Below are 55587 nucleotides of genomic sequence, written 5' to 3' on the forward strand. Positions count from 1 at the left end.
GNCCATGCGAGGAGGTCACTTATCCGGTCTTAGCTACCGTTTCCGGTAGTTATCCCGATCTTACAGGCAGGTTACCTACGTGTTACTCACCCGTCCGCCGCTAAATCTCAGAAGTGCAAGCACTTCATCAATTCCGCTCGACTTGCATGTATTAGGCACGCCGCCAGCGTTCGTCCTGAGCCAGGATCAAACTCTCCGATAAGGGTGTCGGCCGAAGCCGACGTTTATCTCAAGCTGAATAGCTCAAAAATTTCAATGCTGACGAGAATTTCTTCTCTGTTTAGCGTCCTGATTGCTCAAGACGTTTCAATCACTCGTTGTTCAGTTTTCAAAGGACAATTTTGAACTTTGTCAGTTCTTGTCGTTTCCACTAATGTCTCAGCGGCGACTTTTTTAATATAACACAGATCAGTTATTCATTGCAAGCTTTTTTTAAAATTTATTTTTCTTAATCAGCTTGTCCGAATAAGTACTGAATCAGCGAATTAGAATTTACCATGAATCGTTCTCTGGTGTCAAGGATAATTTAATGCTGTACCCGATTACGTGCATATTTGGATATTTCCCTAGGCGAAGCAAGTCTTGCATACATCCGAAAGATAACTTTGTAACGGGATTCAATGGCTTTCTTTATTTCTTGATCCATTCTTTTATCATTGAGATCAAACAACATTTCATCCAATTCTTTGCGGAGGACGTAATCAAGCTCTCTACACTCCCGTTCGTTAAAAAGAAAACCTAGCATCAATGTAATCCGAACCCCTCTCAACATATGCTAACAGAAGAAAATAACCGGAACGCCGCCAGAATTTTAGTTTGTTGATCCGGCATCCGTTCCGCTTTACTGTTATGCTCATGTTTTGAGCATTTTATGACGGGGTCCAAGAAATATTTTACAATTTTTATTTACTTAATAGCCAGAGAGTAACCGTACTTTCAACTAACGCTGCGAACAGAAGCGTCCCTACTACAAGAAGAATAAGCGGTTTGGTAAGTCCCAGGACGCGCTTAAACTCGGCAGCAATCTTCCCGTTTTTGCTTGGTGTGAACATCGTTCCGAGCATTTGGATCACCAGCATCCCTAATCGAATTCCATATGCGCAGGCCACAATAATGGCCGGAATTTCAAAAATTCCGTGGGGAAGCAATCCTTTTAGAATAAATGAAATGCTTTGCTCTTGAAGTTGATAATCGATGACATACCCCAAAATAAGTCCATTCACTAACAGGACCATTAAAGGAATAATACCAAAGAAAAGCCCCAGATATACAAACATCAACGATTTGATGGCGTTATTCAGAAAAATAATGATAAACAGCCAGAGGCTTTGATTGTCCTTCTCTTTAACTAAACCTACAAGCTGTTCCATCCCAGCCAATTGCTGATCAAGAAACACCTGAAACCGGTCTGAATATTGGACGCCAAGCACTAAACCTGCCACAAAAACTAACGTCGAGGCAATTAGATAATGCTTCATCTCCCCCATGTGGCGGAATAACGCCTTCCATTGCAATTTCTTCAAATCCTTAATCCTCCTTTCCATATTCACGCATAAGTTATTGGTACGAGCATACATTTTACTAAGCCGGAATACAAGCCCAGGACGAAGGAGGCTGTTGAAGCGTGAGTCATTTTTATGTGTATAGCGGAAAAAAAATGAAACAAACCGTTTTTATAACGGTGGCCGTTATGTTCGCTGCAGGTATTGTTTATTCGGAACGTGAAAACATGACTGTTTTCTCAAGCGGCGCTCCCGCGGCTATTTACAACGTAAAGACGGAAAAGAAACAGATCGCGCTGACTTTTGACATCTCATGGGGAGAAGTCCGTACGGATCCTATTCTGGACATTCTCGAACAAAAAGGAGTTAAGAACGCCACTTTCTTCTTGTCTTCTCCTTGGAGTAAAAGTCACCCCGACACCGTCAACCGTATCGTTAAAAGCGGGTATGAGATTGGAAGCCACGGTCATAAGCACGTTAACTACAGCAGTCTTGGAGACGAAGAAATCCGGAAGCAAATCCAAACTGCTCACGGAGTCCTTGAAGATATAACCGGAAAAGCGCCCAATTTGATCCGCTTGCCTAATGGTGATTTTGATAAACGCGTTCTTTCTATTGCTGATCAGCTTGGCTACAGGGTCATTCAGTGGGATACCGACTCATTGGACTGGAAGAACCCTGGTGTTGACCAAATTATTAACCGTGTCGTAAACAAAGCACATCCAGGTGATATTGTTCTGCTGCACGCCAGCGATTCCTGCAAGCAGACTCATGAAGCCTTACCCGCTATTATTGAACAACTGCGCAGTAAGGGTTATGAGTTTGTAACCGTAAGCGAGCTGATGAAACAGGCCCAAACGGAAAACAAGCCGGTGGAAGAAAAGTCTTTTAAGCAGGTCTATTGATAAAGGCATCGGAAAGATGTTAATTAACCTCGGATACCGGCCATAATTGACCATCATTCTCAGTAATCAACCATCCCGTTTAATGATGAAAAACCTCCCCCCCACGCATACTAAGTCCATTAACAGAGGGGAAGGGAGTTTGTGTGCGCCATGAACAGAAAACGGATGCGTTTTGTTCCTGTCTTAACCGCCGTCATCCTGCTCTTATCTTCATGCGGATCGGAGACCTCTTCACAGGGGTCTTCATCTTCCCAAAGCAATTATAAAGAAACCAAATCGATGGTACTCGATATTCTGAAATCTGATGAGGGCCGGGCGGCTATAGAAAAAGCCGGTGCCGGTGCCAGTGGCGGATCTTCACTGAAGGCGATGTCAGAAGGAGACAAGCTTCAGATGCAGACAGCCGTTAAAGATGTACTGACAAACACGGAGAGCAGCAAGTTTATCCGGGATATGATGAAGGATCCTAAATTTGCCGGTGATTTCGCAAAAGCGGTCAGCACCCAGGATAAGCAGCTCCATAAGGATTTGATGAAGGATCCTGAATATCAGAAACAACTGCTTCAAGTCATGAAGAATCCGGAGTACGAGCAGCTGATGATGGATATGACCCGCTCGGCCCAATACCGTCAGCAGATGATGAATGTGATCCAGGAATCTTTCCAGAGTCCTATATTCCAAGCTCAGGTGTTCACCATGATGAAGAAAGTCATGGAAGAAGGGATTATACCTAAGAGTTCGGGCGGAGAGAGCGGAAAAGGCGAACAAGGCGGTCAGGGCGGTCAGGGCGGTCAGGGTGGCCAAGGCGGCGGCCAAGGAGGACAAAGCGGCCAGGGGGATCAACAGAACAAGCAGGAACAGAGCCAGGATAGCGGTCAGAGTGATAAAAGCAAAGATGATGAATCCAGCCAGGAAGAAAAGGATAAGAAAAAGGAAGATGATCAGTAACCCCGGATTATACCCGATTAAATGAAATCCGGCAGAGCGGTACAAGCAGAAATAAAAAAGAACTGATGCAGATGCATCAGTTCTTTTGCAATTCTTCAATAACATTAGCTGCCAGTTCCAGATAAATACCGCCTGACTTTGAATCAGCTTTATAAACCGAAGGAGAGAAGTCCGCTTCGGATACGTGATTAACTGGAGCTCCGAGCGGGATTTGAGCGAGCAGTTTAGTATGAAGCTGTTCGGCGAGCATTGCACCGCCGCCCCGGCCGAATACATAATCCTTCTCGCCACATTTCGAACATTCGTAATAGGCCATGTTCTCTACTACGCCAATAATATCATGCTGCGTCTGTACCGCCATTGCGCCAGCCCTTGCAGCCACGAATGCTGCTGTAGCATGCGGGGTCGTAACCAAGATTTCTTTGCTTTGAGGCAGCAACTGATGAAGATCCAGCGCAATATCCCCTGTGCCTGGCGGCAAATCGAGAAGAAGGTAATCCAGTTCTCCCCAATCCACTTCGTGGAAGAAATTATGGAGCATTTTGCCCAGCATAGGGCCGCGCCATATAACCGGTGAATTATCTTCTACAAAGAATCCCATTGAGATTACTTTTACACCGAATTTCACAACGGGATGGATCCTGTTATCGATTAACTGAGGCTGCTCTTCGATCCCCATCATGTCCGGGATGCTAAATCCATATATATCAGCATCCATGATGCCGACTTTCTTACCCAGACGAGCAAGAGCGACAGCTAAATTAGCGGTTACCGTAGATTTGCCGACGCCCCCTTTACCGCTGGCTATCGCGATAAATTGCACAGGAGATTGCGGATCCAGAAGAGGGGCCGCTGCATGTTGACTCTGCGCCGCGTCACTTCCCTCGGATTCCCCATTCCCAGGGGCATTTCCTAGTTCTGCAAGCTGGTTCTTCTCATAATCCGTAATTTCGCGAAACCGGATATGAATCTGATCCGCCCCAACTGAAGCAAGGGCATCCTGGATTTGGCTCTGCAGTGAGGCTTTATAGGCTTCATCTGAAGAGGTCAGGACACAGGTCAGAGAGATTCTGTTTTCCTTAATGACCACGTCTTTGACGAAGTTTAGATCTACGACTGATGCTTTGTACTCAGGGTCTATAATCGGCTGGAGTGCTTGCCGGATAAGCTCTTTGGTCACCATGCATTCCACCTCGGTAGGCTTATTTCTATTCAGATTATTATAGCATACCCATTAGGAGGAACGCACTTTCTCCCCTGAAAAATACCTTAAAACTCCCTGATAAATAGATGCCGCCACTTTCTTCTGATATTTATCATCTGCCAGCATACGTGACTCCTCCGGATTGGATAAAAATCCGACTTCCACAAGTGCACTTGGCATCTTCAGTGTTTTTAGTAAGTAAACTCCTTTGTCCGCCTGCTTTGGCACCCGCTCGGTATTCTCCAGATTTTTTTTTAATTCTTCTTGGATCAGCTTGGATAGAGAAGCGTTATCGGGATGATTGGGATAGTAAAAGGTTTGGGCGCCGCTCCATTTGGGAGAAGGATAGCTGTTTAAATGAATACTTACAAACATATCGGCCTTTTTACTGTTGATATATTCGGCGCGAGTAAGTAAATCTTCGGTCTTGCGACGGCTAAGACCCTTAGTTCCTTCCTGTGCTAGATCCGTGTCTGTTTCTCGGGTTAACACAACCAGCGCCCCCGCCTGCTGCAAATAATCGCGTAAATAGAGCGTAATGGCCAAATTAATATCTTTCTCAATAACACCGGATTGACTGACTGCACCCCCATCAGGCCCGCCGTGGCCAGCATCCAAAGCAATCGTTTTTCCGGAGAGAGGCATGGACCATTCACTCCATGTTCTTGTAGAGGGAAGTTCATAGGTATACATGAAGGTCATAAGGACGACCAGCAGAGCGGCCATCACAATTCTAATACTGCTATCCCAAGTCAACCACACGACTAATCTTTTTCTAGGTCTCCGCATGAAAAATCCACCTCTGTTCCCATAGATTCTTTTCATCTATATGGGACAGGGTGGACAATTATACCTTATGAACTTAAGCCGTATATGAGAGCGCGAATATAGACTGTTTAGAAAACAATTATGTCGTTAAAGCAGTTTGCTCTGACATCCCTTCAATAAGAACACGGGCAACTTCAGGCCGTGTAAATTCCTTAGGAGGGCATTGCCCGTCTCTAAGCAGCGCACGGACTTTGGTACCCGATAAATGCATATGATCCACCTTATCGTGAGGACAAGTCTTACTCGAGGCCATATTACCGCACTTCGTGCAAAAGAAACTGTGTTCAAAGAAAAGAGGGGTTATCCCAATCTCTTCTGCCGTGAAGTTACGGAATATATCTTGGGCTTCGTAGGTTCCATAGTAATCCCCTACACCAGCATGATCTCTACCTACGATAAAGTGGGTACAGCCATAGTTTTTACGGACAAGCGCATGGAAGATGGCTTCTCTAGGACCAGCGTAACGCATAGCGGCAGGAAATACGCCTAAGAACGCGCGATCTTGCGGATAGTAATTTTCTAGAAGAACAAGGTAGCTTTTCATTCTTACATCCGCAGATATATCATCCGACTTCGTTTCCCCCACCAGAGGGTTAAGGAATAAAGCATCCACAATTTCCATTGCGGACTTTTGAATATATTCATGAGCTCTGTGTACAGGATTACGCGTCTGGAAGCCGACGATCGTTCTCCAATTCTTCTCCGCAAAGATACGGCGTGTCTCGGCGGGATCAAAGTAAAATTCGTCAAACTTCTCCGGACGGGGTCTGTTCAGCATACGAATAGGCCCACCGATATAAGTTGCTGGCCTGGATAACAGTTTCTGAACACCCGGATGTTCTTGATCATGGGTTCCAAATACGCGCAACGATTCACGCTCTTGATCGGCTTTATATATGCTGTTCACATCGAGGATGGCATAAGTCGTATTGTCTTCCCCTACAAGGGCCACCTGAGAGCCGATAACTAGGCTCTGAGCTATTGTTTCTTCAACAGCCAAGGTTATAGGTATACTCCATACTGTACCGTCTGCCAGGCGCATATTCTCTACTACCGACAGATAGTCGTTTTCTTCAAGGAATCCGGTTAATGGAGAGAATGCACCAACAGCTATAAGATCCAAATCGGACAGTGTCCAAGCATTTACTTTTAGCTGTGGGAGGTCTAATGCTATTCTCAGCAAATCATCACGATCTGTTCCTACCACAATGCGATTAATTAAAGAGCCTCCGTGTGGAGCAATTGGAGATGTCATCGTATATTCTCCTTTGTCTTGGTTCGATTTGTTTATTTATGAAGTCCGCACTCGGTCTTCTCATTACCAGCCCAGCGTCCTGCCCTTGGGTCCTCACCAGGTGCGACCTCTTTGGTACAATGGCTGCAACCGATACTCGGGTAATTTCGATCATGGAGTGCATTGTAAATAATACCGTTAGCGCGTATATATTCCCAAACATCCTCGGATGTCCAGTTCGCGATAGGATTAAATTTGATTAATCCGAACTTTACATCATATTCCACTTTTTTAGCATTTGCCCTGGTAGGCGCTTGATCCCGGCGAATTCCGGTAATCCAGGCATCGTAATTCTTCAGAATATCCGTCAGAGGATCGACTTTGCGAATCCCGCAGCATTCATTGGGCTTAGAAAGCCACAGATCCGCCCCATATTGAGCAGCTTGCTCTTCAAGAGTAAGTTTAGGAAGAACCTGAATAAAGGACTTCTGATAATGGTTCTGAAGACGATCCCTAGTTTCGTAGGTCTCTTGAAAATGTACGTTTGTATCCAAATAAAAAATATCGGTCTCAGGACTTACTTTCTGAAGCATATCCACTAACACGACATCTTCAGCACCAAAGCTGCAGGCTAATGTGATGTTAGGAAATGTTTGTACAGCCCAGCGGATAAGCTCTTCTGGTGATTGATTTTCAAATTCTATTGCAGCCTTAGCTACCAAAGACTCTTTCTCCAATAAGTTCATATCTAATGTCCTCCCGTTAGTTAAATCCGAGTATACGTATATGTTTTATTATTTACCATTATTATAATTCACTTCCTGATGAAGTCAATAACTATTTTCATGGCTTTATATCATATTGAATAAAAGATCGGATTGTTCCTATAGATAGGGAGGTAAAAAAGAGGATTTGTTGGGTCTGATATGCGCATAAATTATAAATTGAGAAAAAGCGTGGTGTAATCCATGCAAGCTGGGCTGTTCGATATTGTAACGAGTATTGAAACTGTATTTTGGACATACCTATTGATATAAGGACTAATTGATTGGGTGCTATGCGCTTTACTTACAGACACTTATCTTGCAATGAAAAAGTGATCGATAAGCCATCATTACAATTGAGGGCTTAAAAATATAAAAACCCTTCCCTGCACACCATGAAAGTGTACAAAGAAGGGTTGTTTGTATACCGATCTTAACGTTTCGAGAACTGAGGTGCACGACGAGCTGCTTTCAAGCCGTACTTCTTACGTTCCTTCATACGAGGATCACGAGTCAGGAATCCTGCACGCTTCAGAGATCCGCGGAACTCAGGATCTGCTTTAAGCAATGCGCGGGAAATGCCATGGCGGATTGCGCCGGCTTGTCCGCTCATTCCACCGCCGTTAGTCAGTACGAGTACATCGTACTTACCGATTGTTTCAGTCAGCGCCAAAGGTTGTTTCACGATCAGTTTCAGCGTCTCCAGACCGAAGTATTCGTTCAGGTCACGCTTGTTGATGACGATGCGTCCTTCGCCCGGTACGAGACGTACACGTGCTACCGAATGCTTACGACGACCGGTTCCGTAGTATTGAACTTGTGCCACAAGTCAGTCCTCCCTTTCAATTAACCCTGAAGTTCCCAAACTTCTGGTTGTTGTGCTTGGTGTGGATGCTCCGCACCTGCATATACTTTCAACTTCAACTTCATTGCGTTACCCAGACGAGTCTTTGGAAGCATGCCATGAATAGCAAGTTCCAGTACACGTTCAGGCTTTTTATTCAGCATTTCCTGCGCCGTTGTAACTTTCAGACCACCTGGGTGCATGGAGTGACGGTAGTATTTCTTATCCTGAAGTTTGTTACCAGTCAGATGAATCTTCTCTGCATTGATAATAACAACAAAATCACCAGTATCCACGTGCGGTGTGAATTGCGGCTTATGCTTGCCGCGGATAATGCTTGCAGCTTCGCTTGCAAGACGTCCGAGCGTCTTGCCGGTAGCATCAATGATGTACCATTTGCGTTCTACTTCATTGGACTTAGCCATATATGTGGTACGCATGCTTTGATCCTCCTAGAAAATATATCTAAAACCTTATTAACTAACACATTCATAGGTTAAATTACGTCATGTCAATGGCGACTTGAAGACGGGGCCGTGGGGTAGCCCTTCAAGAAACACCATCACATATTTTACAGCATAGTCCAGGGAATAGCAAGAATTAAATTAAACTAATCTGCATATTCTACATTCCACAGCATCAGTCCTTGAGCCACTGCTGTCGGTCCCGCGAGTGCCCGGTTACGTCCCCTCAAAATCGCAGCCATGTCATCAGCTGAGCGTTTGCCTTCTCCGACTTGTATTAATGTTCCCACAAGAATCCTTACCATATTGTACAAGAAGCCGTTTCCACAGAAATAAAACTTAAGCTGCCCTGTTCCCTCGGCTCCTCCAGACATTAGATCGGGCTCTTCATCAATCCAAGCGTCGTATATCGTGCGTATGCGCGATTCGGTTACGGTTCTGATCGAACAGAACGAGGAAAAATCATGCTGGCCTATAATAGCCGCTAGCGCGTCTCTCATGGCCTCCACGTTGAGTGGACTGTGATGATGGTATTGATAGCGGCGGTTAAAAACATCCGGCATCCGTGCAATACGGATGGTATATGTGTATGTTTTTCGTTTAGCAGATCTGCGGGAATGAAAAGACAGGGGCACTTCATCCGCACAAAGTGCCACGATGTCTTTCGGAAGCCTGGAATTAAGAGCAAGGCACCAGCGTTCCGCGGGTATTTGGGAAGCCGTAGTGAAATTGATCACCTGAGCACGAGCGTGAACGCCAGCGTCCGTACGCCCCGAAGAGGTGATCTTCACCGTTTCCCCGGACAACATCCAAATGGCTCGCTCCAGATGATCCTGGACCGTTTTCCCATGCGGCTGTGTCTGAAATCCCGAGTACGAGGTGCCATCATAACTTACCGTTAAGCGTATATTTCTCACGAACAAGACCCTCCGTATGAACAAACGGACAGGTGAGCGGGTAACCCAAGGACTGTAATCGAATCAGATTACAAAAAAAGGGCTTCAGCAGAATCATACGATTCTGTCCACCCTTTCCCATCCTTTGTTACGCCCGGTCTACCAGTTCCAGATATACCATAGGAGCAGCATCGCCGCGACGAGGTCCTAGTTTAAGGATACGAGTGTATCCACCTGGACGCTCAGCATAGCGAGTAGCAAGCTCAGAGAATAATTTCTGGATAGCATCCTGATCCCCTGCAGATTCACGACGAACAAATGCAGCCGCTTGACGACGAGCATGCAGATCTCCGCGTTTAGCTAATGTAATAAGCTTCTCGGCGATAGAACGAACTTCCTTCGCTTTTGCTTCTGTTGTTTGAATGCGTTCGTTTATGAACAGGTCCGTTACCAAGTCACGGAACAATGCTTTCCGTGCGCTAGAATCACGACCCAACTTTTGGTATGCCATGTCTTAACCCTCCTTCTGAGGTGATTATTCTTCAGTACGCAGGCCAAGACCAAGCTCTTCGAGCTTCTCTTGAACTTCTTCAAGAGATTTACGGCCGAGGTTACGCACTTTCATCATATCTTCTTCGGTTTTGGTGATGAGCTCTTGCACGGTATTAATACCGGCACGCTTCAAACAGTTATAAGAACGAACAGAAAGATCGAGTTCTTCAATGGTCATCTCCAGAACTTTTTCTTTCTTATCTTCTTCTTTTTCGACCATAATTTCAGCGTCTTTAGCTTCATCGGTTAATCCAACAAAGAGCATTAGGTGTTCCGTCAGGATCTTCGCTCCTAGACTAACTGCTTCCTCAGGGCGAATACTTCCGTCCGACCACACTTCGAGGGTTAGTTTGTCGTAGTTTGTTACCTGGCCTACACGTGTGTTCTCCACACTGTAGTTTACACGGGTAATCGGAGTGTAGATCGAATCAACCGGAATAAGGCCAATCAGCTGCTCATCCCGTTTGTTCTTATCAGCCGGCACATAACCGCGGCCTCTGTTCGCATGGATTCTCATATGAAGACGAGAATCCGACGAAAGAGTGGCGATATGAAGATCCGGGTTCAAGATCTCCACATCACTATCTGCGCGAATATCAGCGGCTGTGATTCTACCTTCTCCTTCGGCGTCGATCTCCAATACTTTTTCTTCATCTGAATGGATTTTCAAAGAAAGTCCTTTCAGGTTCAGAATAATCTCGGTTACGTCCTCCATAACTCCCGGAATAGTCGAGAATTCATGAAGAACTCCGTCGATTTGTACGGAGCTGACCGCAGCACCCGGCAGCGAGGACAATAAGATACGACGTAGTGAGTTACCTAATGTGGTTCCGTATCCGCGTTCCAGCGGTTCTACGACGAATTTGCCGTAAGCCCCGTCTTCACTTAAAGATACGGTCTCTATTTTTGGTTTTTCGATTTCGATCATGAAATTAACCCTCCTTCAAAACGTCGTTACCCTGGAACAATCCATAAACGATGTAGTATGCCAATCCTTCAACATCATTATTCACATGTTTAGAATATTTATACCACATGCCGACTTCTAAATTATACGCGACGACGTTTTGGAGGACGGCAACCGTTATGAGGAATTGGTGTTACGTCCTTAATCAGGTTGACTTCTAGACCAGCTGCCTGCAAAGAACGGATTGCTGCTTCACGGCCGGCACCAGGACCTTTAACCATGACTTCAACAACTTTCAGACCGTGCTCCATTGCTGCTCTAGCAGCAGATTCAGCTGCCATTTGTGCTGCAAATGGTGTGCTTTTACGGGAACCTTTGAATCCCAGGTTACCTGCGCTTGCCCAAGACAGCGCATTACCATGTGGATCCGTAATGGTTACGATTGTATTGTTGAATGTGGAGCGGATGTGCGCCACACCGGATTCAATATTCTTACGGTCACGACGTTTCGTACGGACGACCTTTTTAGGTTTAGCCATTGTTCACTCTAACCCCCTTTATTATTTCTTCTTGTTAGCTACAGTACGACGAGGACCTTTACGCGTACGTGCGTTTGTTTTCGTACGTTGACCACGAACAGGCAGGCCACGGCGATGACGGATACCACGATAGCAGCCGATTTCTACCAGGCGCTTAATGTTCAGGGCGATTTCACGACGTAGGTCGCCTTCTACTTTAATCGTTTTGTCGATGACTTCACGAATTTTGCTTACTTCTTCTTCAGTGAGGTCGCGAACACGAGTAGATGCGTCAACGCCAGTTTGACTCAGAACTTTCTGAGAAGTGGTTTTACCGATACCGAAAATGTACGTCAATGCGATTTCAACGCGTTTGTCGCGTGGTAAGTCTACACCAGCAATACGTGCCATTGTTGAACGTGCACCTCCTTTTAGCCTTGTTTTTGTTTATGTTTCGGATTTTCGCAAATTACCATAACATTGCCTTTGCGGCGAATGACTTTGCATTTCTCGCAAATTGGCTTGACCGACGGTCTTACCTTCATGTTTATTACCTCCTGAGAGTTTGCCACCGCAAACTTGCTTCGTAAGGGTTGGCCGCGATGTCGGTTAAGACTGCGGCGTCTCTTGCTATTTATTTGAACCGATAGGTTATGCGACCTCTCGTCAAGTCATAAGGGGATAGTTCTACGGTAACCTTATCACCAGGTAGAATACGAATGAAATGCATTCTGATTTTACCTGAAACGTGGGCCAGTATCTTATGTCCGTTCTCAAGTTCTACCTTAAACATTGCATTCGGAAGGGGTTCAATTACTGTACCTTCCACCTCAATAACATCTTCTTTTGCCACGGTCATTCTCCTTTCTCATCTGCATCAGATTGTAGACTGTCGATAAATATATTCACCGCATGTCTTAACTTAGCATTCGTAACACGGCTGCTTTCCGTTAAACTTCTGGATACTTCTCCACTGATCGCAAGCTGAAGTTGAAGATGTTGAACATTCTTCTTCTTCGGCTGGTCGAATCTGCGCTTATCCCCGTCAGCAATCCATACGAATTTACTGTCTTCAACGCGGATAATAACTGCATACTGACCTTGATCTTTGCCTCGAAGTATCTTTACGATTTGACCGGTTTGGGGCAGCGATCCCTGATCCACCGATTTCTCCATTCTAAACCTTCAGTTGGGTTAGTATTTCATAACCGTTTACCGTAATGGCGATAGTATGTTCAAAATGGGCGCATAAAGAGCTGTCCGTGGTAACAACGGTCCAATCATCATCAAGTGTCTTTACGTAACGCTGTCCGACGTTGACCATAGGTTCGATCGCAAGAACCATCCCCGGCTTGAGGCGAGGGCCCTTGTCTCGAATTCCATAGTTCGGAATTTGTGGGGCTTCATGCAGCTCAGTGCCGATACCGTGACCGACATATTCGCGCACCACTGAAAATCCGGCGTCTTCTATGACTTGCTGTATGGCATGTGAGATCGTATACAGCCGAGCATCCGGTCTGGCTTCCGCCAATCCGGCATACAGCGATCGTTCAGTAACTTCCAGAAGCTTCTGTGCGGTTTCAGAAATCTCCCCGACTCCATAGGTCCAGGCGGAATCACCATGATATCCCTTATATTGTGCCCCGATATCAATGCTGATAATGTCACCCTCGACCAGTTTACGGTTACCGGGAATACCGTGCACCAATTCTTCGTTGACTGAAGTGCAGATGCTGCCAGAGAAACCATTGTAGCCTTTGAAAGATGGTACGGCTCCTTGACTGCGGATGTATTCCTCAGCGATTTTATCAAGTTCCTTCGTGGTTATACCGGGACGAATAGCTTGCTTCAACCTAACGTGCGTATCTGCTACAATCCGACCGGCTTCCCGCATAAGGTCCAATTCAACTTCGGACTTACAAATGATCATTAAGAATGACCCCGCAGCAATGAACTGATTTGGGAAGTTACATCATGGATATCCTGTTCCCCATCAACCTCACGCAGTACATTGCGTTTCTGGTAGTACTCAAGAAGCGGTGCTGTCTTCGACGTGTATTCGTCCAAGCGGGTTCCGACTTTTTCTTCCGTATCATCAGATCTTTGATACAATTCACCGGAGCATTTATCGCATACGCCTTCCTGCTTCGGAGGATTGAACAATACGTGATACGTAGCGCCACACGATTTACAGATGCGACGGCCGGTCAGTCTGGCCAGCAAGAAGCTGCGGTCAACCGTCAAATTAATGACATGGTCGATGCGCTTACCGAGCGAATCCAGAATCTCTTCAAGTGCTTCCGCTTGAGCAATTGTTCTAGGGAAGCCATCCAGAAGAAATCCTTTATCGCAATCCGGCTGCTGAAGACGTTCACGAACGATACCATTCGTGATTTCGTCTGGAACAAGTTTGCCTTGATCGACATAGGATTTTGCTTCTAAGCCGAGTGGCGTCCCTTGACTCATTGCCAGCCTAAAGGCATCACCGGTTGAAATGTGAGGAATGTTGAATTCACTAACAATTTTCTCCGCCTGAGTACCTTTACCCGCACCAGGAGGACCCATAAATAAAATGTTCATGTTTACCCCTCCTTCGGCACTTGATAGTACGAACAGCACAATAGGTGCTGATGCCGCAACAAAGTGCCTACATCAGAACCTATTGCTATTTGTTGATAAATCCTTTGTAATGACGTTTGATCAGTTGACTTTCGACAGTTTTCAAAGTCTCCAGTGCAACACCCACAAGAATCAGGAGCGAAGTACCGCCAATTTGAACCGAACTTGGAAGTCCAGCCAGAGATCCGAAGATCATTGGAAGAATGGAGATGAAAGCTAAGAAGAAAGCACCAGACAAGGTTATTCTCGACATAATTCTTGTCAGATAAGAAGAGGTTGGTTTACCAGGACGAACGCCAGGAATGTACCCTCCGTTCTTCTTCATTTGATCGGCCATTTGCACCGGATTAATCTGCACAAACGTGTAGAAATAGGTGAAACCTACAATCAGTAATACGTATAGTACAAGCGCTAGCGGCGCTGATGTGCTGATGTTTAAGTTGGTGCTGATCCAGTCCGCCACGGGATTCCCAAGCCAGAAGCTGGCAAGAATCGTAGGGAACTGAAGAAGCGAAACAGCAAAGATTACTGGGATTACACCTGCAGCATTCACTTTCAAAGGAATGTGCGTACTCTGTCCACCGTACATTTTGCGTCCTACAACACGTTTAGCGTATTGAACAGGAATCTTACGAATCCCCTGCTGGACGTATATGACACCAATAACAATGGCAATCAATACGAGCAGAATAAGAACGACTTTCAAAATGTTAAGGAACAGGGCATCTCCAGCATTCGCAAACTGTGTCTGATAAATCTGACTGATTCCTGTAGGAATCGCAGCCACGATACCAGCGAAGATAATAATCGATATTCCGTTACCGATTCCCTTTTCGGTGATCTGCTCGCCCAACCACATCAGGAACATAGTTCCCGCGGTAAGAACAATAGCGATCATCGCATAGGTTGCGAAGCTTGGATTGATTACTAGTCCAGCATTCATGTTGTTAAACCCGATTGCGAATCCGAATGCTTGAATCAAACCAAGGACAACCGTTAAGTAACGAGTGAACTGTGTGGACTTCTTTCTCCCCACTTCTCCCTCTTTCGCCCACTGTGTGAACTTAGGAACAACATCCATGGACAGTAGTTGTACGATAATCGAAGCCGTAATATACGGGAAAATCGACATCGAGAAGATGGAGAACTGGAACAGCGCTCCGCCGGAGAAAGTGTTCAACAGTCCAAAGATACTATTCTGGCTTGCCTGATCCTGCATCTTCAGGAGCTCCGTATTGATGTTGGGTACCGGAATAAAGGCACCGATCCTGTAGATGATTAACACGAGAAGCGTGAAGATGATTCTCTTTCGCAAATCTTCTACTTTAAAGATGTTGGATAGGGTGCGGAACATTAAATCACCTCGGATTGACCGCCGGCAGCCTGGATTTTATCCACCGCAGATTGAGAGAACTTGTTCGCCTTAACTGTAAGCTTTACAGTGATTTCGCCATTCCCAAGAATCTTGATCCCATCTTTTTGTGCTTTGACAATACCTGTTTCCATAAGAAGCTCAGGAGTTACTTCCGTACCAGCTTCAAATCTGTTCAGGTCCTCAAGGTTTACGATTGCGAATTCCTTACGGGTTGGATTAACAAAACCACGTTTCGGAAGACGACGGTAAAGTGGATTTTGACCACCCTCAAAGCCTGGACGAACACCACCGCCGGAGCGAGCGTTCTGGCCTTTATGACCACGTCCGGATGTTTTTCCAAGTCCGCTACCTACACCGCGACCTATACGCTTACGAGTGTGACGGGAGCCTTCTGCAGAGCTAAGCTCATGTAATTTCATAGTTGCACCTCCTCCAGTTTGAGTATGGTTATTATGCTTGAATTTCTTTAACTTCTACCAGGTGGCTGACTTGATTAATCATGCCGCGAATGGCTTCGTTGTCGTTTTGAACAACAGAGTGGTTCAGCTTTCTAAGACCCAATGCCTGAACCGTCTTCTTTTGTGTTTCTGGACGTCCGATCAGACTACGCTTAAGGGTAATTTGAAGTTTAGACATGTTTATCCTCCTTAACCCATCAACTCTTCAACGGTTTTGCCGCGAAGTTTGGCTACTTCTTCCGCTTTCTTTAGACGGGAAAGACCTTCTAAAGTAGCGTTCACCATGTTCATGGAGTTCGAAGAACCCAGGGATTTTGTTAAAATGTCGCCAACGCCAGCAAGTTCGAGAACTGCACGAACAGGGCCGCCAGCAATAACACCAGTACCTTCAGATGCTGGTTTCAACAGCACACGTCCAGCGCCGAAATGACCAGTTACAAGGTGAGGAATCGTAGTTCCAACGATAGGAACGTGGACGAGGTTCTTCTTAGCATCTTCAATTCCTTTGCGAATCGCATCAGGAACTTCAGAAGCTTTACCGATACCAGCGCCGACATAGCCGTTACCGTCGCCTACTACGACAAGAGCGCTAAAGCTAAAGCGACGTCCGCCCTTTACAACTTTAGCAACGCGATTAATATGAACAACTTTTTCAGTCAGCTCTAAAGTGTTAGGATCTACACGCAAGTCGTTAACCTCCTTATGAGATGGATTTCTTAAAATTTAAGGCCTGCTTCACGAGCTGCATCAGCCAAAGCTTGAACACGCCCATGGTAAAGGTAACCGCTACGGTCGAATACGACGTCACTTACACCTTTTTCTTTTGCACGATTCGCAACCAGTTCGCCGACTTTACGAGCAGCTTCGACGTTACCGCCGTTGCCAACCTCTGTAAGTTCTTTGTCCTGAGTGGAAGCCGATACCAGTGTTACTCCGTTCACATCATCGATCAGTTGTGCATACATATGCTTAGCTGAGCGGAAAATATTCAAGCGAGGACGCGCTGGTGTTCCTTGAATTTTCTTGCGAACACGCAGATGTCTTTTGAGACGCGCTTTATTCTTATCGCTTTTAGTAATCATGGATTGTACTCCTTTCATCTGTATTCGGAAGTTAGGCAGTGTTTAGGCCGCCTTACTTCTTCTTACCGGCTTTACCTTCTTTGCGAATAATGCGTTCGCCTTCGTATTTAATACCTTTACCTTTATACGGTTCAGGTTCACGTACGGCACGAATTTTAGCTGCAGTTGCACCAACAAGTTCTTTGTCGATGCCTTTTACAGTAATCTTAGTGTTGCTTGGTACATCAAATTCAATGCCGGACTCAGGATTGAACTCAACTGGGTGGGAGTAACCTACGTTCAGGACAAGTTTGTCACCTGTTTTGTTAGCACGGTAACCCACGCCAACAAGCTCAAGGTTTTTCGCAAATCCTTCCGTTACTCCTGTTACCATGTTGTTCAATACGCTGCGGGTCGTACCGTGCAGGGAACGATGCAGTTTATGGTCAGAAGGTCTTTCTACCGTAATGACGTTGTCTTGTACGGATACCTTCATTTCTTTATGAAGTTCGCGGGACAGGGTTCCTTTCGGACCTTTTACCGTGATCGTTGTGTTCTCAAGTGTTACATCAACACCACTTGGAACAGTAATTGGCTTGCGACCAATACGAGACATGTTTGCACCTCCATTCAAATGTTTCTATATTACCAAATGTAGCAGAGAACTTCTCCGCCGGATTTCGCTTGACGAGCGTCTTTGTCTGTCATTACTCCACCTGAAGTGGAGATGATAGCAATACCAAGACCGCCAAGTACCCGAGGGATCTCTTGTGATTTTGTGTATACGCGCAGACCAGGCTTGCTGATACGCTTCAAACCGGTGATTACGCGTTCGTTGTTAGGACCATATTTCAGGAACAAGCGAATGATACCTTGCTTGTTGTCTTCAACGAATTCAGCGTCACGAATGAAACCTTCTTTTTTGAGGATTTCAGCAATCTCTTTCTTGATCTTCGATGCCGGGATTTCTACCGTTTCGTGACGAACAATGTTTGCATTACGAATGCGTGTAAGCATATCTGCAATTGGATCAGACATAACCATGGATGTGAACCTCCTTCCCGAAAATAAGTGGATTACCAGCTTGCTTTACGCACACCAGGAATCTGGCCTTTATATGCTAGTTCACGGAAACAAATTCTGCAAATTTTAAATTTGCGGAGAACGGAATGCGGGCGGCCGCAACGTTCGCAGCGTGTGTACGCCTGCACTTTGAACTTAGGGGGACGTTGTTGCTTGATTTTCATCGAAGTTTTTGCCACTTAAATTACACCTCCTACAAGTTTTCGCTTGAAAACTCTCTCCGATCTTTTATCGGCTAAGGGGCTCTCTTCCGAAAGCTCCGTGATGGTTGTTTCTTACTTCACAAACGGCATTCCGAGTTGGGTAAGCAGTTCACGAGCTTCTTCGTCAGACTTAGCAGTAGTTACGATAACGATATCCATACCGCGTACTTTGTCAATTTGATCGTATTCGATTTCCGGGAAAATAAGCTGTTCTTTCAGACCCAGCGTATAGTTACCACGGCCGTCGAATGCTTTCGACGATACGCCACGGAAGTCACGTACACGAGGAAGCGATACATTGAACAATTTATCCAGGAACTGATACATGCGTTGTCCACGCAGCGTTACTTTCACACCGATCGGCATGTTTTCACGCAGTTTGAAACCTGCAATGGATTTTTTAGCACGAGTGATTACTGGTTTTTGACCTGCAATTTTTTGCAGATCCTCTACTGCACTGTCGAGCACCTTGGAGTTCGATACTGCTTCACCAACCCCCATGTTGATGACGACTTTCTCGATCTTTGGTACTTGCATAACAGTCGTATAGTTAAACTTCTGCATCAGAGCAGGAGTAATTTCGTTTAAGAAACGATCCTTCATTCTCGCTGTCATACTGGTGCCTCCTTTCCGCACTTTTCGATTAATCGATAGCTTCGCCGGATTTTTTCGCGATGCGTACTTTCTTGCCGTTTTCCAGGACCTTGTAACCTACACGAGTCGGTTTGCCGCTCTTAGGATCCACTAGCATAACGTTGGATGCGTGGATTGTAGCTTCCTGATTGATGATTCCGCCTTGCGGATTCGCCTGAGAAGGTTTTGCATGCTTCTTGATCATGTTGATTCCTTCAACCAGAACACGATTCTCACGCGGGTAAGCTGCGATAACGCGGCCTTTCTTGCCTTTGTCTTTGCCGGAGATAACAAAAACCGTGTCATCTTTCTTTACATGCAGTTTATTGTTATGAGATTCAAGTCTCTTTTTCGTTCTTGGCATGTTGATTACACCTCCTAAGCTTTCGATGGAAAGCTAACTTCGTAAGAGCTGCCGAACTTTCATAAGAAAGTTGCGCCGCAATTATTACTACGCTGCCTGTGTTAGATAACTTCAGGAGCAAGAGAAACGATCTTCATGAAGTCTTTATCACGAAGTTCACGAGCAACTGGTCCGAAAATACGAGTTCCACGAGGGCTCTTATCATCTTTTACGATAACTGCCGCGTTCTCATCAAATGTGATGTAAGAACCGTCTTTACGACGAGCACCGCTCTTCGTACGTACGATTACCGCCTTAACAACATCACCTTTTTTGACAACGCCCCCTGGTGTTGCTTCTTTCACAGAGCAGATGATCAAATCACCGATACTGCCTACACGACGTCCAGTACCACCAAGTACACGAATGCACATCAGTTGTTTCGCACCGGAATTGTCCGCAACCTTTAAACGAGATAATGGTTGGATCATGTTAGTCCCTCCTTTCGGAATATATCTGTTGTTTAAACAATAACAGCTTTTTCAACGATCTCAACGAGACGGAAACGCTTGTCTTTGGACAATGGGCGAGTTTCCATGATTTTCACGGTGTCGCCGATTTGCGCTTCGTTGTTCTCATCGTGAGCTTTAAACTTCTTCGTATATTTAATCCGCTTGTGGTACAGATCGTGTTTTTTGTATGTTTCCACGGCAACAACAATGGTTTTTTCCATTTTGTCGCTGACCACTTTACCGACCTGGACTTTACGTTCGTTACGCTCTGCCATATACGAGCCCTCCCTTCTGAATTTGCTTAACCAATCCCGAGTTCTCTTTCACGCAAAACAGTTTTCGCACGGGCGATCTCTTTGCGCAGCTTCTGAATTTGAACCGGGTTATCCAGTTGTCCGGTAGCTAGTTGAAAACGGAGGTTAAAGAGTTCTTCCTTAAAGCCGGAAATTCTTTGTTCGATTTCAGCAGTGGTTAAGTTGCGGAATTCACTAGCCTTCATGTGCTTCACCACCCACTTCTTCTTTCTTCACGAACTTACATTTAACCGGGAGCTTGTGCATAGCAAGACGCATAGCTTCGCGAGCAACTTCTTCGCTAACACCAGCCAGTTCGAACATTACCTTGCCGGGCTTTACAACAGCTACCCACTTCTCAACGTTACCTTTACCACTACCCATCCGGACTTCAAGAGGCTTTTGAGTGATTGGTTTCGCAGGGAAGATTTTGATCCATACTTTACCGCCACGTTTGATGTAACGTGTCATAGCAATACGAGCAGCCTCGATTTGACGGTTAGTAATCCATGCAGGCTCAAGAGCTTGCAGACCGAATTCACCGAATGCAACTTCAGTGCCGCCTTTAGCGCGACCTTTCATTTTACCGCGGTGTTCTTTGCGGTGTTTTACACGTTTAGGTACTAACATGATTAGTTGCCTCCTTCCGATTGAGCCTTTTTCTTAGCTGTCGGAAGTACCTCTCCACGATAGATCCATACTTTAACGCCGATCCGTCCGTAGGTCGTATGCGCTTCAGCTGTACCATAATCGATATCCGCACGAAGCGTGTGGAGTGGAACTGTTCCTTCGCTGTATCCTTCCGTACGGGCGATTTCCGCTCCGCCCAAACGTCCGCTGGTCGAAACTTTAATACCTTTAGCTCCCGCTCTTTGCGTTCTTTGCATCGCTTGTTTCATAGCACGACGGAAAGATACGCGACGCTCTAACTGTTGTGCAATGCTTTCTGCAACGAGGACAGCGTCGAGCTCAGGGTTTTTCACTTCAGCGATGTTGATGTGAACTTTTTTCCCTGTCATTGTAGCAATGTAGTTGCGGATAATTTCTACTTCCGCTCCACCTTTACCGATAACCATACCAGGCTTAGCGGTATGAATCGTCACGTTCACGCGATTAGCCGCGCGCTCGATGTCGATATGAGAAAGTGCAGAATCTTTCAGTTTGTTCTTCAGATACTCACGAATTTTAACGTCTTCCATTAGCAGATCGCCGAAATCTTTCTCAGCGTACCATTTGGATTCCCAATCGCGAATAATACCAATTCTCAGACCTACCGGGTTTACTTTTTGACCCACACGTTATCCCTCCTTATTTCTCAGATACCACAACAGTAATGTGGCTGGTACGTTTATTAATGCGGCTCGCGCGACCCATGGCACGAGGGCGGAATCTCTTCATGATCGGACCGTGGTTTACATACACTTCACTGATCACGAGTTTGTTAGGATCCATCGAATAATTGTGCTCTGCGTTGGCAATTGCTGAGTTCAAAACCTTCTCCACGATAGGAGAAGCTGATTTAGGAGTATGGCGTAGGATTGCAACCGCATCGCCTACTTGTTTGCCCCGAATCAAATCAACTACCAGTTGCACTTTGCGAGGAGCGATCCGAACGAATTTAGCAGCAGCTTTAGCTTGCATAGTAGTACCTCCTCTCACTAAAAATAACGATTAGCGTTTTCCGGTTTTCTTATCGTCATCATGACCTTTGTACGTACGAGTTGGTGCAAACTCACCTAGTTTGTGTCCAACCATATCTTCTGTAACGTATACAGGCACATGCTTTCTTCCGTCATAAACCGCGATAGTGTGACCCACGAACTGAGGGAAAATAGTAGAACGGCGAGACCAAGTTTTGATTACGGTCTTTTTGCTGCCTTCGGTTTGCTCCTCAACTTTTTTCATGAGGTGTCCATCGATAAATGGACCTTTTTTCAAACTGCGACCCATAGAAGCGCCTCCCTTCTCTGAACATTGAGATATTCAGATGTGTATAAATTACTTCGTACGACGACGTACAATGTACTTGTCAGAAGCTTTGCCTTTTTTACGAGTTTTATAACCGAGTGTCGGTTTACCCCAAGGGGACAACGGAGACTTACGGCCGATAGGAGCGCGACCTTCACCACCACCGTGTGGGTGATCGTTCGGATTCATTACTACCCCGCGGACTTCTGGTCTCTTGCCAAGCCAACGATTACGTCCGGCTTTACCGATCTTAACGAGTTCGTGATCACCGTTACCAACGGATCCGATAGTCGCACGGCAAGTTTTCAGCACTTTGCGAACTTCTCCGGAGGAAAGACGAATTGTCACGTACACATCTTCTTTACCAAGCAGTTGGGCTTCGGTACCAGCAGCACGTACCATTTGTCCGCCTTTACCAGGCTTCAACTCGATGTTGTGGATAACTGTACCGACCGGAATGTTCTCCAGTGCAAGCGCGTTACCAACTTTGATATCAGAACCAAGTCCGGATTGGATTTGATCATCAACCTTCAAGCCTTTTGGTGCCAGAATGTATCTTTTTTCACCGTCTGCGTAGTGGATCAGAGCGATGTTAGCGGAACGGTTCGGATCATACTCGATTGTAGCAACGCGACCTGGAATGCCGTCTTTGTTGCGCTTAAAGTCGATGATACGATATTTACGCTTATGACCGCCACCATGATGACGAGTCGTGATTTTACCTTGGTTGTTACGACCAGCTTGTTTACTCAGAGGAGCAAGCAAAGATTTCTCCGGTGTGGATGTCGTGATCTCTTCAAAAGTAGATACGGACATTGCACGTCTTGCTGGAGAGGTCGGTTTATACTTTTTAATTGGCATCTGTGTTACCTCCTTACTTTAGAGATTTTATTATACCGTTTCAAAGAACTCCAGTTCCTTGCTGTCTGCACTCAGTGTCACGAAAGCTTTCTTCCAAGCGGAAGTATAACCGGAATGACGACCTTGACGCTTCGGCTTAGCTGGCATTCTCAGCGTGTTTACGCTACTCACTTTAACTTTGAAGATCTCTTCGATCGCTTGTTTGATTTCCGTTTTGTTCGCACGGAGTTCAACTTCGAATACATACTTCTTGTCAGCCATCATTTCAGTAGAACGTTCTGTGATGACTGGGCGCTTGATTATATCGCGTGGGTTTTTCATTGCGCAAGCACCTCCTCTACCTTCTGAACCGCATCCTTCGTAATGATCAATTTGTCATGAACCATTACGTCGAGTACGTTGATTCCATCAGCAACAACGAACTTCACTCCCGGAATGTTACGAGCGGAAAGTGCTACGCTGTCTTCGTAAGATGCAGCAACAACGAGTGCCTTACGGTCTACGTTGAGGTTCTTCAGAATCGCTACGAATTCTTTCGTTTTCGGAGCATTCATTTGAAGCTGATCTAATACGATAATGTCATTCTCAATCACTTTAGATGAAAGAGCCGACTTAATTGCAAGACGACGAACTTTCTTAGGCAATTTGTAACCATAGCTGCGAGGAGTCGGTCCGAATACTACACCGCCACCCTTCCATTGTGGAGCACGGATACTACCTTGACGTGCACGTCCGGTTCCTTTTTGTTTCCAAGGCTTACGTCCGCCGCCGCGTACTTCAGAACGTCCTTTTACCTTGTGGGTACCTTGACGAACAGATGCTTGTTGCAATAGAACCGCTTCATGCAGAGCATGTACGTGAGGTTCGATACCGAACACAGCATCAGACAGTTCAACTTCACCGACCTGAGAGCCGGATACGTTATATAGCGCTACTTTTGGCATCAGTCTTCCTCCTTTCTTACTTTTTCACCGCGGATTTCACGCTTACGTAGCTGTTTCTAGGACCCGGAATGGAGCCTTTAACCAGGATTACGTTACGATCCGCATCGACTTTAATAACTTGCAGGTTTTGCAGGGTTACTGTCTCGCTACCCATATGTCCTGGCAATTTCTTGCCCTTCATAACACGGTTAGCTGCGATGGAACCCATGGAACCCGGACCACGATGATAACGGGAACCGTGAGACATCGGACCAGTGTGTTGATTATGTCTTTTGATTACGCCCTGGAATCCTTTACCTTTGGATGTACCAGACACGTCAACAAATTCACCTTCGCTGAACAGATCTGCTTTCAGCTCTTGGCCTACTTCATATTCTCCAAGTGTCACACCACGAAATTCTTTAATGTAGCGCTTAGGAGCAGTGTTAGCCTTCTTTGCATGACCAATTGCAGGCTTAGTTGCATTCTTTTCTTTCTTGTCGGCAAAACCGATCTGGATCGATTCGTAACCGTCGTTATCGATATCTTTCTTCTGCAGAACCACACATGGTCCAACTTCGATAACAGTTACAGGCACGACGTTTCCTTCTGGTGTAAATACTTGAGTCATTCCAAGTTTTTTACCTAAGATACCTTTCATTCGTTGACACCTCTCTTCCTTATCGTTTCTTCTATTTAATCTTACAATTTAATTTCAATGTCAACACCGGACGGCAAGTCCAGTCTCATCAAAGCGTCCACAGTTTGTGGTGTAGGATTCACGATATCGATCAAACGCTTGTGTGTGCGTTGCTCGAATTGCTCACGAGAATCTTTGTATTTGTGTACCGCACGTAGAATCGTAACAATTTGCTTCTCAGTTGGAAGCGGAATCGGACCGGAAACACTTGCTCCGGAACGCTTGGCAGTTTCTACGATTTTCTCAGCTGATTGATCGATCACTCTGTGATCATAAGCTTTTAAACGAATACGAATCTTTTGCTTTGCCATATAAGTCCCTCCTTCTATCGCCCAATTTATTATCGGACATACTCCGTGAAAATCCCCTGACAACCTTTCCCATGGCAAAGGGGCCGGGTGTGTCAGCAACCTCTCACATCATCGCAACGTCACAGACCAACGCTAACTATTATATCGAATACAATTGATAAATGCAACATTTTTATAAGACAAATATCTAGAAACTTTTAAGTCAATAGGATCTGTCTTAAAAACGGCATTCGATTTATTGTTTCTACTATTATAGTGAGATCCGTTCTGAGTTGACGCCGCGCATACATCCGGAACTTATTTCGGCAATGTATTACTGTATACAACTATGTTTATTAGAAAAGCCCTGCCACCAAGGGCAGGGCCTTCGTCTTACTCCGTTACAGTACAGGGGTCTCGTTACAGTACGTGTTGCTTATGAAATCGTCCGAGGACGATAAATTACTTAATGATTGTTGCTACTGCACCGGCACCAACAGTACGTCCGCCTTCACGGATCGCGAACTTAGTACCTTGCTCGATAGCGATTGGGTTGATCAGTTCAACCGTTACAGTGATGTTATCACCAGGCATAACCATCTCAGTGCCTTCTGGCAGGTTGATGATACCTGTTACATCAGTTGTACGGAAGTAGAACTGTGGACGGTAACCAGTGAAGAAAGGCTTGTGACGGCCACCCTCTTCTTTAGTCAGTACGTAGATTTGAGCTGTAAAGCTAGTGTGCGGCTTAACCGAACCCGGCTTCGAAAGAACTTGTCCACGCTCGATGTCATTACGGTCAACACCACGAAGCAGTGCGCCGATGTTGTCACCAGCTTGAGCGGAATCAAGAAGCTTACGGAACATTTCTACGCCTGTAACTACGCATTTGCGAGTTTCTTCAGCGATACCAACGATTTCAACTTCGTCTTGTACTTTAACAGTACCACGCTCTACACGGCCTGTAGCAACTGTACCACGACCTGTGATGGAGAATACGTCCTCGACAGGCATAAGGAAAGGCTTGTCAGTTTCGCGTTCTGGTTGCGGGATGTAAGTATCAACTTGCTCGAAGAGCTCGATGATTTTGTCAGCCCACTCGCCATCTGGGTTTTGAAGAGCTTCACGAGCGGAACCACGAATGATCGGAGTGTCGTCGCCTGGGAACTCATACTCAGAAAGAAGGTCACGGATTTCCATTTCAACCAGTTCAAGAAGCTCTTCGTCTTCAACCATGTCACACTTGTTCATGAATACGACGATGTAAGGAACGCCTACTTGACGGGAAAGAAGGATGTGCTCGCGAGTTTGCGGCATAGGGCCGTCAGCTGCGGATACAACCAGGATAGCTCCGTCCATTTGCGCAGCGCCTGTGATCATGTTTTTAACATAGTCGGCGTGACCTGGGCAGTCTACGTGTGCGTAGTGACGGTTAGGAGTTTCGTACTCAACGTGTGCAGTGGAGATTGTGATACCACGCTCGCGCTCTTCTGGTGCTTTATCGATTTGGTCGAATGCTACTGCAGCTCCACCATATCTTTTGGACAGTACAGTTGTGATTGCAGCTGTCAGGGTTGTTTTACCGTGGTCGACGTGACCGATAGTACCGATATTAACGTGCGGTTTATTACGTTCGAATTTAGCCTTTGCCATGTTAAACAATTCCTCCTTGAAATAAATTTTAAAACTAGTTTTATATTAAGCGCCTTTGTGCTTTGTGATAATTTCTTCAGCAATGGACTTAGGCACTTCTTCATAATGAGAGAGTTCCATGGAGTATACGCCGCGACCTTGTGTTCTAGAACGAAGAGTCGTGGAGTAACCGAACATTTCGGAAAGAGGTACTTTAGCGCGGATGACTTGTGCACCCGAACGAGAGTCCATACCTTCGATGCGTCCACGGCGGGAGTTCAGGTCACCCATTACATCGCCCATGTACTCTTCTGGTACAGTTACTTCTACCTTCATGATCGGCTCAAGCAGAGCAGGGTTACATTTGTCCTTAGCTGCTTTAAGAGCCATGGAGCCGGCAATTTTAAACGCCATCTCATTGGAGTCAACATCATGATAGGAACCGTCAACGACAGTCGCTTTGATATCAACAACAGGGAAACCGGCGATTACACCGTTCTTCAGGGATTCTTCAATACCAGCTTGAATTGGCGCGATGTATTCACGTGGAATAGCACCACCGACGATTTTGCTTTCGAAGACAAAACCTGAACCTGGTTCAAGCGGTTCGAACTCAACCCAACAATGTCCGTATTGACCACGGCCACCGGATTGACGAACGAATTTACCTTCAACTTTAGCACCCGATTTGAAAGTTTCGCGATAAGCAACTTGAGGCTTACCTACATTGGTGTCCACTTTGAACTCGCGACGCATACGGTCAACGATAATTTCCAAGTGAAGCTCACCCATACCTGCAAGAATCGTTTGACCGGTTTCTTCATCAGTATGTGCGCGCAGTGTAGGATCTTCTTCAGTAAGCTTAGAAAGCGCGATACCCATTTTATCTTGGTCTGCTTTAGTCTTAGGCTCAACTGCGATTTCGATAACCGGATCAGGGAAGTTCATGGACTCCAAGATTACCGCATTCTTCTCATCACAGAGGGTGTCGCCTGTACCTGTATCTTTCAAACCTACAGCTGCCGCGATATCCCCGGAGTGAACTTCGGAAATCTCTTGACGGCTGTTAGCGTGCATTTGAAGAATACGGCCTACGCGCTCACGCTTACCTTTAGTTGCATTCAATACATAAGAACCGGATTGCAATACGCCGGAATACACACGGAAGAACGTGAGTTTACCTACGTAAGGGTCGGTCATGATTTTGAATGCAAGTGCAGCAAACGGTTCGGAATCGGAAGATTTGCGAGTTGTTTCAGTTCCATCTTCAAGCAAGCCCTTGATGTCAGGAACGTCAATTGGAGCAGGCAAATAATCGATTACAGCGTCCAACATAGGCTGAACGCCTTTATTACGGTAAGAAGATCCGCAGATAACCGGGAAGATTTGAACGTTTACTACACCTTTGCGGAGAGCCGCTTTCAGTTCAGCAACCGTAATTTCTTCACCTTCCAGGTATTTCATTGTAAGCTCTTCATCAAGCTCAGCGACCTTCTCAACGAGTTCCAAGCGGAGTTCGGCAACTTTATCCTTGTACTCTGCAGGGATCTCGATATCTTCAACATCTTTACCCATGTCATCCTTATAAAGGATGGCCTTCTCTTCTACGATATCGATGATACCGACAAAGTCGTTCTCAGCACCAATCGGCAGCTGAATAGCTACGGCATTGGCACCCAACTTTTCGCGCATCGAATCGACAACTCCCAAGAAGTCGGCACCGATGATATCCATTTTGTTAACATATGCAATACGTGGAACGCTGTACTTATCAGCCTGTCTCCATACGGTTTCAGACTGAGGCTCTACGCCTTCCTTCGCACTGAATACACCAACAGCTCCATCCAATACACGCAGGGAACGTTCAACTTCAACAGTGAAGTCAACGTGCCCCGGGGTATCAATGATATTGATGCGGTGACCTCTCCACGCAGCAGTGGTAGCGGCGGAAGTAATCGTAATTCCGCGCTCCTGCTCCTGCTCCATCCAGTCCATCGTAGCTGCACCTTCGTGCACCTCTCCGATTTTGTGGGTACGGCCTGTATAGTACAGAATCCGTTCGGTTGTGGTAGTCTTACCGGCATCAATATGTGCCATGATCCCGATGTTACGTGTATCTTTTAAGGAGAACTCTCTAGCCATGGTTATGTCTCCTTCCTAATTCGAGGATCTAAATCCTACCAACGGTAGTGAGCAAACGCTTTGTTCGCTTCTGCCATTTTGTGTACATCTTCACGTTTCTTCACAGAAGAACCTGTGTTGTTACTAGCATCAATAATTTCAAATGCCAGTCTCTCTTCCATGGTTTTCTCACCACGAAGACGAGAGTAGTTTACGAGCCAGCGAAGACCAAGTGTCGTGCGACGCTCTGGTTTAACTTCGATTGGAACCTGGTAGTTAGCACCACCGACACGGCGGGATTTAACTTCAAGCACCGGCATGATGTTCTTGATGGCTTGTTCGAAAACTTCCATCGGCTCCTTACCGGTACGTTCCTGAATCATTTCAAACGCGTTATATAGAATAGATTGTGCTACCCCTCTTTTACCATCGATCATGATGCGATTGATGAGACGAGTAACTAATTTGCTGCTATATATCGGATCTGGCAATACGTCTCTGCGTGTTACTGGACCTTTACGAGGCATAGTGATCCCCCTTTCCCAAAAAATAAATACTTTCTTTCATACAAAAGACAGATTACTTCTTAACTTTCGGACGCTTCGTACCATATTTGGAACGAGCTTGCATACGGTTGTTAACACCGGAAGTATCCAGTGCACCACGAACGATGTGGTAACGTACCCCTGGAAGGTCTTTCACTCTACCTCCGCGAATCAGAACAACGCTGTGTTCTTGAAGGTTGTGTCCGATACCTGGAATGTATGCTGTAACCTCTACACGGTTCGTCAAACGCACACGAGCGTATTTACGAAGTGCGGAGTTTGGCTTCTTCGGAGTCATTGTACCTACACGAGTACATACACCGCGTTTTTGCGGAGCGCTGAGTTCCGTAGATTCTCTTTTCAAAGCGTTAAAACCTCTTTGAAGAGCCGGGGATTTCGACTTAACAACTTTAGCTTGACGTCCTTTACGGACTAACTGGTTAATTGTTGGCATGCTGCCACCTCCTCTCTAGTGTATACATCTTACCTTTATTGCAAGCCCACAGATCCAGGCGAGTCATAAATAAGCAAAGGGAAGTTTTTGTTTTTAGACTCAGCAAAAAGTAAGCTGTTTCTCGCATGAGATCTAGAAACAAAAACATCCGGCCTTGCTATTCATTTATGATTGCAGCCACCGCGGCCCCAACATCAATTCCGCATGCTTTCCCAAGCAATTTCATAGAATCTACGTAGGTTATCTCTATTCCAGATTTCAAACAGAGATTTACAATCTTATCTATCATACGTGGATCTGCATCTTTGGCAACAATAACTTCTAGTGCTTTACCAAGTTCAACACTTTTCGTAGCTTGCTTTGTGCCGACACTTAATTTCGACGCCTGCTTGACTTTGTCATATGTCATATTCCACATCCTCCAAAGTACAGGTAAAGATATTAATTTAGGCACACTTCGATATATTAGCATCTTGCCAGGGCAGTGTCAAGAAAATTGCCTAACAATCAACAGATTTATTTTAATTGTTGATTGTCAGGCGCCTTATCTTTTAACTAATTTCGTTAACGGCTATTCAACCGTCACCGTTTCTTTTTCTGCATGACCTTCAGCAACCGGCTCGGAATTAGGATCTACAACCCGAATGTTCCGGTAGCGCGGCATACCTGTACCCGCCGGAATCAGCTTACCAATGATAACATTCTCCTTAAGGCCAAGCAACTGGTCCACTTTACCTTTGATCGCTGCATCTGTCAGGACACGCGTTGTTTCCTGGAAGGATGCCGCCGAAAGGAAGGAGTCTGTCTCGAGTGATGCCTTCGTAATACCAAGAAGGATCGGTTTCGCAACTGCAGGCTCATTGTCCGCAAACAAAGCTACTTTGTTCGCTTCTTCGTATTCATGCATGTCAACGAATGATCCAGGCAGCAGTGTAGTATCACCCGCATCTACGATACGGATTTTACGAAGCATCTGACGAATCATTACTTCCACGTGCTTATCATTGATCTCTACGCCCTGGTTCCGGTATACACGCTGAACTTCCTGAAGGATATAGTTCTGAACGCCTCGGATACCTTTAATGCGCAGCATTTCTTTAGGGTCAATCGAACCCTCGGTTAATTCATCGCCCGCCTCGATCGTCTGTCCTACAACAGCCCTTACACGGGAACCATAAGGAACAGCGTATACACGGGACTCTGCTTCGCCTTGGACTTCAATTTCACGGCGGTCCTTAGCTTCGCGAATTTCTTTGACGAGACCATCAATTTCCGAAATAATCGCTTGCCCTTTAGGATTACGCGCTTCGAACAACTCCTGAATACGCGGCAAACCTTGTGTGATATCATCCCCTGCAACACCACCGGTATGGAACGTACGCATAGTGAGCTGTGTTCCTGGTTCACCAATGGATTGTGCTGCGATAATACCTACAGCTTCACCGATTTCAACATGCTGTCCTGTCGCAAGGTTACGACCGTAACACTTCTTACATACCCCATGACGGGAACGACAGCTAAGAACAGAACGAATCTGCAGACGTTCAATCCCTGCGTCAATGATTGAATTCGCGATATTAGCTTCAATCAATTCATTACGATTGACGATTACATCCCCGGATTGCGGATGACGAATCGTTTCGAATGCATAGCGGCCTTCAATACGGTCAAAGAGGTCTTCAATTACTTCTTTGCCGTCTTGAATTTTACTCACGATAAATCCTTTATCGGTTCCGCAATCATCTTCACGAACAATTACATCCTGCGCAACGTCTACCAGACGTCTGGTCAGATAACCGGAGTCAGCTGTACGAAGGGCTGTATCGGCAAGACCTTTACGAGCACCGTGGGTGGAAATAAAGTATTCCAATACGGTGAGGCCTTCACGGAAGTTCGATTTAATTGGAAGCTCGATAATTTTACCGGACGGGTTGGCCATCAATCCACGCATACCACCAAGTTGTGTGATTTGGGATTTGTTACCCCGTGCTTTGGATTCTACCATCATGTTAATGGAATTGTATTTATCGAGGGACTTCATCAGGATATCCGTGATTTCATCCTTCGTTTTACTCCAAATTGCAATTACACGATCGTAACGCTCTTCATCCGTAATCAAGCCGCGGCGGTATTGATTCGTGACCGTGCGTACTTTTTCCTCTGAATCCTCTAGAATCTTCTTCTTCTCTAAAGGCACGACAACGTCTGCTACAGCTACAGTAATACCCGCTTTAGTGGAGTATGTGAAGCCGAGCTCTTTAATCTTATCGAGAATTACAGAAGTTTTAGTTGTATGGTAATTACGGAAACACTCCGCAATAATCGATCCTAAATAGTCTTTACCGACTGCTTTGGCTTCCGGCAACTCTTCCATTCTAGCGCGAATATCTGCGCCTTTCTCGAACACGAAGTAATCGTCGGATGGACCGTTAAGCAGGTTTGCTTTGGTAGCGTCGTTGATGTACGGGAAATCTTCCGGGAAAATTTCATTGAAAATGATTTTTCCGATCGTCGTAATCAAATAGGCTTCCTGTTGAACTGCGCTAAAGTTATTCTTATTAAGAACTCTTGCCGGGATAGCTACACGCGCATGCAGTTCAGCTGTTCCGTTCTGGTACACAGATACGGCTTCGTTCACAGAGCGAAGAATCAGGTTAGCGCCTTTACCGTACTTGTTATCTGTAGTCAGATAGAAGCTTCCCAAGACCATATCCTGTGATGGCGTTACAACTGGCTTGCCGTCTTTCGGGTTCAAAATGTTACCGGATGCAAGCATCAATACACGCGCCTCTGCTTGTGCTTCAGCAGATAACGGTACGTGAACAGCCATTTGGTCACCGTCAAAGTCAGCGTTGTAGGCTGTACACACGAGTGGATGCAGCTTGATAGCACGACCTTCAACCAAGATGGGCTCAAACGCCTGGATACCCAGTCTATGCAGCGTAGGGGCCCGGTTCAGAAGAACTGGATGCTCTTTAATAACTTCCTCGAGAACGTCCCATACTTCCGGACTTACACGTTCAACTTTACGCTTGGCACTCTTAATGTTATGCGCAAGACCTTTGTTGACCAATTCTTTCATAACGAAAGGTTTGAACAACTCAAGGGCCATTTCTTTAGGCAGACCACATTGATACATTTTCAGGCTAGGACCTACAACGATAACGGAACGACCGGAATAGTCGACACGTTTACCGAGCAAGTTCTGACGGAAACGTCCCTGTTTACCTTTGAGCATGTGGCTCAATGATTTCAGCGGGCGGTTACCAGGACCTGTTACCGGACGTCCACGACGGCCGTTATCGATCAGAGCGTCAACTGCTTCTTGAAGCATCCGTTTCTCATTCTGAACAATGATATCAGGAGCGCCAAGATCCAACAGACGTTTCAGACGGTTATTACGGTTAATAACACGACGATACAGATCGTTAAGGTCGGACGTTGCAAAACGGCCACCATCCAGCTGAACCATCGGACGGAGCTCTGGCGGAATAACCGGCAGTACATCAAGAACCATCCAATCCGGCAGGTTCTTGGAATTACGGAACGCTTCCATCACTTCTAGACGCTTGATCGCGCGGTTACGGCGTTGACCTTGGGCGGTTTTAAGCTCTTCCTTCAGCATCTCAACATCTTTGTCGATTTCGATATCCTGAAGAAGTTTCTTAACTGCCTCAGCACCCATACCCGCTTGGAAGGCATAACCATACTTCTCACGGTAGCTGCGGTATTCCTTCTCAGACAGAAGCTGCTTCTTCTCAAGAGGCGTGTCTCCTGGATCCGTAACAACATAGGAAGCAAAGTATATGATCTCCTCAAGCGAGCGCGGAGACATGTCCAGTGCTAGCCCCATGCGGCTAGGTATACCTTTGAAGTACCAAATATGAGAGACAGGCGCAGCAAGTTCAATGTGACCCATACGCTCACGACGAACCTTCTGACGCGTTACTTCAACGCCACAGCGATCACATACGACGCCTTTGTAGCGAACACGCTTATACTTACCGCAATGACATTCCCAGTCTTTCGTCGGGCCAAAGATTTTCTCACAGAACAAGCCTTCTTTTTCGGGCTTCAGTGTTCTGTAGTTAATTGTCTCCGGTTTTTTAACTTCCCCACGGGACCATGAACGGATTTTCTCAGGTGAAGCCAATCCGATTTTCATAAATTCGAAATTGTTTACGTCCAACAAGGAGCAACCCTCCTTAGAATATGCTAATTATGGGAAGGAGGCGGACTCTTATGTCCGCCTTTCCTGTATCAATTGCAGTTATTCGGCTCCAATTTCTGCCCCTTCAAGGTTCAGATTAAGCTTATCACTCGTAGTGTCTTCTTCATCATCGAGTTCTTTCATCTCGATCTCTTGCTCATCTCCGGATAGGATCTTAACATCCATACCCAAGCTCTGAAGCTCTTTGATCAATACTTTAAACGACTCAGGAACACCAGGTTCCGGTACGTTCTCGCCTTTGACAATGGATTCGTAGGTTTTGACACGACCCACCACGTCATCAGACTTAACAGTAAGAATTTCCTGCAGAGTGTATGCAGCGCCATAAGCCTCAAGCGCCCATACTTCCATCTCCCCGAAACGTTGTCCGCCGAACTGAGCTTTACCACCCAGAGGCTGTTGAGTAACGAGTGAGTATGGACCTGTGGAGCGGGCATGGATTTTGTCATCGACCATGTGCGCCAGTTTGATCATATACATGACCCCAACTGTAACTTCACGTTCAAAGGAATCTCCGGTACGTCCATCATACAGTTTCGTTTTACCGTTACGCTGCATGCCGGCCTCTTCCATGGTGTCAAACACATCATACTCGTGCGCTCCGTCGAATACCGGCGTTGCCACATGAATACCAAGTGCTCTTGAAGCCATACCCAAGTGAACTTCCAGTACCTGACCGATGTTCATACGAGAAGGTACGCCCAACGGGTTCAGAACAACCTCTACAGGCGTTCCATCCGGCATGAACGGCATGTCTTCTTCCGGTAAAATACGGGCGATAACACCCTTGTTACCGTGACGTCCAGCCATTTTGTCACCCTCGGAAATCTTACGCTTCTGAGCGATGTAAACACGAACCAGCTGATTAACGCCCGGCGGCAATTCGTCACCGTTCTCTCGTGTAAATACTTTCACGTCAACGACAATACCGTCTGTTCCGTGAGGAACCCGCAGCGACGTATCGCGAACTTCACGCGCCTTCTCACCGAAGATGGCATGAAGCAGACGTTCTTCAGCGGTCAGTTCCGTCACACCCTTAGGCGTAACTTTACCAACAAGAATATCTCCAGCGCCTATCTCCGCACCGACACGAATGATTCCACGCTCATCGAGGTTCTTCAGAGCATCTTCGCCAACGTTCGGAATATCGCGCGTAATTTCTTCTGGGCCGAGTTTCGTGTCACGAGCCTCGGATTCATATTCTTCAATGTGAATAGATGTATACACATCTTCCTTCACAAGTCTTTCACTCAGCAGAATCGCATCCTCGTAGTTGTAACCTTCCCAAGTCATGAAGGCTACTACAACGTTGCGGCCAAGAGCCAATTCGCCTTGCTCTGTGGAAGGACCATCAGCCAGAATGTCTCCAGCTTTGACCAATTGGCCCTTTTGAACGATCGGACGCTGGTTAATGCACGTTCCTTGGTTAGAACGCATAAACTTGTGAAGCTTATGTTTAATCAAGTTGCCGTTCACTAGTCTGCCTTCAATCATCTCTTGACGACGAAGCCAAATTTCATTACCCGCAACTTTTTCGATAATTCCGTCATGTTTGGCAACAATACAAACACCGGAGTCTTTCGCAGACTTGTGCTCCATACCCGTACCAACCAACGGAGCTTTCGGGATAAGAAGCGGAACGGCTTGACGTTGCATGTTGGATCCCATGAGCGCACGGTTGGAGTCATCGTTTTCCAAGAAAGGAATTAACGCTGTTGCAACCGATACAACCTGCTTAGGAGATACGTCCATGTAGTCGACACGTTCTTTAGGTAGCGTCAGAATATCATCCTTATAACGGACAATAACACTGTCGTTCACGAAGAATCCTTCTTCTGACAGCTCGGCATTCGCTTGAGCAACAACGTAGTTATCCTCTTCATCGGCTGTCATGTAGACGATTTCTTCCGTAACAACGCCTGTTTTGGGATCAACATGACGGTATGGGGCTTCAATAAAGCCATACTCATTAATCCGTGCGAACGTTGACAAGGAGTTAATCAAACCAATGTTCGGACCTTCCGGTGTTTCAATCGGACACATCCGCCCATAGTGGGAGTGATGGACGTCACGAACTTCAAAGCCGGCACGCTCACGCGTCAAACCGCCGGGTCCGAGTGCGGAGAGACGACGTTTGTGCGTCAGCTCAGCAAGCGGGTTCGTCTGATCCATAAACTGCGAAAGCTGGGAGCTTCCGAAGAACTCCTTGATAGCCGCGATAACCGGGCGTATGTTAATCAAAGCCTGCGGCGTAATTACGTTCGCATCCTGAATGGACATACGCTCACGAACAACACGTTCCATCCGAGAAAGACCGATACGGAACTGATTCTGCAGCAGCTCGCCAACGGAGCGAAGACGACGATTACCAAGGTGATCGATATCATCGGTGTTTCCGATTCCGTGCAGAAGGTTTATAAAATAGTTAATGGACGAAATGATGTCCGCAGGTGTAATGTTCTTAACGGATTTATCAATAACCCCGTTAGAAATCACTTTTATTACCTTGCCGTCTTCAATCGGTGAATACACATCAATCGTCTGGACAGGAATGATCTCTTCTCCGGCAACTCCGTTAGGTACAGAGTAGTCTTTGAATCCGATGCTCTTCTCCAGGAATGGAAGGACTTCATCCAAAAGACGACGATCAAGGACTTGGCCCGCCTCTGCAACGATTTCACCCGTTTCCGGGTCAATCAGTGTTTCTGCAAGACGTTGGTTAAACAACCGGTTCTTAATATGAAGCTTTTTATTGATTTTGTAACGACCCACATTCGCCAGATCGTAACGTTTTGGATCAAAGAAACGAGCTACAAGCAAGCTTCTCGCATTATCAAGCGTTGGTGGTTCGCCCGGACGAAGACGTTCATAGATTTCAATCAAAGCTTTATCCGTAGAATCCGTGTTGTCTTTGTCCAGCGTATTCCGAATATATTCATTGTCACCAAGCAAATCAAGAATCTCAGCGTCAGTACCAAATCCGAGCGCACGCAGCAGAACGGTTACCGGAATTTTACGTGTGCGATCAATACGTACATAGACGATATCCTTCGCATCTGTTTCCAATTCCAACCAAGCACCGCGGTTCGGAATCACTGTTGCTGTGTAAGTCTTTTTACCGTTCTTATCTACTTTGGTGCTATAATAGACGCTAGGAGAACGAACGAGCTGGGAGACAATTACACGTTCAGCACCGTTAATAATGAAGGTTCCGGTTTCGGTCATGATCGGGAAATCTCCCATAAACACTTCCTGTTCCTTCACTTCTCCGGTTTCCTTATTGATCAGACGTACCTTCACCCGAAGCGGCGCAGCGTAGGTGACGTCACGCTCTTTGGATTCGTCTACGGAATACTTAGGCTCTCCTAAGCTGTAGTCAATAAATTCAAGTACTAGATTCCCCGTGAAATCCTGAATAGGTGAAATGTCCAAAAGCATCTCACGTAGTCCTTCATCCAAAAATCCTTCATAGGATTTTTGTTGAATTTCGATCAGGTTGGGGATGTCAAGCACCTCATTAATTCGAGCATAAGTCCTGCGTTTGCGTCGTCCAAATTGAACAAGATGTCCCGCCAACTTCATTCACCCCTTAAGTCTACTCAGTTCATAAAAATAAATAAGAAAAACTTCTATCGACGTACACTTCATGGGCACCTCGTTGTTTGGGCACCCCCTTAAGGAAGGGCGTCTACGCCGAGCGCACGCTAACGGTGGAATTCTCCGATCTGATCAGAGAGCCCGTCCGAGGAAGCGACTGCAATGGATGGAGGTTTTTCTTGTTGATCCGCACAGTTATGGCATATAATACTACTTATCCTGTTAGAATTTCCTAAAATTTCAACATTATACTCAACGTTAGAAATTTTATTCATTTCTCTTCAAAAAAACGCTTGACATTTTCGTTAAGGAAACACATCAAGCCCATCTTAATACTGACATTTTTTAATGATATCATATTTGTGATGTCAAGTCAAAAGTTTTTTGCTTATGCGTATATTATTTGATTGCTTTCAAAATGCGATAGCCTTTATCTTTTGTAATTTCATCTGCCTCTGTAAAAAGTTCCTCCATCTTAGCTAATGCAGATGGCGAACCTTGCTTTTTTTGAATTACAACCCACAATTCACCGCCTGGAAGCAAGCATTCCCAGGCCTGCTCGAATATCTCGTGAACTGTTTGTTTACCTGCGCGAATCGGAGGATTAGTGAGCACCACATTGAATTTTTGTTCCTTAACCGCTTCTAGTTTGTCACTCTGCAGGACGGTCACATTAGTAATGCCATTATTCTTTGCATTTTCTTTCGCAAGTTCAATAGCCCGCTCATTAATATCGACCATCGTTACAAATCCTTCCGGACATTGTAGCGCAGCACTTAATCCGATAGGTCCATATCCACAACCTACATCTAATACCTTTGCTTTGGAATCCATTGTCATAGTCTCGATCAGAAGACGACTTCCGAAATCGACGCCGCCTTTGGAGAAGACACCGGCATCCGTCTTCAAATCAAGTTTACGTCCAGCCAACCGCAACTCGACTTGCTGAGCCTTATGCTTTACCGTCGGCTTCTGCGTGTAATAGTGATCCGTCAACTGCATTCTCTCCTTTTCTGCCATGCTGCATAAATTATACCCTTCGCCAGATGATTCTTGAAGTTAGCTTAAGCCAAACACATTTCTTTTATTAAATCCAAAAGAACCTCTTGAAGCCAGGCTTCAAGAGGTTCCCCGTTTAACCAATATTATTTCACTTCTACGGAAGCGCCAGCTTCAGCAAGCTTCGCTTGAACTGCTTCTGCTTCTTCTTTGCTTACTTTTTCTTTGATTGGCTTTGGTGCGTTGTCAACCAGGTCTTTTGCTTCTTTCAGACCAAGACCAGTGATTTCGCGAACAACTTTGATAACGTTGATTTTGGAAGCACCAGCGTTGTTCAAAATTACGTCGAACTCGGATTGCTCAGCAGCTTCAGCACCGCCAGCAGCGCCGCCCATTACTGCAACTGGAGCTGCAGCAGTTACGCCAAATTCTTCTTCAATTGCTTTAACCAGATCATTCAGTTCAAGAACTGTCATGCCTTTAATGGCTTCCAAGATTTGCTCGTTACTCATGGTTAAACCTCCATTATATTCATTCGAATTATTTGTGGGTAAAAATTAAGCTTCTGCTCCGGTCTCTTGCTTATCAGCCACAGCTTTAACTGCAAGAGCGAAGTTGCGAACAGGTGCTTGAAGCACGCTGAGGAGCATGGACAGAAGACCTTCGCGGGAAGGCAGGTCTGCCAGCGCTTTGATTTGTGCAACATCAACAACTTTACCTTCTACCACACCAGCTTTGATGCTAAGGCTGTCGTTTTTCTTCGCAAAATCGTTAAGGATCTTGGCTGGAGAAACAACATCATCTTTACTGAATGCAATTGCAGTAGGACCAGTCAGATGTGCATCAAGTTCAGTCAACTCTGTATTAGCAGTTGCACGTCTTACCATCGAGTTCTTAAGAACTGCGAATTCAATGCCAGCTTCACGGAGTTTCTTACGAAGTTCCGTTACTTGAGCAACGTTCAGACCACGATAGTCTGCTACGATTGTACAGGAGCTCTCACGCAGTTTGTCCGACAAGTCGGATACGATCTGCTCTTTTTCTGCTAAAATCTTCGCGTTTGCCATAGGTTACACCTCACTTCTTGTCAATCTTGTTTTCACCGAATCTATCGCAAGCATTTCTACCGCCTAAGCATAAGAAATGCCTTCGTAGACTCTACGAAGGCATGACATTTACGGATGAACCGATTTATATCATAACACCTCGGCGGGATATTAAGCATTCAGGTAAACCCTCATGCACCTGCTGTCTACGGTCTATATATTCGACTGTTAACTAACAACCTCAGTTATTTTAACACGTTCGACATGATATGTCAATCGCAATTAACTTATCTGAAGGATTGGAGATTCACGCGAACGCTCGGGCCCATTGTCGAGGAAATCGCAACGCTCTTCAGGTATACACCTTTAGCAGCTGCAGGTTTCGCTCTGAGCAGTGCGTCGATCAGCGCTTTAAAGTTCTCAGAGAGCTTGTCAGCGTCGAAAGATACTTTGCCGAGTGGAGCATGAATTTGTCCCGCTTTGTCCAAACGGTATTCGATTTTACCAGCTTTGATCTCTTGAACAGCTTTAGTAACGTCGAAAGTTACGGTACCTGCTTTAGGGTTAGGCATAAGGCCTTTACCACCGAGCAGACGTCCGAGCTTACCAACTTCACTCATCATGTCAGGAGTAGCTACGCAAACATCGAAATCGAACCAGCCTTGCTGGATTTTGTTGATCATGTCTAGATCGCCTACAAAATCAGCGCCTGCCGCTTCTGCTTCTTTAGCTTTGTCACCCTTCGCGAATACGAGAACGCGCTTGGTTTTACCAGTTCCGTGCGGAAGTACTACTACGCCGCGGACAGCCTGGTCTTGTTTTCTAGGGTCTACACCCAGACGAACAGCGATATCAACCGTTTCGTCGAATTTTGCCGGAGCTGATTTCTTAACAAGCTCAATTGCTTCAGCTGGCTCATAAAGTGCTTCAGCAGTGATCTGCTTAGCTACTTCGTTATATTTCTTACCGTGTTTAGCCATGTGTAATCCTCCTCTGTGGTCGTAACGGATTGCCCTCCCACTGTATTGCGGCTTCTGAAAGAAGCCAACGAATCGAATTAATCTTCGATCGTGATGCCCATGCTGCGAGCAGTACCTTCAACCATCAGCATTGCAGCCTCTACGGTTGCAGCGTTCAGGTCAGGCATTTTAGTTTCAGCGATTTCACGAACTTTCGCACGTTTAACCGTTGCAACTTTCTTCTTGTTCGGTTCGCCGGAACCTTTTTCGACACCAGCTGCGATACGAAGAAGTACTGCTGCCGGAGGCGTTTTAGTTTCGAATGTGAACGAACGGTCTTCGAATACAGTGATAACAACCGGAATGATCAGACCTGCTTGATCAGCAGTCTTAGCATTGAACTCCTTACAGAAAGCCATAATGTTCACGCCAGCTTGACCCAGTGCAGGACCGATCGGCGGAGCCGGATTCGCTTTCCCTGCAGGAACCTGCAGTTTCACCATTTTAATAACCTTTTTTGCCATTGTGTGTGACACCTCCTTGCACGTAGTGTGGTTCGACGGGATCATTTCCCTCCCACCAGCAAAAGCCTATCCGCGAAAGAGACAGATCTGGCTAAGCTTTTCTTAAGGAACCAGCCAGAATCAGCAATCTGATTCCGCAAGAGAAACTTCCTCAAATAGAGGGATTTGAATCGATGCTGTCTACAGTTTCTCCACTTGATGGAAATCGAGTTCCAGTGGAGTCTCTCGACCAAACATGTTGACATGAACCTTAAGCTTACTTTTGTCTGCAATAATTTCTTCGACAGTGCCGACGAAATTCGCAAACGGACCTACCTTCACGCGAACCGTTTCTTTCAGATCGAAATCGATCTTCGGTTTCGGTTCTTCCATTCCCATGTGCTTCAGAATAGATTCGACTTCTTCCGGAAGCAGTGCTGTCGGTTTAGAGCCGGAACCCGTAGAGCCAACAAAACCAGTAACACCAGGCGTGTTGCGAACAACGTACCAGGAATCATCTGTCTGGATCATCTCAACGAGCACGTATCCGGGGTAAACTTTACGCATAACGGTTTTCTTCTTGCCGTCTTTGTTTACCAGCTCTTCCTCCATGGGTACAAGTACACGAAAGATCTTGTCCGTCATATCCATGGATTCAACACGCTTCTCTAAATTGGCTTTGACTTTGTTCTCGTAACCTGAATAGGTATGAACGACGTACCATCTTTTTTCCATATTTGCCACCTAGTTCCTGAATTTATTTGAAGACAAGACGAAGCAACTCAGAGATCCCCAGGTCGAGCAAGTAAAAATAGACAGTCACGAAAGCCACCGTCACAAGGGTAACGGTCGTATAGCTGATCATTTCCTTGCGAGTTGGCCATTTGACCTTCTTCAGTTCGCTCCAGCTTTCGGTGAAAAACGAGAACGAGGAGCCGAAACCCTGCTTCATTTTAGCTAAGAAAGCCACGCACTACACCTCCACAGACTATCTGGTTTCGCGATGAGCGGTATGTTCATTGCAGAATTTGCAGAATTTCTTGAACTCCATACGGTCTGGATGGTTACGCTTGTTCTTGTTGGACGTATAGTTCCGTTGCTTGCAGCTTGTGCATGCCAGCGTAATGATAACGCGCATGTTGTACACCTCCCGAGATCAGGATCAAATACGCCCTTTTTTGCGCATAAAAAAAAAGCGATAGGGCTACCTGCAATACTTTAACATAACCGGTATAGGGTGTCAAGGATAAGATCCTGCGCTGTGCATAGCAAAAAGCCCCTTGCCGGATCCTGGGTTGTTCTCATTATCGGCCTTGTCTCCACTGTTTAAACCTGATAAGTTCCCTGTTAAAAAATCAATTGCCATCAGCCGTGAGGGAATAAAATACCCCCGCATAATAATGTGTTTGCGATCGGGAAGGAAAACAATAGCCTTGGAATCAATGAAACTGTCTTTAATAAAATAAAAAAACACCCAATCACTGAAGGGTGCCTTGTCTATAAATCCCGCACTTCCAAATAACGCTCAAGCTTGCGTTTGACTCGCTGCAGAGCATTGTCTATCGACTTCACATGGCGGTCCAGATCAACAGCTATTTCCTGATAGGATCTACCATCAAGATAAAGCATCAGTACACGGCGTTCGAGATCACTAAGAATCTCACCCATTTTGTCTTCGAGTCCGCTGAATTCTTCCTGATTAATAATCAATTCTTCAGGATCGGTTACCTTGGAGCCGCAGATCACATCGAGAAGCGTACGATCTGAATCCTCGTCGTAAATCGGCTTGTCCAATGAAACGTAAGAGTTAAGCGGAATATGCTTCTGACGGGTTGCCGTCTTAATAGCCGTAATAATCTGCCGCGTAATGCACAGTTCTGCAAAAGCCTTAAACGAGGAGAGCTTGTCTCCGCGGAAATCCCGGATTGATTTGTATAACCCGATCATTCCCTCTTGCACGATATCTTCGCGGTCAGCACCTATAAGAAAGTAAGAACGGGCTTTGGCGCGTACAAAATTGCGGTACTTATTGATCAGAAACTCCAGTGCATCGCTATTACCACTATGGACAGCGTCGACGATATCCTCGTCGGTCTTGAGTTCGTAATCCGTCATTCTGAGCTCTCTGAGGTCGACACTCACCAAAAATCCCTCCGGCCTGCAAAACTCCCATGTTTGCTTAAAAGGATAGGTCAAGTATACATTATGTAATCTTACATCGTCAATGCAAATGAGAGATTAATTTCCAGAGTTTTTCAAAAGTTCCTGATGTTACTTCCCTCTTCTCCACCGCTCGAAGATTTCCCGCATCTCCTCATTCAACTTGCTATCGAAAGAGTTCCGGCCAGTTTCAGCCTCTTCCCGAATACGATTACGTATCTCACCGCGATTCTGCTTGATCTTAACGAGCAGTTCAGAAGCTGGAAGCCTCAGCGCCCCTTTGCCGAAAATCACATGCTGCTCGGTCATATCGGAAGTAGCTACGTAAATTTGACGACGGCGGCCCGCCAGTTGGAAGACCAGCCGTTCGATCAATTCGTCGGCTGTCTCCTTTTCCTTCGTGTAAAGAACGCTGAGCTTACTCTGGACGTAGGTTTTGCCAAGCCCCGGCACCTGATAGGCATCAAACACAAGATAAACCTTAACACCCGAAAACGATTGATATTCCGCAAGTATCGCGATCAGCCTGTCCCTCGCTTCTTCCAGACTGCGGTCACGCAGTACTTGAAGTTCCGCCCAGGCGCCGATAATATTGTAGCCGTCTACAATCAAGAATTCCTTCATGAGCGGTTAGCCTGTCGTGCGCTGTCTGACGACCTCGTACATCAGAACACCCGCTGCTACAGAGGCATTCAGCGAATTAATGCGGCCATGCATAGGCAGCTTCACCAGGAAATCGCACGATTCCTTGATCAGACGGCCTACGCCGCGAGCTTCATTGCCGATCACGAGGGCGAGCGGCAGCTTAAAGTTACTGCGGTATACATCGTCCGCAGCCGTTACATCCGTGCCCGCTACCCATACGCCGCGTTCCTTGAGCTCACCGATCGTTTGGGTGATATTGGTTACGCGGGCTACGGGCACATATTCAATCGCTCCCGCGGACGTCTTGGACACGGTCGCGGTCAAGCCGACGGAACGGCGTTTGGGAATGATGACGCCGTGAACGCCCGTGCAATCCGCGGTGCGGAGAATGGAGCCGAGATTGTGAGGATCCTCGATTTCGTCGAGGATCAGAATGAACGGCTCCTCGCCTTTACGCTCCGCACGCGCGAGAATGTCGTCGATCGTGGCATAGTCATATGCCGCCACCTGTGCGACGACTCCCTGGTGCTGGACTTCCGGGGCCAGCTGGTCGAGTTTGCGCTTGTCGGCCGTCTGCACGACGATGCCTTGCTTCTTAGCCTCAGCCACTATAGGCTGTGCAAGCTGTTTCTGCGCGGATTCAGCCAGCCAGATTTTATGAATGGTTCGGCCGGAACGGAGTGCTTCGAGCACTGAATGTTTGCCACCGATGTATTCTTCTTCCATGTTGAGTCCTCCTAAAGGTTGTTCTTCTTATTGTCCGCATCGGACAGAGCTGCCCGTTGTGAAGAACCGGGCGCCGCCGGTTCCATCATTCAGGCCCTTACTGACTGGATGCATCTTCCGCCGCCTGATCTGCTGCGGGCCCACTCTCCAAAGAAGCCGCAGCCGCTTCAGCCGCCTTCTCAGGTGTAAGCGAAACCTCCATCAGATACCTCAGTCTTTCCGAGGACTGCTTGTAATACAAATAGCCGATTAGACATTCAAAAGCTGTGCTGTGGCGATATTCCAGTACATCCGCATTCTTGGGGATAGTTCCGGATTTAGCATTGCGTCCCCGCTTTACAATAGCAGCCTCTTCTTCTGTAAGCAGCGGCAACATATGCTGCAGTGCCCGGGACTGCCCCTTAGCCGATACATAGCGGGTTGTGGTGCGGTGCAGATGGTTAGGCCGCTGATTGGGCAGGGAGATGACGTACTGTCTGACAAACATCTCATAGACGGCATCTCCGATGTAAGCCAGCACAAGCGGGTTGAGCAGTTCCGGCTTCTGGGCTGGCGGGTAGCTAAACAACTGGGCATTCACCGGTAAAGAGGGCTGGTTCATTTCCTGCGCCAGCGAATACCCTGTGGTGTATCCTCAAGATATATGCCCTTCTCAGTCAGTAAGTCCCGGATTTCATCTGCTCGCGTCCAGTCCTTAGCCCGTCTCGCTTCATTTCTTTCCCCTATCAGCTTATCGATTTCCTCATCAAGCAGTTCCTCTCTCTCCTCCGCCAGAATACCCAGCACGGAATCAAAAGCACGGAAGCGGCCCATCAGGAATCTTAGTGTAGGTGCCGATACACGATCCTGCTGTAGTACCCGGTTAGCTTCAGACACAAGATCGAACACAGCCGTGATGGCGTCAGGCGTGTTGAAATCATCATCCATTTTGGCAATAAACTGAGCCTCAATATCTTTAACACGTTTCTCCACCTGATCGTCTAGCACATCTTCCTGCGCAATGGTTAAACGATGCTTCAAGTTAGTCACACTGTTCTGAATGCGATCAAGCCCGTTCGTAGCCTGCGTCAGGCCATCTTCACTAAAGTTAAGCGGATTGCGGTAATGGGAAGAAAGCATGAAGAACCGGAGTGCCTCCGGACGAACCTGCTTAACCACTTCCCTAATCAGAACCCCGTTACCAAGTGATTTGGACATTTTTTCATTATCAATGTTAAGAAATTCATTGTGGAGCCAATATTTAGCCATCGGCTTGCCTGTCAGAACTTCCGTCTGGGCAATTTCACACTCGTGATGCGGGAACGTCAAATCGACACCCCCACCATGAATATCAATCGTGGCACCTAGATACTTGTGTACGAGAGCCGAACATTCGATATGCCAACCGGGACGGCCGTTCCCCCACGTACTACTCCAGAAGATCTCTCCAGGCTTAGCCGCTTTCCAGAGAACGAAGTCCTGCGGATTTTCTTTGCGTTCATCGACTTCAATACGGATACCATACTGAAGCTCATCCAGATTCTGATGCGAGAGCTTGCCGTAGTCTTTAAAGCGGGAAGTACGGAAATAAACGTCTCCGCCTTTTTCATAAGCAAATCCTTGCTGAACGAGCGAATTGATAAACGTAATAATCACTTCCATGTTGTCGGTAACACGCGGATTAATGGAAGCCGGTTCAATACGCAAAGTCTCCATATCTTCCTTGTACGCCGCGATAAAGCGATCTGCCAGTTCCTGCACCGTTTCGCCGGTTTCTTCCGCCTTGCGGATCATTTTATCGTCCACATCTGTGAAGTTAACCACATAATTGACTTCATAGCCGATATACGTCAAATAGCGCCGGACGACGTCAAAGAAAATAGCGGGACGACCGTTCCCGATGTGAATGTAATTGTATACGGTCGGACCGCAGACATACATTTTTACTTTACCTGATTCAAGGGGCTCGAATACTTCCTTTTCCCTCGTCATGGTATTAAACATTCTGAGTGTCATGCTCCCTGAGTCCTCCATTCTTTATCTTTTCTTTTTCCAACTCTTTTTTTAGATCGTCGATCTGCAGCTGTAAAGAGCGGCAGATATCACCCACAGGGTCTGACACGTTACCATGATCCAGCCGGTTTACCCGGATGCCGTCCCGTTTCACTATTTTACCCGGTATTCCGACGACCGTACTGTTTGCGGGAACTTCTTTTAGAACAACGGAATTAGCTCCGATTAGAGATTGGTCTCCCACCTTAAAAGAACCGAGCACCTTAGCCCCGGAGGAAATCACGACTTTGTTGCCGATCGTCGGATGACGCTTGCCCTTCTCTTTCCCCGTACCGCCAAGCGTTACTCCTTGATAAAGAATAACGTCATCCCCGATTTCACAGGTTTCGCCAATCACTACCCCCATCCCGTGATCAATAAACAGTCTATGTCCGATCGTGGCTCCAGGGTGAATCTCAATGCCTGTCATAAAACGGCTGAACTGAGAAACGATTCGGGCAATGACAAACCATCTTCTGATGTAAAACCAGTGCGCAATCCGGTGTGCCCATATGGCATGGAGCCCGGAGTAAGTAAAGACGACTTCAAACCAACTGCGGGCAGCGGGGTCGTTCTCAAATACCGCCTTGATATCGGAACGTAAAAATTTCCACAAGGTTCATCACCTTCTTATTCGTTCTAAAAAGCTTAGCTCCTACCTCTACTCTCTGCAAAAAAAGAGAAAAACTATACGCTTCTTCCTTAAAGAGAAAAAGCCTCCGCAGCCCGAAAGGCTGCAGAGGCGTGTTATCGCGGTTCCACTCTGCTTGGTGACTCTGAAGTCTCCCAACTTATTCGTTATTAACGGGAACGACCCGGCGGCACCTACGGACGATGAACGTCACTTCGGTGCAGCAGCTCGCAGGTGCATTTCCTCATAAAAGGATCGGATAACTTGCAGCCTGGCGGCCAATAAGCCTGCCTGGTTATCCTCTCTGAAGGTCCTTCTTATGTGTACTCTCCTGTTCAATGCTGTTCATGTACATATAAAGTTGGTTACAGTATAGCCCAAAACAGCCCGGTTTACAATAAGCTGCTTAGACGCGCCAGCACTTTGTCACGACCCAGCAGGTGGATCGTCATGTTCAAGTCTCTTCCGTGCATCTGGCCTGTCAAAGCCACACGTATAGACATGAAGAGCTGCTTGCCCTTATAGCCGGTCTCGGCCTGGACATTCTTGAGCAGCTTCTGCACATTGCCCGGCTCCAGATCTGCCGCGTTCTCCACCTGCTTCAGGAAGCTTTGAAGAACAGCCGGCACATGCTCTTCCGCCAGAAGAGCGGACGCTTCTTCGTCGAAGGCCAGTTGTTCGCGGAAGAACAGCTCGGACAAGTCAACGATCTCCGCCGCGTAGCGGAGCTGCTCCTGGTACAAGCCCACGAGCTCGGTTGCCCAGCGGAGCTGGTCCTCGGTCGGCTCGGCCGCTACAAGACCGGCCTTCTGCAGGTGCGGGATTGCTAAGCCGGCTACTTGTTCCAGCGGGGCTTTTTTCAAATAATGATTGTTCATCCAGTTAAGCTTGTCCATATCGAACACGGCCGGACTCTTCGATACACGATCAAGATCGAATTGTTCCACAAGCTCTTCGAGCGTGAACATTTCCTCTTCCCCTACCGGAGACCATCCAAGCAGGGCAATGAAGTTAACAACCGCTTCCGGTAAGTAACCGAGCTCGTTGTACTGCTGGACGAACTGAATTATCGATTCGTCGCGCTTGCTCATTTTTTTGCGGTCCGGATTCAGAATAAGCGATAAATGCGCAAATTCCGGGAGCGGAAGCTTCAAAGCCTCGTACAGCATAATCTGACGCGGTGTATTGGTCAGATGCTCTTCGCCGCGGATAACCAGCGATATTCTCATCAGATGATCGTCAAGAACAACCCCGAAATTATAGGTCGGGATACCATCCGGGCGGACGATAATAAAGTCGCCGATCCCGTTGGTCTCGAACTCGACCCCTTCTCTTACTTTATCCGTGAAAGAAATTATTTTATCCTTAGGGACATGAAAACGAATAGATGGCTTACGGCCGTCCACTTCAAGCTGGGCTTTTTGTTCATCGGTCAGATGGCGGCATTTGCCGGAATACTGAGGCGTCTCACCGCGTGCTTCCTGCTCTTCACGCTCCTGCTCGATTTCTTGTTCGGAGCAATAGCAGGGGTAAGCATTCTTGTCCTGAAGCAGCTGATCAATGAAAGGACGGTATAGATCAAGGCGTTCCATCTGCCGATAAGGCGCATAAGGACCACCCACATCAACAGACTCATCCCAATTCAAACCGAGCCAGCTTAGGCCATCCAGCTGGTTTTGTACGCCGGATTCCACATGACGTGTCTGATCCGTATCTTCAAAACGGACAATAAATTGTCCGCCATTCTTACGAGCCAGTAAATAATCGAATAGTGCGGTACGCGCTCCACCGATATGCAGATGCCCAGTCGGACTTGGCGCATAACGAACGCGGATTGGGGTACTCATGTAGGTCAAACCTCTCTTCCGTCTTCCCTTTGGGGGTCATATAAATAATAGTCTATGATAGCATACCTTTCACCAAACAAACAACAGATTGAGCTGCAATCCCTTCGCCTCTGCCGGTAAAACCAAGCTGTTCTGTTGTGGTTGCTTTAACATTAACCTGTTCGAGCTCAGCCTCAAGCGCCTCTGCAATAATTTCAGCCATTTGAGGAATATAAGGTGCCATTTTAGGCTTCTGTGCGATGATCGTTGAATCCACGTTCCCGAGCTTGTAACCCCGCTCCTTGGCTAGTCCCCAGACTTTTTTAAGGAGAACCAGGCTATCCGCGTCTTTAAATTCTGCCGCCGTATCCGGAAAATGCTTGCCGATGTCGCCCAAACCGAGCGCACCAAGGATCGCATCCGTAATCGCATGCAGCAGCACATCCGCATCTGAGTGGCCCAGCAGACCCTTCTCATAAGGAATCGTAACTCCTCCAATAATACACTTCCGGCCTTCTGTTAATTGATGAACGTCAAATCCATTCCCGACACGAATCATTTGCTGCCGTCTCCTCTCCTGCTGCCCATGATCCATTCCGCCCAGGGCAGATCTTCTGGTGTTGTGATTTTGATATTATAGTAATCCCCTTCAACTACATGAACGGTAACGCCTGTTCTTTCGACCAGCATAGCATCGTCTGTCCCGACAAACCCATCCTGCCCGGCCATTTGGTGCGCCTGCAGAAGCAGCGAAAGCCGAAAAGCCTGCGGCGTTTGTATCGCCCACAAGCTTTTGCGGTCCGGTGTTGACACGATATGCCCCTTGTCGTTTACAACTTTGATCGTATCTTTAACGGGCACGGCTAGAACAGCCGCTTCCGTAACGGCAGCCTTATCCAGACAGGCTAGCACTTGCTGCTCGGACACCAGCGGGCGCACACCGTCATGCACAAGTACCCACTCTGTGCCGTCGGGCAAAGCCTTAAGTCCCAAGCTCACGGAATCCTGCCGCTCTCCACCTCCCGCTACAATGCGGGTGACCTTGTCCAATCCATATTGAGTTTTATAAGATTCGCAGCGGCTGACATCCCCTTCCCCTACAACAAGGACGACCGAGTCCACCTCCCGAATCCTTTCGAACAGCTCCAGCGTATGCACCAGTATCGGTTTTCCCGCCAGCTCCAAGTACTGCTTACTCTCCGCCGTCCGCATCCGCGAGCCTTTACCGGCGGCGACGACAATAGCGCCGACTTTGTTCACTGCATTCCCTCCGGTTATCAACGGGCCTAATTCAGCAGCGACTGCACATGCGACTGCACATGCAGCAGTCAAACCGAACCCGGTGTAAATACTCTCCCTATGATAACCGTTTATTGCGCTTTTTCCAATAGCTTCGGCTTGGCGAAGATCATCCGTCCCGCAGATGTCTGCAGAACACTCGTCACCATGACTTCAAGCAGGGAACCTATAAAGTCACGTCCGCCCTCAACCACAATCATTGTACCGTCATCAAGGTAGGCCACTCCTTGGCCGTGTTCCTTACCGTCTTTGATCACCTGCACCAGAATCTCTTCGCCCGGCAGAACAACGGGCTTCACCGCGTTAGCGAGGTCATTGATGTTCAGAACCGAAACTCCCTGAAGCTCACAAACTTTGTTCAAGTTAAAGTCATTGGTAATGACTTTACCCTGGAGCACTTTTGCCAGACGTACAAGCTTGCTGTCAACTTCAGAGATTTCTTCGAAATCTCCTTCATAAATCAGCACCTTTACATCGAGCTCTTTCTGAATCTTGTTCAGAATGTCCAAACCTCGGCGTCCGCGGTTGCGCTTAAGCAGGTCGGATGAATCCGCTATATGCTGCAGCTCTTCTAGTACGAATTCAGGAATAACCAAAGTTCCTTCAATAAACCCGGTTTTGCATATATCCGCAATACGTCCATCTATGATGACACTTGTATCAAGAATTTTATGTTCCTCCGGGTGCTTTCCCCGTCCGCCTCCCCCGCCTTTTTGGCTGGAAAACAAGTCGGCTAGTTCATCTCTTTTCTGGTAACCGATCCGGTATCCCATCATTCCGAGTAAGACCGTAACGGTACCCGCCAAAATCACATGAATCCGTTCCAAGGCAGGAAACACAAGCACAGACACCAGCAAACCGATGACCATGCCAAAAGCGGCAGGCAGTAAATCTTCCGCTGGAAGCTGAGATAACTTGCTCTCTCCCCTCCTCAAAAGATTCAAAATCAGTCCCATTCCTATTAGCGTCAAGAGAAACATTCCAAGAGCACTTGCACCTGCTACTGTATAACTCATCTCCTTGGTGTCTGTAATTCCCAATAATCGTATAATGGCATCACTCCACCCGTAACCGAGCGCACCACCCAAAACGGCCACAATCCATTGAATCCATCTCATCCTACGGATTCACCTCCATCAATGCAATGTATGAGGATAAATTCCCCTTCTACCAGTATGTTCCAAATAATGATCGATTAAACGCCCTGCCTCACTTTGATTGCCTGATCTGCTGATCTTCTATATAATAAAGATGAGATGAAATTCAAAATGAGGTGCATGAGATGAATGCCCTATCCCTTAAAGATTTCCAAGACCAGGTTGGCGAGCTGCTTCTTCGTCACCGTAGTTTGCTTGATGTCCTTTCCAAGGTTCAACAATCCAGCGCCGGTGTGAACCGTTCCGTGACCAAGTCCATCACAGAATGCGGTTGTATCGAAGTAAATGCCAAGAAACAATCTTATTCACCCGAAATGACTCTGGATCAAGCTAAAGATGAACTGCAAACTCATTTGGAAGGCAACCTGTGTGAGCATTGCATGGATGCCGTTGCAGCCGAAATCGGGAAGCACCTGTTCTACTTATCCGCGCTTTCTAACCTGCTTGACGTTAATCTTGAGAAGGTCCTGGAAGATGAGTCCAAGAAATGTACGACGCTCGGTTTTTTTAATTTGTCTTAGATATGAGTCCGAATAAAAAAAGCATTTATTCTCCTCCGTTTCTTTACGGAAGAAAATAAATGCTTTTTTAAACCGAATATACAGCACTATTTGGTGACCTATGAGAATTCCCGAACTTTATTATGATAAAGATTAGGGATGATCATGCCTTATAAAGGGGGGCTGTTGATATAAAAAAGGAAGCCCTCCGGCTTCCCATTACAGATGAGTCTTGGAATTTGCTAATTCTTCGACTTCCACGCCTTTGCCTTTACGCTTCCTGCGGCGGAGAGTAAAGAGGCGATCAACGTTTTTTTTTAAGCCATACAGGGCATAAATGACCAGCGGAATAAAAATCATTTTAGAAATAAAGGATGGTTCCTTAATGGCGATAACTACAGCTACAAGAACAATAATTGGCGTAACCCAGATTGCCGCTTTGGGAATGCCTGCTTTCTTGAAGTTAGGGTATTTCACATTGCTGACCATCAGATAGGAAAGCAAGATGGTACTGACAAGAAGAACAAACACGTTAATTTCGTTATGGAACAACGCCAGTGTTGCAAGAATGCCCCCAGCTGCTGGAATAGGAAGTCCGATGAAATACCCGGGTGTTCCGGCAACTACGTTGAAGCGTGCAAGACGAAGGGCTCCGCAAATTGGGAACAATGCCGTCACGATCCAGGCAGCCGCAGCAGGTCTGATATCGCCAAAAGCTACTACGTACATAATAAACGCGGGTGCTACCCCGAAAGAAATAACATCCGACAGAGAGTCCAGCTCTTTACCAAACTCACTTTGTGCATTCAATGCACGTGCAACTCGCCCGTCCAACCCGTCAAGAAGCATAGCCACAATAACGAGTACTGCCGCCATATCCGGATTCTCGTTAAAGACAAGGATAATGGCAAGAACACCTAAAAACAGATTCCCAACAGTAAACAGGCTAGGAAGCGATTTTGTTATCATATTAGTTTAGTCCACCTCTAAGTATACTTTACCCCATTAATACAAACAACGCGACTTCTCTCTTTAATTACCCTATGATTGTATGCAATTTAAATATGTCTGTCAATTAGTACTTGTTCCTGAATTCTTCGTAGACCCTGCTTAATAGCTCTGGCCCGGACTTCTCCAATTCCGTCAACCTCATCCAATTCTTCAATGGAAGCCACCGTTATATGAGGCAAGCGACCGAATTTTTCAACCAGATTATGAATGATGATGGATGGCAGTCTCGGGATTTTATTCAAGACCCGGAAACCCCGCGGAGAGACCAATTCCTCCACAATAGAACTTGTATGAGGGTAGCCAAGCAGTCTGATAATATGATGCGGGTCAAGCAGTTCTTCAGAGGACAGTCGCTTGAGTCCCAGAAGAATGTCTTTGATCTTATCCTCACTGAGCTCTCTGACGTAGTCTTTGAGCAGCAGCCTTTCTTCAAGTTCGGTATTCCCGACAAGTTCCTCCAGCTGCATAGAAATAAGCCGGCCCTCTGTTCCGAGTTCCGTGATATAACGGTTAAGTTCATTCTTAATTCTTAGCACCATCTCAACCCGCTGGATGGCATTGGTGACATCATGCAGGGTAACGAGTTCCTCGAATTCAGAAGCACCGAGATTAATTAAAGACTGGTCCAGTTCTGTCTTGTACCGGTCCAGTGTTTGAATGGCCTGGTTAGCCTTCGTAAGAATGACACCAATATCCTTTAGTGAGTAGCGCAAGTTCCCTTGATATAGGGTAATGATATTGCGCCGCTGGGAAATCGAGACCACTAACTTATTCGTTTGTTTGGCTACCCGTTCCGCTGTACGATGACGAATTCCGGTTTCGATCGAAGGAATCGACGAACTGGGTACCAGTTGGGTATTCGCATAAAGAATCTTCTTGCCGTCTTCGTTTAAGATGATGGCGCCGTCCATTTTGGCCAGTTCATATAAGTAATTCGGTGAAAAATCGCAATTAATGCTAAAGCCCCCGTCTACTACTTCCATGACTTCCGGACTGCATCCGACTACGATTAAAGCACCCGTCTTAGCGCGAAGCACATTCTCAAGCCCATCGCGGAATGGCGTACCGGGAGCGACCAGCTGGAGCAGTTGGCTCATCACATCTCGTTTGGTTTCTTCTTTACTCATGTTAATCCTCCTGAAGCATATCCGTTCTGTACAGTCTTGATGGCATTATCGCTTGTATCCTTGGTAGGAGGGAGATGCCAATCTAAGCTTTCTCACGCCTGGCTCCTGCTCCGTCAGCCCAGTGCCGCGGATAAAGCTTCCGATACCGTGCTGACGCCAATCACTTCAATACCTTGCGGGGGCGTCCAGCCCTTAAGACTTTTCTCCGGCATAATAACACGCCTGAATCCGAGTTTCTGGGCCTCCTTGACCCGCTGATCAATGCGCGATACGCCACGCACTTCGCCGGTTAAGCCGATTTCACCGAACACGACATCGTAGGCTTGGGTCGGCATTTCTTTGAAGCTGGATGCTATACTGATTGCCACAGCGAGATCAACAGCCGGTTCATCCAGCTTTACACCTCCTGCCACATTCAGATAGGCATCCTGGCTTTGGAGAAACATGCCCACGCGTTTCTCCAGAACCGCCATGATGAGGGACAGCCGGTTATGATCTACCCCTGTTGCCATCCGCCGCGGAGAGGGAAAGTTGGTCGTCGACACAAGTGCCTGTATCTCAACAAGAACCGGCCGGGTACCTTCCATGCTTGCGACGACGGTCGAACCTGCTACGCCCAGAGGCCTCTCGGACAAGAACAGCTCCGAGGGGTTGCTTACTTCGGCTAAGCCGCTCTCCAGCATTTCGAAAATACCGATTTCATTGGTTGAACCGAAACGGTTCTTCACCGCACGAAGCACCCGGTAAGTATGGTGCCGTTCTCCTTCGAAATAGAGCACACAGTCCACCATATGTTCGAGCAGACGGGGACCGGCAATGGCTCCTTCTTTCGTTACATGGCCCACCAGGACGGTGGCAATGTTCTTAAGTTTAGCTATGCGCATGAAGTGACTCGTGCATTCACGTACTTGTGAAACTGTTCCTGGTGCTGAGGAAACACTCGGGTGATATACGGTTTGAATGGAATCGATGACCAGGAAATCAGGCTGCACATCCTGGATAGCCTCTTCCACAACTTCCATATTCGTCTCGCACAGCACATATAAGTTCGGAGAAACGGCATTCAGACGATCTGCCCGCAGCTTTGTCTGCCGGATCGATTCCTCACCGGAGATATACAGCACTTTACGCCCTTCTTTCGTGAGCGAATGTGAAGTTTGCAACAGCAGAGTAGACTTGCCGATACCTGGATCTCCACCAACCAGAATTAGGGAACCTGGAACAAATCCTCCGCCTAGAACGCGGTTAAGCTCTCCATTGTCGGTTAGCACGCGCTGTTCAGAGGTACTCTCTATGTTTATGATCGGAGTTGGTTTCTCTTTCGTCCGCAGAAAGGTTGAATTCATCCCCTGCGTCTTAATAACCGTTTCAACTTCTTCGGAGAAACTGTTCCATGCTCCGCAGCCGGGACATTTGCCGAGCCATTTGGGGGTCTCGTACCCGCACTGCTGGCAGATGAATTTTGTTTTCGTTTTGCTCATGGCGCGAAGGTCCTTTCT

71 protein-coding genes, 1 rRNA gene and 1 other annotated feature are annotated in these 55587 nt (G+C 46.7%); of the genes, 3 read left to right on the plus strand and 69 right to left on the minus strand.

The window, feature by feature from the left end; all coding sequences use genetic code 11:
• From EDM21_RS24765 to EDM21_RS22310, 3 genes are all read right to left on the minus strand, one after another.
• A 16S ribosomal RNA gene (locus tag EDM21_RS24765) occupies positions 1–202 on the minus strand; the annotation flags it as partial.
• 324 nt (positions 203–526) lie between these two features.
• Positions 527–745 (minus strand): hypothetical protein, encoded by a 219-nt coding sequence (locus EDM21_RS25140; RefSeq protein ID WP_068777709.1) that lies wholly within the window; start codon positions 743–745, stop codon positions 527–529.
• A gap of 157 nt (positions 746–902) precedes the next feature.
• The gene (locus EDM21_RS22310; protein WP_235918329.1) at positions 903–1523 is read right to left on the minus strand and encodes a stage II sporulation protein M; all 621 of its coding nucleotides are present in this window, start codon (positions 1521–1523) and stop codon (positions 903–905) included.
• A 101-nt stretch (positions 1524–1624) separates the two neighbouring features.
• Here EDM21_RS22310 and pdaB point away from each other — a divergent pair, with 101 nt between their 5' ends.
• Together pdaB and gerD are read left to right on the plus strand one after the other, a co-directional pair.
• The gene (gene pdaB, locus EDM21_RS22315; RefSeq protein ID WP_166542138.1) at positions 1625–2407 is read left to right on the plus strand and encodes a polysaccharide deacetylase family sporulation protein PdaB; all 783 of its coding nucleotides are present in this window, start codon (positions 1625–1627) and stop codon (positions 2405–2407) included.
• 150 nt (positions 2408–2557) lie between these two features.
• The gene (gerD, locus tag EDM21_RS22320) at positions 2558–3355 is read left to right on the plus strand and encodes a spore germination lipoprotein GerD (RefSeq protein WP_157338631.1); all 798 of its coding nucleotides are present in this window, start codon (positions 2558–2560) and stop codon (positions 3353–3355) included.
• 76 nt (positions 3356–3431) lie between these two features.
• On the opposite strand, the gene EDM21_RS22325 is transcribed toward gerD, so the two are convergent.
• The 63 genes from EDM21_RS22325 to EDM21_RS22635 form a co-directional block, all read right to left on the minus strand.
• On the minus strand, positions 3432–4538 hold the full coding sequence (locus EDM21_RS22325) for an Mrp/NBP35 family ATP-binding protein (RefSeq protein WP_157338632.1): 1107 nt from the start codon (positions 4536–4538) through the stop codon (positions 3432–3434).
• Between the two features lie 51 nt (positions 4539–4589).
• Positions 4590–5348: an N-acetylmuramoyl-L-alanine amidase CwlD gene (cwlD, locus tag EDM21_RS22330; RefSeq protein ID WP_157338633.1), complete on the minus strand. Its 759-nt coding sequence runs from the start codon at positions 5346–5348 to the stop codon at positions 4590–4592.
• 118 nt (positions 5349–5466) lie between these two features.
• Entirely contained in the window at positions 5467–6642 is a 1176-nt protein-coding gene (gene sat, locus EDM21_RS22335) for a sulfate adenylyltransferase (RefSeq protein ID WP_157338634.1), read from the minus strand.
• 32 nt (positions 6643–6674) lie between these two features.
• Positions 6675–7367 (minus strand): phosphoadenylyl-sulfate reductase, encoded by a 693-nt coding sequence (locus EDM21_RS22340; RefSeq protein WP_157338635.1) that lies wholly within the window; start codon positions 7365–7367, stop codon positions 6675–6677.
• Positions 7368–7818: 451 nt separating this feature from the next.
• A complete protein-coding gene (rpsI, locus tag EDM21_RS22345) occupies positions 7819–8211 on the minus strand; it encodes a 30S ribosomal protein S9 (protein ID WP_068777702.1) in 393 nt (130 codons plus the stop codon).
• A 20-nt stretch (positions 8212–8231) separates the two neighbouring features.
• The gene (gene rplM / locus EDM21_RS22350) at positions 8232–8669 is read right to left on the minus strand and encodes a 50S ribosomal protein L13 (RefSeq protein ID WP_068777701.1); all 438 of its coding nucleotides are present in this window, start codon (positions 8667–8669) and stop codon (positions 8232–8234) included.
• A gap of 170 nt (positions 8670–8839) precedes the next feature.
• Positions 8840–9610, minus strand: a complete 771-nt coding sequence (gene truA, locus EDM21_RS22355; RefSeq protein WP_166542139.1) for a tRNA pseudouridine(38-40) synthase TruA — start codon at positions 9608–9610, stop codon at positions 8840–8842.
• 127 nt (positions 9611–9737) lie between these two features.
• Positions 9738–10100, minus strand: a complete 363-nt coding sequence (rplQ, locus tag EDM21_RS22360) for a 50S ribosomal protein L17 (RefSeq protein ID WP_068777699.1) — start codon at positions 10098–10100, stop codon at positions 9738–9740.
• A gap of 24 nt (positions 10101–10124) precedes the next feature.
• Positions 10125–11069, minus strand: a complete 945-nt coding sequence (locus EDM21_RS22365; protein WP_068777698.1) for a DNA-directed RNA polymerase subunit alpha — start codon at positions 11067–11069, stop codon at positions 10125–10127.
• A 122-nt stretch (positions 11070–11191) separates the two neighbouring features.
• Positions 11192–11587: a 30S ribosomal protein S11 gene (gene rpsK / locus EDM21_RS22370; protein WP_016423660.1), complete on the minus strand. Its 396-nt coding sequence runs from the start codon at positions 11585–11587 to the stop codon at positions 11192–11194.
• 21 nt (positions 11588–11608) lie between these two features.
• Positions 11609–11977, minus strand: a complete 369-nt coding sequence (gene rpsM / locus EDM21_RS22375) for a 30S ribosomal protein S13 (RefSeq protein WP_016423661.1) — start codon at positions 11975–11977, stop codon at positions 11609–11611.
• Between the two features lie 20 nt (positions 11978–11997).
• Complete coding sequence (rpmJ, locus tag EDM21_RS22380; RefSeq protein ID WP_003333770.1) at positions 11998–12111, minus strand: 50S ribosomal protein L36; 114 nt, start codon at positions 12109–12111, stop codon at positions 11998–12000.
• A gap of 89 nt (positions 12112–12200) precedes the next feature.
• Positions 12201–12419 (minus strand): translation initiation factor IF-1, encoded by a 219-nt coding sequence (infA, locus tag EDM21_RS22385; protein ID WP_009676800.1) that lies wholly within the window; start codon positions 12417–12419, stop codon positions 12201–12203.
• 2 nt (positions 12420–12421) lie between these two features.
• A complete protein-coding gene (locus EDM21_RS22390; RefSeq protein WP_157338637.1) occupies positions 12422–12742 on the minus strand; it encodes a KOW domain-containing RNA-binding protein in 321 nt (106 codons plus the stop codon).
• Position 12743: 1 nt separating this feature from the next.
• The gene (map, locus tag EDM21_RS22395; protein WP_157338638.1) at positions 12744–13496 is read right to left on the minus strand and encodes a type I methionyl aminopeptidase; all 753 of its coding nucleotides are present in this window, start codon (positions 13494–13496) and stop codon (positions 12744–12746) included.
• Complete coding sequence (locus tag EDM21_RS22400) at positions 13496–14146, minus strand: adenylate kinase (RefSeq protein WP_068777695.1); 651 nt, start codon at positions 14144–14146, stop codon at positions 13496–13498. Before EDM21_RS22400 ends, map begins: the two co-directional genes overlap by 1 nt.
• An 85-nt stretch (positions 14147–14231) precedes the next feature.
• Positions 14232–15539: a preprotein translocase subunit SecY gene (secY, locus tag EDM21_RS22405; RefSeq protein ID WP_068777694.1), complete on the minus strand. Its 1308-nt coding sequence runs from the start codon at positions 15537–15539 to the stop codon at positions 14232–14234.
• On the minus strand, positions 15539–15979 hold the full coding sequence (gene rplO, locus EDM21_RS22410) for a 50S ribosomal protein L15 (RefSeq protein WP_157338639.1): 441 nt from the start codon (positions 15977–15979) through the stop codon (positions 15539–15541). Before rplO ends, secY begins: the two co-directional genes overlap by 1 nt.
• A gap of 31 nt (positions 15980–16010) precedes the next feature.
• Positions 16011–16196 carry a 50S ribosomal protein L30 gene (gene rpmD / locus EDM21_RS22415; RefSeq protein WP_068777692.1) on the minus strand — a complete coding sequence of 62 codons (186 nt, stop codon included), beginning with the start codon at positions 16194–16196 and terminating at the stop codon, positions 16011–16013.
• Between the two features lie 11 nt (positions 16197–16207).
• Positions 16208–16705, minus strand: coding sequence for a 30S ribosomal protein S5 (gene rpsE / locus EDM21_RS22420; RefSeq protein WP_009676829.1), 498 nt, complete (start codon positions 16703–16705; stop codon positions 16208–16210).
• A 29-nt stretch (positions 16706–16734) separates the two neighbouring features.
• Positions 16735–17100, minus strand: a complete 366-nt coding sequence (rplR, locus tag EDM21_RS22425; protein ID WP_068777691.1) for a 50S ribosomal protein L18 — start codon at positions 17098–17100, stop codon at positions 16735–16737.
• Positions 17101–17152: 52 nt separating this feature from the next.
• A complete protein-coding gene (gene rplF, locus EDM21_RS22430) occupies positions 17153–17695 on the minus strand; it encodes a 50S ribosomal protein L6 (RefSeq protein ID WP_068777690.1) in 543 nt (180 codons plus the stop codon).
• Positions 17696–17724: 29 nt separating this feature from the next.
• Entirely contained in the window at positions 17725–18123 is a 399-nt protein-coding gene (gene rpsH, locus EDM21_RS22435) for a 30S ribosomal protein S8 (protein ID WP_068777689.1), read from the minus strand.
• Between the two features lie 32 nt (positions 18124–18155).
• Positions 18156–18341 carry a type Z 30S ribosomal protein S14 gene (locus tag EDM21_RS22440; protein ID WP_040953112.1) on the minus strand — a complete coding sequence of 62 codons (186 nt, stop codon included), beginning with the start codon at positions 18339–18341 and terminating at the stop codon, positions 18156–18158.
• 96 nt (positions 18342–18437) lie between these two features.
• Entirely contained in the window at positions 18438–18980 is a 543-nt protein-coding gene (rplE, locus tag EDM21_RS22445) for a 50S ribosomal protein L5 (RefSeq protein ID WP_068777688.1), read from the minus strand.
• 28 nt (positions 18981–19008) lie between these two features.
• Positions 19009–19362 carry a 50S ribosomal protein L24 gene (rplX, locus tag EDM21_RS22450; protein ID WP_235918330.1) on the minus strand — a complete coding sequence of 118 codons (354 nt, stop codon included), beginning with the start codon at positions 19360–19362 and terminating at the stop codon, positions 19009–19011.
• Between the two features lie 101 nt (positions 19363–19463).
• Entirely contained in the window at positions 19464–19832 is a 369-nt protein-coding gene (gene rplN / locus EDM21_RS22455) for a 50S ribosomal protein L14 (protein WP_068777687.1), read from the minus strand.
• Positions 19833–19864: 32 nt separating this feature from the next.
• Positions 19865–20128, minus strand: a complete 264-nt coding sequence (rpsQ, locus tag EDM21_RS22460) for a 30S ribosomal protein S17 (protein WP_157338640.1) — start codon at positions 20126–20128, stop codon at positions 19865–19867.
• 26 nt (positions 20129–20154) lie between these two features.
• The gene (gene rpmC, locus EDM21_RS22465) at positions 20155–20352 is read right to left on the minus strand and encodes a 50S ribosomal protein L29 (RefSeq protein ID WP_068777685.1); all 198 of its coding nucleotides are present in this window, start codon (positions 20350–20352) and stop codon (positions 20155–20157) included.
• On the minus strand, positions 20342–20776 hold the full coding sequence (rplP, locus tag EDM21_RS22470) for a 50S ribosomal protein L16 (RefSeq protein ID WP_068777684.1): 435 nt from the start codon (positions 20774–20776) through the stop codon (positions 20342–20344). Before rplP ends, rpmC begins: the two co-directional genes overlap by 11 nt.
• A gap of 2 nt (positions 20777–20778) precedes the next feature.
• Complete coding sequence (gene rpsC / locus EDM21_RS22475) at positions 20779–21441, minus strand: 30S ribosomal protein S3 (protein WP_068777683.1); 663 nt, start codon at positions 21439–21441, stop codon at positions 20779–20781.
• Positions 21442–21454: 13 nt separating this feature from the next.
• Positions 21455–21787 (minus strand): 50S ribosomal protein L22, encoded by a 333-nt coding sequence (rplV, locus tag EDM21_RS22480; protein ID WP_068777682.1) that lies wholly within the window; start codon positions 21785–21787, stop codon positions 21455–21457.
• 30 nt (positions 21788–21817) lie between these two features.
• Positions 21818–22096 carry a 30S ribosomal protein S19 gene (rpsS, locus tag EDM21_RS22485; protein WP_068777681.1) on the minus strand — a complete coding sequence of 93 codons (279 nt, stop codon included), beginning with the start codon at positions 22094–22096 and terminating at the stop codon, positions 21818–21820.
• A gap of 48 nt (positions 22097–22144) precedes the next feature.
• Positions 22145–22975: a 50S ribosomal protein L2 gene (gene rplB, locus EDM21_RS22490; protein ID WP_068777680.1), complete on the minus strand. Its 831-nt coding sequence runs from the start codon at positions 22973–22975 to the stop codon at positions 22145–22147.
• Positions 22976–23005: 30 nt separating this feature from the next.
• On the minus strand, positions 23006–23296 hold the full coding sequence (gene rplW / locus EDM21_RS22495) for a 50S ribosomal protein L23 (protein WP_068777679.1): 291 nt from the start codon (positions 23294–23296) through the stop codon (positions 23006–23008).
• Positions 23293–23919 carry a 50S ribosomal protein L4 gene (rplD, locus tag EDM21_RS22500; RefSeq protein ID WP_068777678.1) on the minus strand — a complete coding sequence of 209 codons (627 nt, stop codon included), beginning with the start codon at positions 23917–23919 and terminating at the stop codon, positions 23293–23295. The genes rplW and rplD overlap by 4 nt, the downstream gene beginning before the upstream one ends.
• A gap of 16 nt (positions 23920–23935) precedes the next feature.
• Entirely contained in the window at positions 23936–24559 is a 624-nt protein-coding gene (gene rplC, locus EDM21_RS22505) for a 50S ribosomal protein L3 (RefSeq protein WP_157338641.1), read from the minus strand.
• A 41-nt stretch (positions 24560–24600) separates the two neighbouring features.
• On the minus strand, positions 24601–24909 hold the full coding sequence (gene rpsJ / locus EDM21_RS22510) for a 30S ribosomal protein S10 (RefSeq protein WP_068777676.1): 309 nt from the start codon (positions 24907–24909) through the stop codon (positions 24601–24603).
• Positions 24910–25350: 441 nt separating this feature from the next.
• A complete protein-coding gene (tuf, locus tag EDM21_RS22515; RefSeq protein WP_068777675.1) occupies positions 25351–26541 on the minus strand; it encodes an elongation factor Tu in 1191 nt (396 codons plus the stop codon).
• Positions 26542–26586: 45 nt separating this feature from the next.
• Positions 26587–28662 carry an elongation factor G gene (gene fusA / locus EDM21_RS22520; RefSeq protein WP_068777674.1) on the minus strand — a complete coding sequence of 692 codons (2076 nt, stop codon included), beginning with the start codon at positions 28660–28662 and terminating at the stop codon, positions 26587–26589.
• A 35-nt stretch (positions 28663–28697) separates the two neighbouring features.
• Positions 28698–29168 (minus strand): 30S ribosomal protein S7, encoded by a 471-nt coding sequence (gene rpsG / locus EDM21_RS22525; RefSeq protein ID WP_068777673.1) that lies wholly within the window; start codon positions 29166–29168, stop codon positions 28698–28700.
• Positions 29169–29220: 52 nt separating this feature from the next.
• Entirely contained in the window at positions 29221–29640 is a 420-nt protein-coding gene (rpsL, locus tag EDM21_RS22530; protein WP_068777672.1) for a 30S ribosomal protein S12, read from the minus strand.
• A 157-nt stretch (positions 29641–29797) separates the two neighbouring features.
• Positions 29798–30049 (minus strand): ribosomal L7Ae/L30e/S12e/Gadd45 family protein, encoded by a 252-nt coding sequence (locus tag EDM21_RS22535; RefSeq protein ID WP_157338642.1) that lies wholly within the window; start codon positions 30047–30049, stop codon positions 29798–29800.
• Positions 30050–30211: 162 nt separating this feature from the next.
• Entirely contained in the window at positions 30212–33832 is a 3621-nt protein-coding gene (rpoC, locus tag EDM21_RS22540) for a DNA-directed RNA polymerase subunit beta' (protein WP_157338643.1), read from the minus strand.
• A 78-nt stretch (positions 33833–33910) separates the two neighbouring features.
• Entirely contained in the window at positions 33911–37447 is a 3537-nt protein-coding gene (rpoB, locus tag EDM21_RS22545; protein ID WP_157338644.1) for a DNA-directed RNA polymerase subunit beta, read from the minus strand.
• 420 nt (positions 37448–37867) lie between these two features.
• Positions 37868–38464: a class I SAM-dependent methyltransferase gene (locus tag EDM21_RS22550; protein ID WP_157338645.1), complete on the minus strand. Its 597-nt coding sequence runs from the start codon at positions 38462–38464 to the stop codon at positions 37868–37870.
• Positions 38465–38613: 149 nt separating this feature from the next.
• On the minus strand, positions 38614–38979 hold the full coding sequence (gene rplL / locus EDM21_RS22555; protein ID WP_068777667.1) for a 50S ribosomal protein L7/L12: 366 nt from the start codon (positions 38977–38979) through the stop codon (positions 38614–38616).
• Positions 38980–39024: 45 nt separating this feature from the next.
• Complete coding sequence (gene rplJ, locus EDM21_RS22560; RefSeq protein WP_157338646.1) at positions 39025–39534, minus strand: 50S ribosomal protein L10; 510 nt, start codon at positions 39532–39534, stop codon at positions 39025–39027.
• A 63-nt stretch (positions 39535–39597) separates the two neighbouring features.
• Positions 39598–39743: a sequence feature (ribosomal protein L10 leader region), on the minus strand.
• 57 nt (positions 39744–39800) lie between these two features.
• Positions 39801–40493 (minus strand): 50S ribosomal protein L1, encoded by a 693-nt coding sequence (rplA, locus tag EDM21_RS22565; RefSeq protein ID WP_068777665.1) that lies wholly within the window; start codon positions 40491–40493, stop codon positions 39801–39803.
• Positions 40494–40570: 77 nt separating this feature from the next.
• Positions 40571–40996 carry a 50S ribosomal protein L11 gene (gene rplK / locus EDM21_RS22570; protein ID WP_009674499.1) on the minus strand — a complete coding sequence of 142 codons (426 nt, stop codon included), beginning with the start codon at positions 40994–40996 and terminating at the stop codon, positions 40571–40573.
• Between the two features lie 180 nt (positions 40997–41176).
• On the minus strand, positions 41177–41710 hold the full coding sequence (gene nusG, locus EDM21_RS22575) for a transcription termination/antitermination protein NusG (protein ID WP_068777664.1): 534 nt from the start codon (positions 41708–41710) through the stop codon (positions 41177–41179).
• A 22-nt stretch (positions 41711–41732) separates the two neighbouring features.
• On the minus strand, positions 41733–41945 hold the full coding sequence (gene secE, locus EDM21_RS22580) for a preprotein translocase subunit SecE (RefSeq protein ID WP_068777663.1): 213 nt from the start codon (positions 41943–41945) through the stop codon (positions 41733–41735).
• An 18-nt stretch (positions 41946–41963) separates the two neighbouring features.
• Entirely contained in the window at positions 41964–42113 is a 150-nt protein-coding gene (rpmG, locus tag EDM21_RS22585) for a 50S ribosomal protein L33 (RefSeq protein WP_068777662.1), read from the minus strand.
• Between the two features lie 359 nt (positions 42114–42472).
• On the minus strand, positions 42473–43117 hold the full coding sequence (sigH, locus tag EDM21_RS22590) for an RNA polymerase sporulation sigma factor SigH (protein WP_068777661.1): 645 nt from the start codon (positions 43115–43117) through the stop codon (positions 42473–42475).
• A gap of 129 nt (positions 43118–43246) precedes the next feature.
• Positions 43247–43759, minus strand: coding sequence for an NYN domain-containing protein (locus EDM21_RS22595; protein WP_157338647.1), 513 nt, complete (start codon positions 43757–43759; stop codon positions 43247–43249).
• Positions 43760–43765: 6 nt separating this feature from the next.
• Positions 43766–44506: a 23S rRNA (guanosine(2251)-2'-O)-methyltransferase RlmB gene (gene rlmB, locus EDM21_RS22600; RefSeq protein WP_068777659.1), complete on the minus strand. Its 741-nt coding sequence runs from the start codon at positions 44504–44506 to the stop codon at positions 43766–43768.
• Between the two features lie 97 nt (positions 44507–44603).
• On the minus strand, positions 44604–45107 hold the full coding sequence (locus tag EDM21_RS22605; RefSeq protein WP_157338648.1) for a Mini-ribonuclease 3: 504 nt from the start codon (positions 45105–45107) through the stop codon (positions 44604–44606).
• Positions 45104–46501 carry a cysteine--tRNA ligase gene (gene cysS, locus EDM21_RS22610; protein WP_157338649.1) on the minus strand — a complete coding sequence of 466 codons (1398 nt, stop codon included), beginning with the start codon at positions 46499–46501 and terminating at the stop codon, positions 45104–45106. The genes EDM21_RS22605 and cysS overlap by 4 nt, the downstream gene beginning before the upstream one ends.
• Entirely contained in the window at positions 46482–47153 is a 672-nt protein-coding gene (cysE, locus tag EDM21_RS22615) for a serine O-acetyltransferase (RefSeq protein ID WP_157338650.1), read from the minus strand. The genes cysS and cysE overlap by 20 nt, the downstream gene beginning before the upstream one ends.
• Before the next feature lie 407 nt (positions 47154–47560).
• Positions 47561–49015 (minus strand): glutamate--tRNA ligase, encoded by a 1455-nt coding sequence (gene gltX / locus EDM21_RS22620; RefSeq protein ID WP_157338651.1) that lies wholly within the window; start codon positions 49013–49015, stop codon positions 47561–47563.
• A gap of 52 nt (positions 49016–49067) precedes the next feature.
• A complete protein-coding gene (gene ispF / locus EDM21_RS22625; RefSeq protein WP_068777655.1) occupies positions 49068–49553 on the minus strand; it encodes a 2-C-methyl-D-erythritol 2,4-cyclodiphosphate synthase in 486 nt (161 codons plus the stop codon).
• Complete coding sequence (gene ispD, locus EDM21_RS22630; protein WP_166542140.1) at positions 49550–50254, minus strand: 2-C-methyl-D-erythritol 4-phosphate cytidylyltransferase; 705 nt, start codon at positions 50252–50254, stop codon at positions 49550–49552. Before ispD ends, ispF begins: the two co-directional genes overlap by 4 nt.
• A 110-nt stretch (positions 50255–50364) precedes the next feature.
• Positions 50365–51411: a PIN/TRAM domain-containing protein gene (locus EDM21_RS22635; protein ID WP_157338652.1), complete on the minus strand. Its 1047-nt coding sequence runs from the start codon at positions 51409–51411 to the stop codon at positions 50365–50367.
• A gap of 164 nt (positions 51412–51575) precedes the next feature.
• Here EDM21_RS22635 and EDM21_RS22640 point away from each other — a divergent pair, with 164 nt between their 5' ends.
• On the plus strand, positions 51576–51971 hold the full coding sequence (locus EDM21_RS22640; protein WP_068777652.1) for a nucleoside triphosphate pyrophosphohydrolase family protein: 396 nt from the start codon (positions 51576–51578) through the stop codon (positions 51969–51971).
• A 198-nt stretch (positions 51972–52169) separates the two neighbouring features.
• On the opposite strand, the gene pssA is transcribed toward EDM21_RS22640, so the two are convergent.
• The 3 genes from pssA to radA form a co-directional block, all read right to left on the minus strand.
• Positions 52170–52919, minus strand: a complete 750-nt coding sequence (gene pssA / locus EDM21_RS22645; RefSeq protein ID WP_068777651.1) for a CDP-diacylglycerol--serine O-phosphatidyltransferase — start codon at positions 52917–52919, stop codon at positions 52170–52172.
• An 89-nt stretch (positions 52920–53008) separates the two neighbouring features.
• Positions 53009–54088, minus strand: coding sequence for a DNA integrity scanning diadenylate cyclase DisA (disA, locus tag EDM21_RS22650; RefSeq protein WP_068777650.1), 1080 nt, complete (start codon positions 54086–54088; stop codon positions 53009–53011).
• 113 nt (positions 54089–54201) lie between these two features.
• A complete protein-coding gene (radA, locus tag EDM21_RS22655) occupies positions 54202–55569 on the minus strand; it encodes a DNA repair protein RadA (protein ID WP_157338653.1) in 1368 nt (455 codons plus the stop codon).
• Positions 55570–55587 lie beyond the last annotated feature (18 nt).

It is taken from the genome of Paenibacillus lutrae (genome assembly GCF_009757775.1).
GTDB lineage: Bacteria > Bacillota > Bacilli > Paenibacillales > NBRC-103111 > Paenibacillus_F > Paenibacillus_F lutrae.

What these genes read in the sequence shown, in the direction of transcription:
- sat (WP_157338634.1), bottom strand. Translation starts at nt 6,642, where the DNA reads ATGACATCTCCAATTGCTCCACACGGAGGCTCTTTAATTAATCGCATT.
- EDM21_RS22325 (WP_157338632.1), bottom strand. Translation starts at nt 4,538, where the DNA reads ATGGTGACCAAAGAGCTTATCCGGCAAGCACTCCAGCCGATTATAGAC.
- fusA (WP_068777674.1), bottom strand. Translation starts at nt 28,662, where the DNA reads ATGGCTAGAGAGTTCTCCTTAAAAGATACACGTAACATCGGGATCATG.
- rpsQ (WP_157338640.1), bottom strand. Translation starts at nt 20,128, where the DNA reads ATGGCAGAGCGTAACGAACGTAAAGTCCAGGTCGGTAAAGTGGTCAGC.
- pssA (WP_068777651.1), bottom strand. Translation starts at nt 52,919, where the DNA reads ATGATAACAAAATCGCTTCCTAGCCTGTTTACTGTTGGGAATCTGTTT.
- rplA (WP_068777665.1), bottom strand. Translation starts at nt 40,493, where the DNA reads ATGGCTAAACACGGTAAGAAATATAACGAAGTAGCTAAGCAGATCACT.
- EDM21_RS22640 (WP_068777652.1), top strand. Translation starts at nt 51,576, where the DNA reads ATGAATGCCCTATCCCTTAAAGATTTCCAAGACCAGGTTGGCGAGCTG.
- rplJ (WP_157338646.1), bottom strand. Translation starts at nt 39,534, where the DNA reads ATGGCAAACGCGAAGATTTTAGCAGAAAAAGAGCAGATCGTATCCGAC.
- cwlD (WP_157338633.1), bottom strand. Translation starts at nt 5,348, where the DNA reads ATGCGGAGACCTAGAAAAAGATTAGTCGTGTGGTTGACTTGGGATAGC.
- rplV (WP_068777682.1), bottom strand. Translation starts at nt 21,787, where the DNA reads ATGCAAGCTAAAGCTGCTGCTAAATTCGTTCGGATCGCTCCTCGCAAA.
- rpmG (WP_068777662.1), bottom strand. Translation starts at nt 42,113, where the DNA reads ATGCGCGTTATCATTACGCTGGCATGCACAAGCTGCAAGCAACGGAAC.
- EDM21_RS25140 (WP_068777709.1), bottom strand. Translation starts at nt 745, where the DNA reads ATGCTAGGTTTTCTTTTTAACGAACGGGAGTGTAGAGAGCTTGATTAC.
- disA (WP_068777650.1), bottom strand. Translation starts at nt 54,088, where the DNA reads ATGAGTAAAGAAGAAACCAAACGAGATGTGATGAGCCAACTGCTCCAG.
- rplM (WP_068777701.1), bottom strand. Translation starts at nt 8,669, where the DNA reads ATGCGTACCACATATATGGCTAAGTCCAATGAAGTAGAACGCAAATGG.
- rlmB (WP_068777659.1), bottom strand. Translation starts at nt 44,506, where the DNA reads ATGGAAGAAGAATACATCGGTGGCAAACATTCAGTGCTCGAAGCACTC.
- EDM21_RS22365 (WP_068777698.1), bottom strand. Translation starts at nt 11,069, where the DNA reads ATGATCGAAATCGAAAAACCAAAAATAGAGACCGTATCTTTAAGTGAA.
- cysS (WP_157338649.1), bottom strand. Translation starts at nt 46,501, where the DNA reads ATGACACTCAGAATGTTTAATACCATGACGAGGGAAAAGGAAGTATTC.
- tuf (WP_068777675.1), bottom strand. Translation starts at nt 26,541, where the DNA reads ATGGCAAAGGCTAAATTCGAACGTAATAAACCGCACGTTAATATCGGT.
- rpsK (WP_016423660.1), bottom strand. Translation starts at nt 11,587, where the DNA reads ATGGCTAAACCTAAAAAGGTCGTCCGTACGAAACGTCGTGACCGTAAG.
- rplR (WP_068777691.1), bottom strand. Translation starts at nt 17,100, where the DNA reads ATGATTACTAAAAGCGATAAGAATAAAGCGCGTCTCAAAAGACATCTG.
- ispF (WP_068777655.1), bottom strand. Translation starts at nt 49,553, where the DNA reads ATGATTCGTGTCGGGAATGGATTTGACGTTCATCAATTAACAGAAGGC.
- rplQ (WP_068777699.1), bottom strand. Translation starts at nt 10,100, where the DNA reads ATGGCATACCAAAAGTTGGGTCGTGATTCTAGCGCACGGAAAGCATTG.
- rplF (WP_068777690.1), bottom strand. Translation starts at nt 17,695, where the DNA reads ATGTCTCGTATTGGTCGCAAGCCAATTACTGTTCCAAGTGGTGTTGAT.
- rplW (WP_068777679.1), bottom strand. Translation starts at nt 23,296, where the DNA reads ATGAAAAACCCACGCGATATAATCAAGCGCCCAGTCATCACAGAACGT.
- rpsL (WP_068777672.1), bottom strand. Translation starts at nt 29,640, where the DNA reads ATGCCAACAATTAACCAGTTAGTCCGTAAAGGACGTCAAGCTAAAGTT.
- rpmJ (WP_003333770.1), bottom strand. Translation starts at nt 12,111, where the DNA reads ATGAAGGTAAGACCGTCGGTCAAGCCAATTTGCGAGAAATGCAAAGTC.
- gerD (WP_157338631.1), top strand. Translation starts at nt 2,558, where the DNA reads ATGAACAGAAAACGGATGCGTTTTGTTCCTGTCTTAACCGCCGTCATC.
- rplB (WP_068777680.1), bottom strand. Translation starts at nt 22,975, where the DNA reads ATGCCAATTAAAAAGTATAAACCGACCTCTCCAGCAAGACGTGCAATG.
- rpsG (WP_068777673.1), bottom strand. Translation starts at nt 29,168, where the DNA reads ATGCCTCGTAAAGGTCCAGTAACACGCAGAGACGTATTGCCAGATCCG.
- rpsS (WP_068777681.1), bottom strand. Translation starts at nt 22,096, where the DNA reads ATGGGTCGCAGTTTGAAAAAAGGTCCATTTATCGATGGACACCTCATG.
- EDM21_RS22400 (WP_068777695.1), bottom strand. Translation starts at nt 14,146, where the DNA reads ATGAACATTTTATTTATGGGTCCTCCTGGTGCGGGTAAAGGTACTCAG.
- rpmC (WP_068777685.1), bottom strand. Translation starts at nt 20,352, where the DNA reads ATGAAGGCTAGTGAATTCCGCAACTTAACCACTGCTGAAATCGAACAA.
- rplE (WP_068777688.1), bottom strand. Translation starts at nt 18,980, where the DNA reads ATGACAGCGAGAATGAAGGATCGTTTCTTAAACGAAATTACTCCTGCT.
- rplL (WP_068777667.1), bottom strand. Translation starts at nt 38,979, where the DNA reads ATGAGTAACGAGCAAATCTTGGAAGCCATTAAAGGCATGACAGTTCTT.
- EDM21_RS22340 (WP_157338635.1), bottom strand. Translation starts at nt 7,367, where the DNA reads ATGAACTTATTGGAGAAAGAGTCTTTGGTAGCTAAGGCTGCAATAGAA.
- rpsJ (WP_068777676.1), bottom strand. Translation starts at nt 24,909, where the DNA reads ATGGCAAAGCAAAAGATTCGTATTCGTTTAAAAGCTTATGATCACAGA.
- rplD (WP_068777678.1), bottom strand. Translation starts at nt 23,919, where the DNA reads ATGCCAAAAGTAGCGCTATATAACGTATCCGGCTCTCAGGTCGGTGAA.
- rplN (WP_068777687.1), bottom strand. Translation starts at nt 19,832, where the DNA reads ATGATCCAACCATTATCTCGTTTAAAGGTTGCGGACAATTCCGGTGCG.
- rplO (WP_157338639.1), bottom strand. Translation starts at nt 15,979, where the DNA reads ATGAAATTACATGAGCTTAGCTCTGCAGAAGGCTCCCGTCACACTCGT.
- EDM21_RS22390 (WP_157338637.1), bottom strand. Translation starts at nt 12,742, where the DNA reads ATGGAGAAATCGGTGGATCAGGGATCGCTGCCCCAAACCGGTCAAATC.
- gltX (WP_157338651.1), bottom strand. Translation starts at nt 49,015, where the DNA reads ATGAGTACCCCAATCCGCGTTCGTTATGCGCCAAGTCCGACTGGGCAT.
- secY (WP_068777694.1), bottom strand. Translation starts at nt 15,539, where the DNA reads ATGTTCCGCACCCTATCCAACATCTTTAAAGTAGAAGATTTGCGAAAG.
- rplC (WP_157338641.1), bottom strand. Translation starts at nt 24,559, where the DNA reads ATGAAAGGTATCTTAGGTAAAAAACTTGGAATGACTCAAGTATTTACA.
- nusG (WP_068777664.1), bottom strand. Translation starts at nt 41,710, where the DNA reads ATGGAAAAAAGATGGTACGTCGTTCATACCTATTCAGGTTACGAGAAC.
- rplK (WP_009674499.1), bottom strand. Translation starts at nt 40,996, where the DNA reads ATGGCAAAAAAGGTTATTAAAATGGTGAAACTGCAGGTTCCTGCAGGG.
- map (WP_157338638.1), bottom strand. Translation starts at nt 13,496, where the DNA reads ATGATCATTTGTAAGTCCGAAGTTGAATTGGACCTTATGCGGGAAGCC.
- EDM21_RS22535 (WP_157338642.1), bottom strand. Translation starts at nt 30,049, where the DNA reads ATGACATATGACAAAGTCAAGCAGGCGTCGAAATTAAGTGTCGGCACA.
- rpsH (WP_068777689.1), bottom strand. Translation starts at nt 18,123, where the DNA reads ATGGTTATGTCTGATCCAATTGCAGATATGCTTACACGCATTCGTAAT.
- rplP (WP_068777684.1), bottom strand. Translation starts at nt 20,776, where the DNA reads ATGTTAGTACCTAAACGTGTAAAACACCGCAAAGAACACCGCGGTAAA.
- EDM21_RS22635 (WP_157338652.1), bottom strand. Translation starts at nt 51,411, where the DNA reads ATGAGATGGATTCAATGGATTGTGGCCGTTTTGGGTGGTGCGCTCGGT.
- rpsM (WP_016423661.1), bottom strand. Translation starts at nt 11,977, where the DNA reads ATGGCACGTATTGCTGGTGTAGACTTACCACGCGACAAACGCGTTGAA.
- EDM21_RS22605 (WP_157338648.1), bottom strand. Translation starts at nt 45,107, where the DNA reads ATGAACCAGCCCTCTTTACCGGTGAATGCCCAGTTGTTTAGCTACCCG.
- EDM21_RS22595 (WP_157338647.1), bottom strand. Translation starts at nt 43,759, where the DNA reads ATGAAGGAATTCTTGATTGTAGACGGCTACAATATTATCGGCGCCTGG.
- rplX (WP_235918330.1), bottom strand. Translation starts at nt 19,362, where the DNA reads ATGCCAAGAACGAAAAAGAGACTTGAATCTCATAACAATAAACTGCAT.
- radA (WP_157338653.1), bottom strand. Translation starts at nt 55,569, where the DNA reads ATGAGCAAAACGAAAACAAAATTCATCTGCCAGCAGTGCGGGTACGAG.
- rpmD (WP_068777692.1), bottom strand. Translation starts at nt 16,196, where the DNA reads ATGTCTAAACTTCAAATTACCCTTAAGCGTAGTCTGATCGGACGTCCA.